45 protein-coding genes, 1 pseudogene and 2 riboswitches are annotated in these 57,671 nt (G+C 64.3%); of the genes and pseudogenes, 36 read left to right on the plus strand and 10 right to left on the minus strand.

The genetic code is table 11. The features are described from left to right. The 10 genes and pseudogenes from AC1RKI_RS25600 to AC1RKI_RS25645 all read left to right on the plus strand — a co-directional run. Window positions 1–81, plus strand: a pseudogene (locus tag AC1RKI_RS25600) (ABC transporter ATP-binding protein); the annotation flags it as partial. A 183-nt stretch (window positions 82–264) separates the two neighbouring features. Further along, window positions 265–1,473 carry an ABC transporter substrate-binding protein gene (locus AC1RKI_RS25605; protein ID WP_150982283.1) on the plus strand — a complete coding sequence of 403 codons (1,209 nt, stop codon included), beginning with the start codon at window positions 265–267 and terminating at the stop codon, window positions 1,471–1,473. Between the two features lie 152 nt (window positions 1,474–1,625). After that, entirely contained in the window at window positions 1,626–2,510 is an 885-nt protein-coding gene (locus AC1RKI_RS25610; protein ID WP_061953380.1) for a branched-chain amino acid ABC transporter permease, read from the plus strand. Continuing rightward, complete coding sequence (locus AC1RKI_RS25615; protein ID WP_061953382.1) at window positions 2,510–3,544, plus strand: branched-chain amino acid ABC transporter permease; 1,035 nt, start codon at window positions 2,510–2,512, stop codon at window positions 3,542–3,544. Before AC1RKI_RS25610 ends, AC1RKI_RS25615 begins: the two co-directional genes overlap by 1 nt. Before the next feature lie 338 nt (window positions 3,545–3,882). Beyond that, complete coding sequence (locus AC1RKI_RS25620) at window positions 3,883–4,494, plus strand: hypothetical protein (protein WP_223505870.1); 612 nt, start codon at window positions 3,883–3,885, stop codon at window positions 4,492–4,494. 79 nt (window positions 4,495–4,573) lie between these two features. Next, window positions 4,574–5,332: a sulfite exporter TauE/SafE family protein gene (locus AC1RKI_RS25625; RefSeq protein ID WP_150982282.1), complete on the plus strand. Its 759-nt coding sequence runs from the start codon at window positions 4,574–4,576 to the stop codon at window positions 5,330–5,332. 387 nt (window positions 5,333–5,719) lie between these two features. After that, window positions 5,720–6,868 carry an ABC transporter substrate-binding protein gene (locus tag AC1RKI_RS25630; RefSeq protein ID WP_061953388.1) on the plus strand — a complete coding sequence of 383 codons (1,149 nt, stop codon included), beginning with the start codon at window positions 5,720–5,722 and terminating at the stop codon, window positions 6,866–6,868. A gap of 171 nt (window positions 6,869–7,039) precedes the next feature. Then, window positions 7,040–8,092: a branched-chain amino acid ABC transporter permease gene (locus AC1RKI_RS25635; protein ID WP_061953390.1), complete on the plus strand. Its 1,053-nt coding sequence runs from the start codon at window positions 7,040–7,042 to the stop codon at window positions 8,090–8,092. Between the two features lie 126 nt (window positions 8,093–8,218). Continuing rightward, window positions 8,219–9,961: a branched-chain amino acid ABC transporter ATP-binding protein/permease gene (locus AC1RKI_RS25640; protein ID WP_492797946.1), complete on the plus strand. Its 1,743-nt coding sequence runs from the start codon at window positions 8,219–8,221 to the stop codon at window positions 9,959–9,961. 9 nt (window positions 9,962–9,970) lie between these two features. Beyond that, on the plus strand, window positions 9,971–10,714 hold the full coding sequence (locus AC1RKI_RS25645; RefSeq protein ID WP_061953394.1) for an ABC transporter ATP-binding protein: 744 nt from the start codon (window positions 9,971–9,973) through the stop codon (window positions 10,712–10,714). A gap of 127 nt (window positions 10,715–10,841) precedes the next feature. Here AC1RKI_RS25645 and AC1RKI_RS25650 read toward each other — a convergent pair whose 3' ends face one another. Continuing rightward, window positions 10,842–11,762, minus strand: coding sequence for a LysR substrate-binding domain-containing protein (locus tag AC1RKI_RS25650; RefSeq protein WP_492797934.1), 921 nt, complete (start codon window positions 11,760–11,762; stop codon window positions 10,842–10,844). Window positions 11,763–11,894: 132 nt separating this feature from the next. Between AC1RKI_RS25650 and AC1RKI_RS25655 the strand changes: the two genes are divergently transcribed. The 23 genes from AC1RKI_RS25655 (at window position 11,895) to AC1RKI_RS25765 (ending at window position 42,469) form a co-directional block, all read left to right on the plus strand. After that, window positions 11,895–12,911: a Bug family tripartite tricarboxylate transporter substrate binding protein gene (locus AC1RKI_RS25655; protein ID WP_061953398.1), complete on the plus strand. Its 1,017-nt coding sequence runs from the start codon at window positions 11,895–11,897 to the stop codon at window positions 12,909–12,911. Between the two features lie 2 nt (window positions 12,912–12,913). Beyond that, on the plus strand, window positions 12,914–13,792 hold the full coding sequence (locus AC1RKI_RS25660; protein ID WP_492797932.1) for an N-formylglutamate amidohydrolase: 879 nt from the start codon (window positions 12,914–12,916) through the stop codon (window positions 13,790–13,792). Window positions 13,793–14,025: 233 nt separating this feature from the next. Next, a complete protein-coding gene (mnmG, locus tag AC1RKI_RS25665) occupies window positions 14,026–15,981 on the plus strand; it encodes a tRNA uridine-5-carboxymethylaminomethyl(34) synthesis enzyme MnmG (protein ID WP_061953402.1) in 1,956 nt (651 codons plus the stop codon). A 21-nt stretch (window positions 15,982–16,002) separates the two neighbouring features. Further along, complete coding sequence (gene rsmG, locus AC1RKI_RS25670; RefSeq protein WP_425306688.1) at window positions 16,003–16,689, plus strand: 16S rRNA (guanine(527)-N(7))-methyltransferase RsmG; 687 nt, start codon at window positions 16,003–16,005, stop codon at window positions 16,687–16,689. Window positions 16,690–16,774: 85 nt separating this feature from the next. Further along, window positions 16,775–17,548, plus strand: coding sequence for a ParA family protein (locus tag AC1RKI_RS25675; protein ID WP_061953406.1), 774 nt, complete (start codon window positions 16,775–16,777; stop codon window positions 17,546–17,548). Between the two features lie 32 nt (window positions 17,549–17,580). Further along, the gene (locus tag AC1RKI_RS25680) at window positions 17,581–18,474 is read left to right on the plus strand and encodes a ParB/RepB/Spo0J family partition protein (protein WP_061953408.1); all 894 of its coding nucleotides are present in this window, start codon (window positions 17,581–17,583) and stop codon (window positions 18,472–18,474) included. A 444-nt stretch (window positions 18,475–18,918) separates the two neighbouring features. Next, window positions 18,919–19,416: an ATP synthase subunit I gene (locus AC1RKI_RS25685; RefSeq protein WP_492797928.1), complete on the plus strand. Its 498-nt coding sequence runs from the start codon at window positions 18,919–18,921 to the stop codon at window positions 19,414–19,416. Between the two features lie 283 nt (window positions 19,417–19,699). Further along, window positions 19,700–20,569, plus strand: a complete 870-nt coding sequence (atpB, locus tag AC1RKI_RS25690) for a F0F1 ATP synthase subunit A (RefSeq protein WP_061953412.1) — start codon at window positions 19,700–19,702, stop codon at window positions 20,567–20,569. Between the two features lie 62 nt (window positions 20,570–20,631). Continuing rightward, window positions 20,632–20,898 (plus strand): F0F1 ATP synthase subunit C, encoded by a 267-nt coding sequence (gene atpE / locus AC1RKI_RS25695; protein ID WP_008650162.1) that lies wholly within the window; start codon window positions 20,632–20,634, stop codon window positions 20,896–20,898. A 105-nt stretch (window positions 20,899–21,003) separates the two neighbouring features. Next, complete coding sequence (locus tag AC1RKI_RS25700) at window positions 21,004–21,474, plus strand: F0F1 ATP synthase subunit B (RefSeq protein ID WP_061953414.1); 471 nt, start codon at window positions 21,004–21,006, stop codon at window positions 21,472–21,474. Between the two features lie 2 nt (window positions 21,475–21,476). Further along, window positions 21,477–22,019, plus strand: coding sequence for a F0F1 ATP synthase subunit delta (locus tag AC1RKI_RS25705; RefSeq protein WP_061953416.1), 543 nt, complete (start codon window positions 21,477–21,479; stop codon window positions 22,017–22,019). A gap of 39 nt (window positions 22,020–22,058) precedes the next feature. Then, window positions 22,059–23,600: a F0F1 ATP synthase subunit alpha gene (gene atpA, locus AC1RKI_RS25710; protein ID WP_061953418.1), complete on the plus strand. Its 1,542-nt coding sequence runs from the start codon at window positions 22,059–22,061 to the stop codon at window positions 23,598–23,600. Between the two features lie 71 nt (window positions 23,601–23,671). Then, window positions 23,672–24,547, plus strand: coding sequence for a F0F1 ATP synthase subunit gamma (gene atpG / locus AC1RKI_RS25715; RefSeq protein ID WP_404992171.1), 876 nt, complete (start codon window positions 23,672–23,674; stop codon window positions 24,545–24,547). Between the two features lie 33 nt (window positions 24,548–24,580). Continuing rightward, the gene (gene atpD, locus AC1RKI_RS25720; protein ID WP_061953421.1) at window positions 24,581–25,984 is read left to right on the plus strand and encodes a F0F1 ATP synthase subunit beta; all 1,404 of its coding nucleotides are present in this window, start codon (window positions 24,581–24,583) and stop codon (window positions 25,982–25,984) included. Window positions 25,985–26,117: 133 nt separating this feature from the next. Continuing rightward, entirely contained in the window at window positions 26,118–26,534 is a 417-nt protein-coding gene (locus AC1RKI_RS25725; RefSeq protein ID WP_061953423.1) for a F0F1 ATP synthase subunit epsilon, read from the plus strand. An 805-nt stretch (window positions 26,535–27,339) separates the two neighbouring features. Next, on the plus strand, window positions 27,340–28,296 hold the full coding sequence (locus AC1RKI_RS25730) for an alpha/beta hydrolase (RefSeq protein WP_492797923.1): 957 nt from the start codon (window positions 27,340–27,342) through the stop codon (window positions 28,294–28,296). Between the two features lie 87 nt (window positions 28,297–28,383). Further along, the gene (hemE, locus tag AC1RKI_RS25735) at window positions 28,384–29,487 is read left to right on the plus strand and encodes a uroporphyrinogen decarboxylase (RefSeq protein WP_492797921.1); all 1,104 of its coding nucleotides are present in this window, start codon (window positions 28,384–28,386) and stop codon (window positions 29,485–29,487) included. A gap of 501 nt (window positions 29,488–29,988) precedes the next feature. Continuing rightward, window positions 29,989–32,319, plus strand: a complete 2,331-nt coding sequence (locus AC1RKI_RS25740) for a primosomal protein N' (RefSeq protein WP_492797919.1) — start codon at window positions 29,989–29,991, stop codon at window positions 32,317–32,319. A gap of 199 nt (window positions 32,320–32,518) precedes the next feature. Then, entirely contained in the window at window positions 32,519–36,493 is a 3,975-nt protein-coding gene (gene putA, locus AC1RKI_RS25745; protein ID WP_492797917.1) for a trifunctional transcriptional regulator/proline dehydrogenase/L-glutamate gamma-semialdehyde dehydrogenase, read from the plus strand. Window positions 36,494–36,655: 162 nt separating this feature from the next. Then, entirely contained in the window at window positions 36,656–37,807 is a 1,152-nt protein-coding gene (locus AC1RKI_RS25750; protein WP_061953429.1) for a branched-chain amino acid ABC transporter substrate-binding protein, read from the plus strand. Between the two features lie 224 nt (window positions 37,808–38,031). After that, entirely contained in the window at window positions 38,032–39,978 is a 1,947-nt protein-coding gene (locus tag AC1RKI_RS25755; RefSeq protein ID WP_492797915.1) for a tetratricopeptide repeat protein, read from the plus strand. A gap of 152 nt (window positions 39,979–40,130) precedes the next feature. Further along, window positions 40,131–41,354 (plus strand): cation:proton antiporter, encoded by a 1,224-nt coding sequence (locus AC1RKI_RS25760; protein WP_061953431.1) that lies wholly within the window; start codon window positions 40,131–40,133, stop codon window positions 41,352–41,354. Beyond that, complete coding sequence (locus tag AC1RKI_RS25765) at window positions 41,354–42,469, plus strand: YbdK family carboxylate-amine ligase (RefSeq protein WP_061953433.1); 1,116 nt, start codon at window positions 41,354–41,356, stop codon at window positions 42,467–42,469. Before AC1RKI_RS25760 ends, AC1RKI_RS25765 begins: the two co-directional genes overlap by 1 nt. A 194-nt stretch (window positions 42,470–42,663) precedes the next feature. Here AC1RKI_RS25765 and AC1RKI_RS25770 read toward each other — a convergent pair whose 3' ends face one another. The 8 genes from AC1RKI_RS25770 to AC1RKI_RS25805 form a co-directional block, all read right to left on the minus strand. After that, window positions 42,664–43,146 carry a glycine zipper family protein gene (locus AC1RKI_RS25770; protein WP_061953435.1) on the minus strand — a complete coding sequence of 161 codons (483 nt, stop codon included), beginning with the start codon at window positions 43,144–43,146 and terminating at the stop codon, window positions 42,664–42,666. A 152-nt stretch (window positions 43,147–43,298) separates the two neighbouring features. Continuing rightward, complete coding sequence (locus AC1RKI_RS25775; protein ID WP_492797912.1) at window positions 43,299–44,045, minus strand: MBL fold metallo-hydrolase; 747 nt, start codon at window positions 44,043–44,045, stop codon at window positions 43,299–43,301. Between the two features lie 67 nt (window positions 44,046–44,112). Next, entirely contained in the window at window positions 44,113–45,489 is a 1,377-nt protein-coding gene (locus tag AC1RKI_RS25780; RefSeq protein ID WP_061953439.1) for an L-serine ammonia-lyase, read from the minus strand. A gap of 45 nt (window positions 45,490–45,534) precedes the next feature. Further along, window positions 45,535–46,083, minus strand: a complete 549-nt coding sequence (locus AC1RKI_RS25785) for a DUF421 domain-containing protein (protein WP_061953441.1) — start codon at window positions 46,081–46,083, stop codon at window positions 45,535–45,537. 109 nt (window positions 46,084–46,192) lie between these two features. Beyond that, window positions 46,193–49,117 (minus strand): aminomethyl-transferring glycine dehydrogenase, encoded by a 2,925-nt coding sequence (gene gcvP, locus AC1RKI_RS25790; protein ID WP_061953443.1) that lies wholly within the window; start codon window positions 49,115–49,117, stop codon window positions 46,193–46,195. A gap of 74 nt (window positions 49,118–49,191) precedes the next feature. Then, on the minus strand, window positions 49,192–49,572 hold the full coding sequence (gene gcvH, locus AC1RKI_RS25795) for a glycine cleavage system protein GcvH (RefSeq protein ID WP_061953445.1): 381 nt from the start codon (window positions 49,570–49,572) through the stop codon (window positions 49,192–49,194). Between the two features lie 113 nt (window positions 49,573–49,685). Further along, window positions 49,686–50,813 (minus strand): glycine cleavage system aminomethyltransferase GcvT, encoded by a 1,128-nt coding sequence (gcvT, locus tag AC1RKI_RS25800; protein ID WP_150982264.1) that lies wholly within the window; start codon window positions 50,811–50,813, stop codon window positions 49,686–49,688. Window positions 50,814–50,902: 89 nt separating this feature from the next. Continuing rightward, a riboswitch (glycine riboswitch) is annotated at window positions 50,903–51,022 on the minus strand. 21 nt (window positions 51,023–51,043) lie between these two features. Then, window positions 51,044–51,131: riboswitch (glycine riboswitch) on the minus strand. Window positions 51,132–51,216: 85 nt separating this feature from the next. Continuing rightward, window positions 51,217–51,441, minus strand: coding sequence for a YMGG-like glycine zipper-containing protein (locus AC1RKI_RS25805; RefSeq protein ID WP_061953585.1), 225 nt, complete (start codon window positions 51,439–51,441; stop codon window positions 51,217–51,219). 272 nt (window positions 51,442–51,713) lie between these two features. Here AC1RKI_RS25805 and AC1RKI_RS25810 point away from each other — a divergent pair, with 272 nt between their 5' ends. The 3 genes from AC1RKI_RS25810 (at window position 51,714) to AC1RKI_RS25820 (ending at window position 56,201) form a co-directional block, all read left to right on the plus strand. Then, window positions 51,714–53,807, plus strand: a complete 2,094-nt coding sequence (locus AC1RKI_RS25810) for a UvrD-helicase domain-containing protein (RefSeq protein ID WP_492797908.1) — start codon at window positions 51,714–51,716, stop codon at window positions 53,805–53,807. A gap of 362 nt (window positions 53,808–54,169) precedes the next feature. Then, on the plus strand, window positions 54,170–54,901 hold the full coding sequence (locus AC1RKI_RS25815; protein ID WP_061953451.1) for a response regulator: 732 nt from the start codon (window positions 54,170–54,172) through the stop codon (window positions 54,899–54,901). 4 nt (window positions 54,902–54,905) lie between these two features. Further along, a complete protein-coding gene (locus tag AC1RKI_RS25820; protein WP_492797906.1) occupies window positions 54,906–56,201 on the plus strand; it encodes an ATP-binding protein in 1,296 nt (431 codons plus the stop codon). A 125-nt stretch (window positions 56,202–56,326) separates the two neighbouring features. On the opposite strand, the gene AC1RKI_RS25825 is transcribed toward AC1RKI_RS25820, so the two are convergent. Beyond that, entirely contained in the window at window positions 56,327–57,499 is a 1,173-nt protein-coding gene (locus tag AC1RKI_RS25825; protein ID WP_492797904.1) for an ABC transporter substrate-binding protein, read from the minus strand. Between the last annotated feature and the right edge of the window lie 172 nt (window positions 57,500–57,671).

Consider the following 57,671-nt stretch of genomic DNA (forward strand, 5'->3'; position numbering starts at 1 on the left):
CACGGCGCCATCGTCGAGCGCTTTGCCGCCGACGAACTGCAGGACAAGATGCCGGTGCTCAATGAACTGCTTGGCGTCTGAACATTTTGTTTTTGGGACCCGCAAGGAATACGAAGTGAAGCGGTGACGGCGCGCTGCGCGGCTGCCTCCAGGTCGGACGACCGGGCAGGGCTGCGCAACCACGTCGGCGGCGTTTGCTTGGTGGCGCTTTGCGATCGCAGGACGGGGGGCGTGAGGACGCCGCCACAACTCAGGAGACAAAACATGAAGATGACTCGGCTGGCTGTCGCAGTGGCGGCAACTGTCTTTGGCGCATATGCAGGGGGCGCTTCGGCGCAGGTATCGGGCGATACCGTGAAGATTGGCTACATCACCGACATGTCCGGCCTGTACGCCGACATCGACGGTCCCGGCGGCCTGGAAGCCATCAAGATGGCGATCGAGGATCACGGCGGCAAGGTGCTGGGCAAGCCGATCGAGCTGGTGTCTGCGGATCACCAGAACAAGGCCGACATCGCAGCATCGAAGGCGCGCGAGTGGATGGACCAGCAGGGGCTGGACATGCTGCTGGGCGGCACCAATTCCGCGACCGGCCTGGCGATGAACAAGGTGGCGCAGGAAAAGAAGCGCGTCTATTTCAACATCGGCGCCGGCACGGCGCGCCTGACCAACGAAGAGTGCTCGCCGTACACGGTGCACTACGCCTATGACACGGTGGCGCTGGCCAAGGGCACCGGCAGCGCGGTGGTGAAGCAGGGCGGCAAGAAGTGGTTCTTCCTGACTGCCGACTACGCCTTCGGCCATTCGCTCGAGAACGACACCGCGGCAGTGGTGAAGGCCAATGGCGGCACGGTGGTGGGATCGGTGCGCCATCCGCTGTCGGCGTCGGATTTCTCGTCGTTCCTGCTGCAGGCACAGGCGTCGAAGGCCGACATCCTGGGCCTGGCCAACGCGGGCGGCGACACGATCAATTCGATCAAGGCCGCCAAGGAATTCGGCATCACCAAGACGATGAAGATCGCCGGCCTGCTGATGTTCATCAACGACGTGCACAGCCTTGGCTTGAAGAACACCGAAGGCCTGTTGATGACCGACAGCTGGTACTGGGACATGAACGACGAGACGCGCAAGTTCGCGAATCGCTTCTTCGGCAAGATGAAGAAGATGCCGAGCAGCCTGCAGGCCGCGGACTATTCCGCGATCAGCACGTACCTGAAGGCCGTGGAGACCGCCAAGACCGACGATCCGGACAAGGTCATGGCCGAGTTGAAGAAGATGAAGATCAACGACTTCTACAACAAGAGCTACATCCGCGCCGATGGCCGCAACATTCACGACATGTACCTGATGCAGGTGAAGGCGCCGGCCGATTCGAAGAAGCCGTGGGATTACCTGAAGGTGGCCGCGACGATTCCTGGCGACCAGGCCTTCACCACGGTTGCCGAATCGAAGTGCGCGATGATGAAGAAGTAACACCAGAATGGCCCCTTGTCCGGCAGCGGACAGGGGCGGGAAGACAAGCGCGGCGCGCCGGGTGCGACATGCCACTGGTTGCGACGCGCTTGCTTCCACTCCGACGCTGCGCAAGTGGCAGTCGGGCGACACACCTACAGGCAATCTAGCCCATGGATATCTTTGGAATTCCGCTTCCCGCCATGTTGTCCCAGTTGCTGCTGGGCCTGGTCAACGGGGCTTTCTACGCGATGCTGAGCCTGGGGCTGGCCGTGATTTTCGGTCTGCTCAACGTCATCAATTTTGCGCACGGCGCGCTGTTCATGCTCGGTGCGCTGCTGGCGTGGGCGGGCATGGAATACGCCGGACTGAACTACTGGGTGATGCTGCTGGTGTCGCCGCTGGTGGTGGGGGTGCTCGGCATCGTGATCGAGAAGACGATGCTGCGCTGGATCTACAAGCTCGACCACATCTACGGCCTGCTGCTGACGCTGGGCATCACGCTGGTGATCGAAGGCGTGTTCCGGTCGATCTACGGCGTGTCGGGCCTGCCGTATTCGCCGCCCGAAGCGCTGCAGGGCGCAACCGATCTGGGCTTCATGATCCTGCCGAACTATCGCGCATGGGTTGTGGCCGCGTCGGTGGTGGTGTGCCTGGCGACGTGGTTCGTGATCGAGAAGACCAAGCTCGGCGCGTACCTGCGGGCCGGCACCGAGAACCCGAAGATGGTGGAAGCGTTCGGCGTGAACGTGCCGCTGATGGTGACGCTGACCTACGGCTTCGGTGTGGCGCTGGCCGCGTTTGCCGGCGTGCTGGCCGCGCCGGTGATTCAGGTGTCGCCGCTGATGGGACAGAATCTGATCATCGTGGTGTTCGCGGTGGTGGTGATCGGCGGGATGGGTTCGATCATGGGGTCGATCCTCACGGGCCTGGGGCTCGGCGTGATTGAAGGGCTGACCAAGGTGTTCTACCCGGAGGCCTCGGCGACCGTGGTGTTCTTCATCATGGTGATCGTGCTGCTGCTGCGTCCGGCAGGGCTGTTCGGAAGGGAGAAATGATGAGCGGGCAGACCGGTCAAACCGCTGTGGCGGTGCAAGCCAAGGGCTTCAAGGAAGGGACGGCTGTGCAAAAGAGGGTTCTCTACGGCCTGCTGTTGCTGGCGCTGATTGCCGCGCCGCTGGTGGGTGCGTACCCGGTGTTCGTGCTCAAGGTGCTGTGCTTCGCGCTGTTCGCCTGCGCCTTCAATCTGTTGATCGGCTTTACCGGCCTGTTGTCGTTCGGCCATGCCGCGTTCTTTGGCGGCGCGGGCTACGCGGCTGGGCATGCGATGAAGGTATGGGGCGTGACACCGGAACTGGGCCTGCTGTTCGGGACGTTGTCCGGCGCGGTGATCGGCTACGTGGTCGGTTCGCTGGCGATCCGGCGCCAGGGCATCTACTTCTCGATGATCACGCTCGCGCTGGCGCAGATGCTGTTCTTCATCTGTCTGCAGGCGCCGTTCACGGGCGGCGAGGACGGCCTGCAGGGCATTCCGCGCGGCAAGCTTTTTGGCGTGCTCTCGCTGGCCAACGATACGACGCTGTACTACGTGGCGCTGATCATCATCGTGGCCGCCTTCGCGCTGATCGTGCGCACGGTGCATTCGCCGTTCGGCCAGATCCTGAAGGCCATCCGCGAGAATGAGCCGCGCGCGATCTCGCTGGGCTACGACGTGGATCGCTTCAAGCTGCTGGCCTTCGTGATCTCGGCCGCGCTGTCCGGCCTGGCCGGCTCCATCAAGGCGCTGGTGCTTGGTTTCGGCACGCTGACCGACGTGCACTGGTCGATGTCGGGGTCGGTGATCCTGATGACGCTGGTGGGCGGCCTGGGCACGTTGTCCGGCCCGATCGTTGGCGCCTTCGTGGTGGTGGCGCTCGAGAACAAGCTCGGCGATATCGGATCGTTCCTGGCGTCGGTTACGGGCGTCAGCTGGTTCAACGCGCTTGGCGAGTCGGTGACGATGGTGACCGGCATCATCTTCGTTATCTGCGTGCTGACGTTCCGCCGCGGCATCATGGGCGAGCTGATTGCACTCACGAGCCGGAAAAAATAGCAAGCCCTGCGTGCAGATCGGGCAACATGCTCGATTTTGGGGCTAGGGTTATTGCTGACTTGTTTCAGACGCACCGCTTCGTTACATTGCTTATACGGTTTTCGCAGGTTACTTGGAGGCGGAAGCGAGGAGACGACAGGCGCGCACCCGGTGTCGGGTAGCAGCAGCCAACACGATAAAAGGCGTTGCCGGGTGATCCCCAGCAACGCCTTTTTTATTTGCGCCGGTCCACGACGTGTTTATGCCGGCATTTCATCGCCTTCCACGGGCGATGCTTTTCGTGCATGACCCGGCTGGAGGCCCCGTGCGACAATGCCGGCCTGCTTCCCGCGCGTCTCATGTTCACGATTTCCAATCCCTCAGAATCAACGCCGCCGCAGCGCTGGGTACGCCCCGCTGTGACCAAAGATGCACCTGTGGTCGACGCCTGGCTGATGCGTCGCGCCCCGCTTGGCGTCCCGGAGGCCCGCGCGCGTCGCGTATCGCTCGATGCGCTGCTCGACCAGGGCAGTCATGGCATTTGCCTGCTAGGCGGCACCAATGCGGTGCGCGACAACCTGGCCTGCCTGATGCCCGTCACCCTGATCCATAGCTTGTCCACAGGCGGCCGTATTGCAATGGTGGCGGAGTGGTGGCCGCCGGTATCGTCATCGGATTCTACGGATGCAGGGGAGCCGCCCGCGTTGGCGAGCGCACCGCGACCGCTGCAATCGCAACATTCGCCGCAATCGCTTCAATCGTCGGAATGGCCAGCGGAGACGTCCGTCCAGGCATGGCTGCAGGAATGCTGTGCCGTGCTGGCGGACTGGTGCCGTGCCCACGGCATCCGGCACATCGCCCTGGCGCAAGGTCTGGTGGATCCGGGCCAGCGCGCGCCCGATGGATTTCAGCGCGACGGCAGCGGCCTGTGGGTCCGCAGCCTTGTGCCCACACCGAAGTTTCTCGGGTAATGGCGCGGCCGCGGCCAGCCGAACCTGGCCGTCGACACGATTTGCCTGAATCCCTTCCCACCTTTCTGATGGTTCCAGCATGGAATTTGCGTTTCTGGCCGCGGCCGCCTTCCTGGCCGGCATGATTGACGCCGTGGCGGGCGGCGGGGGCCTCGTGCAGATCCCCGCGTTGTTTTCGACCTATCCAAACATGGCGCCCGCCACGTTGATCGGCACCACCAAGGTGGCGTCGATGGCGGGCACCTCCAATGCGGCGATGCGCTTTGCGCGCTCGGTCCGGATCCATTGGGGTGTCACTGCGCCGGCCATGATTGCGGCCTTCGTGTTGTCGATGGCCGGTGCGTGGACATTGACCAGGATTCCGGCCGACCCGCTGCGCAAGGCACTGCCGTTTGTGCTGCTGGTGCTGCTGGCCTACACCGTAGCGAAGAAGGACCTTGGCACCGAGCACGCGCCCTCGCTGTCCGGCGCACGCGAGCGCATTGCCGCCGTGCTGGCCGGTGCGGCGATCGGCTTCTACGATGGCGTGTTCGGGCCGGGAACGGGCAGTTTCCTGATGATCGTGTTCGTGCGCGTGTTCGGCTACGACTTCCTCCATGCCTCGGCTTCGGCCAAGGTGGTCAATCTTGCTACCAACCTTGCCGCGCTGCTGCTGTTGGCGGCCAAGGGCCACGTCTGGTGGCAACTGGGCATCGTGATGGCCGTGGCCAATGTCGCGGGCAGTCAGGTGGGCAGCAAGCTGGCGCTTCGGCATGGCAGCAGGTTTGTGCGCAAGGTCTTCATCGCCGTGGTTGGCGCGCTGATCATGAAGACCGCTTACGACGCCTTCCTGCGTTGATCCGATGCGACCGGATACGGGCCGGCGCCACGGCATTGCGAACATGCCGGCGCGCCCCGCGCGCGCGCCGGTAGCCAGGACGCCGTAACCCGGACTGTTGTGCCGCCGCCGCTGCGGGTTAATCCCGCTTTTCGGATCAGATCGCTGTGTTAGACTCGATTCGCATTCCCGACCGAGCGGTCGGGTAATGCAACTGCGCAATTCCGGGGGTATCACGCGCAGGACGGGAAAAACGGGACGAACTTCGATGTTCCCGACACTGATCGGACGCCAGCGTTGCGTCTGCCAGAGAGCCTGTTGAACGGGCCGACAAAAAAACTGAAGGCATCCGGCGGCCGAAAGCCGACGGATGCCTTTTTCCGTTTCTGGAATCGAAGGAGACACTCTATGACGTTCAAGCGCGCCAGCTTGCTGGCTCTTGCTGCTGCCAGCCTGTTTGCCGGTGCGGCCAGTGCCCAGGTGAAAGTTGGGGTCACTGTTTCGGCCACCGGGCCTGCGGCATCGCTCGGCATCCCCGAAAAGAACACGTTCACGCTGCTGCCGAAGGAAATCGCCGGCAAGAAGATCGAGTACATCGTGCTCGACGACGCGACCGACACCACCACGGCGGTAAAGAACACGCGCAAGCTGATCAGCGAGGACAAGGTGGACGTGGTGGTGGGTTCCACCGTGACGCCGAATTCGCTGGCGATGGTGGACGTGGCCGCCGAGAGTGAAACGCCGATGATCTCGATGGCCGCCTCGGCCCGCATCATCGAGCCGATGGATGCCAAGCGCGCATGGGTCTTCAAGACGCCGCAGAACGATTCGCACATGGCCACGGCGCTGGCCGAGCACATGACCAACAACAACGTGAAGACGGTGGCATTCATCGGCTTTGCGGATGCCTACGGCGATAGCTGGGCGCAGGAATTCGCCAAGGTGGCGGAAATGCGCAAGATCAAGGTGGTGGCCAACGAGCGCTTTGCGCGCACCGACAATTCGGTGACGGGCCAGGTGCTCAAGATGATGGGCGCCAATCCGGACGCGGTGCTGATTGCCGGTTCGGGTACGCCTTCGGCGCTGCCGGCCAAGACGCTCAAGGAGCGCGGCTTCAAGGGCAAGATCTATCAGACGCACGGCGTGGCCAATCCCGACTTCCTGCGGGTGTGCGGCAAGGATTGCGAAGGCACATTCCTGCCCGCCGGTCCGTTGTTGGTGGCCGAGCAATTGCCAGACAGCAATCCCGTCAAGAAGCCGGCCATGACGTACAAGACGGCATACGAGAAAGCGTTCGGTGGCCAGGTCTCGACTTTTGGCGGCCACGCCTGGGACGCCGGACTGCTGCTCCAGAACGCCATTCCCGAGGCGCTCAAGAAGGGCCAGCCGGGCACCAAGGAATTCCGCAAGGCGCTGCGCGATGCGCTGGAGCAGACCAAGAATCTGCCGGTATCGCACGGCATCATCAATATGACTCCCACCGACCACCTCGGCATGGACCAGCGCGCGCGCGTGATGGTGCAGATCGTCGATGGCAAGTGGAAGTTGCAGAAGTAGGCCGGCGCTCGTTCGGCAGACAGGAGTTGGTCGCGCGGGGCAGGCGTAGCAACGCAGGGGCGCATGGATTGCCATGCGCCCTTTTTTTGCCCTTGCCGTCTTGCAATCTACGTACAACGCCGCGCAGCGATTAAGCTGACAGCGCGGACCCTTCCACGAGTCGGGGAGACAATGGATCTTTCGATTGCGGCCATCCTGGCGCAGGACGGCATTACTTCCGGCGCCATCTACGCGTTGCTGGCACTGGCGCTGGTGCTGGTGTTCTCGGTAACGCGCGTCATCTTCATACCCCAGGGCGAATTCGTGGCCTATGGCGCGCTGACGCTGGCCGCGATGCAGGCCGGGCACGCGCCTCAAACCACGTGGCTGCTGCTGGCCATGGGCGTGCTCACGTTTGTCTATGACGCGGCCGTGGTATTGCGCAGCCCGGACCTGCGCAGCATGGCGGCGCGACGGCTTGCCGTGCTGGCGGCCAAATACCTGTTGTTTCCCGTGGCCGTGCACTTGCTGGTGCAGCAGTACGGCGGCCAGCCGCTGCCGATGTTGGTGCAGGTGGCGGTGACGCTGCTGATCGTCGTGCCGCTCGGCCCAATGCTCTATCGCCTGGCGTACCAGCCGCTTGCCGAAGCCAGCACGCTGGTGCTGCTGATCGTTTCCGTGGGCGTGCATTTCGCGCTGGTCGGTCTGGGCCTCGTGATGTTTGGTGCGGAGGGTTCGCGCACGAACCCGTTTTCCGAGGCGCGTTTCGATGTCGGCAGCCTCAGCGTGTCTGGACAGAGCCTCTGGGTGGTGGCGGTGTCCGGCCTGCTGATCGCCGCGCTGTACTTCTTTTTCGAACGCACGCTGCAAGGCAAGGCGCTGCGCGCGACGGCCGTGAACCGGCTGGGCGCGCGCCTGGTGGGCATCGGCACCACGCAGGCCGGGCGTCTTTCGTTCACGCTGGCGGCCGCGTTGGGCGCGTTGTGCGGCGTCCTGATTGCGCCGCTGACCACGGTCTATTACGAATCCGGCTTCCTGGTGGGCTTGAAGGGCTTCGTTGGCGCGATCGTCGGTGGCCTGGCGAGCTATCCGGTTGCGGCGCTCGGCGCGCTGTTGGTGGGGCTGCTCGAATCGTATTCGTCGTTCTGGGCGAGCGCCTTCAAGGAGGTGATCGTCTTTACGTTGATCATCCCGGTGCTGTTGTGGCGATCGCTCACGAGCAAGCATGTCGAGGAAGAGGAGTAAGCCATGACCATGCTCACCGACAAACCGATGGAAAAGCGCGTGGATGGCGACGGCACCATCGCGTCGCAGCGGGGCGAGGCTGTGCGCGGCCATGTGCGCAGCCGCATCCTGACGCTGCTGTTCGTGATGGCACTGGCGCTGCTTCCTGTGCTGCCGACGCCCGAGTTCTGGATCACGCTTGGCAACTACATTGGCCTGTACAGCATCGTGGCGATCGGGCTGGTGTTGCTGACCGGCGTGGGCGGCATGACGTCGTTCGGCCAGGCCGCATTTGTCGGGCTCGGCGCGTACAGCACCGCATACCTGACGACGCAGTTCGGGCTGTCTCCATGGGTGGGGCTCGTGGTGGGATTGATCATCACGGTGGCATCGGCCTATGTGATCGGATTGATCACGATGCGCATGTCCGGCCACTACCTGCCGCTGGCGACGATTGCATGGGGTCTGTCGCTGTTCTTCCTGTTTGGCAACCTCGAGTTTCTGGGCAAGTACGACGGCCTCAACGGCATCCCGGTGTTGTCGATCGCCGGTATCGAGCTGCAGTCGGGGCGGTCGATGTTCTATCTGATCTGGCTGGTGGTGCTGCTCGCGGTATTCGCCATGCAGAATCTGCTGGATTCGCGGCCCGGGCGTGCGATTCGCGCACTCAAGGGCGGCGGCACGATGGCCGAAGCCATGGGCGTCAACACCGCATGGATGAAGGTGGTGATCTTCGTGGTGGCCGCGATACTGGCGTGCGTATCGGGCTTTCTCTATGCGCATCTGCAACGCGCGGTGAATCCGACGCCGTTCGGACTCAACTACGGTATCGAGTACCTCTTCATGGCCGTGGTGGGCGGTGTGGGACACGTCTGGGGCGCGGTGCTGGGCGCCGGTGTGTTGACGATCCTGAAGGACGTGCTGCAGGGCGTGCTGCCCAAGTTGCTGGGGACCACGGGCAACTTCGAGATCATCGTGTTCGGCGTGCTGCTGGTGCTGTTGCTGCAGTACGCGCGTGACGGCATCTGGCCGTTCCTGCGCAGGCTGATGCCGTCGGGGCCGTCCGTGACCGCGCCCGCGCATGCTGCGGCGCTGCCGGTGCGGCAGAAGCCGGACGCCGGAGAGTTGATTCTCGATGTGCGCGCGGCGCGCAAGCAGTTTGGCGGGCTGGTGGCGGTGAACGACGTGAGCTTCCAGGTGCGCGCCGGGGAGATCATCGGATTGATCGGCCCCAACGGCGCGGGCAAGTCCACCACGTTCAATCTGGTGACCGGGGTGCTGCCGCTCACGAGCGGGGAAGTGCGCTATCGCGGCGAAGTGATTTCGGGCCTGCCTTCGCGCGAGATCGTGAAGCGCGGGGTCGGACGGACGTTCCAGCATGTGCACTTGCTGCCGACGATGACGGTGCTGGAGAACGTTGCGATCGGCGCGCACCTGCGCGGCGACTTCCGCGCGCAAGGCGGCGTATCCGCGGCGATCCTGCACATGAACCGTGGCGAGGAACAGAAGCTGCTGTTCGAGGCGAAGCGCCAGCTCGAGCGCGTGGGGCTGGCCGACTGCATGTACATGGAGGCCGGCAGCCTGGCGCTGGGGCAGCAACGGATCCTGGAGATTGCGCGGGCGCTTTGCTGCGATCCGGCGCTGCTGTTGCTGGACGAGCCAGCCGCAGGCCTGCGCTACAAGGAAAAGCAGGCGCTTGCCGATTTGCTGCGCAAGCTCAAAGGCGAAGGCATGAGTGTGCTGCTGGTGGAGCATGACATGGACTTTGTGATGAACCTGACCGATCGCCTCGTGGTGATGGAATTTGGCACGCGCATCGCCGAGGGCGTACCGGAAGAGGTGCAGAAGGATCCGGCAGTGCTGGAAGCGTATCTGGGCGGCATCGAGTGAGGATATGAGATGAGTCTGATTCTGGAAGTGAAGGACCTGCATGTCCGCTACGGCAAGGTCGAGGCGGTGCATGGCGCCAGTCTGCAGGTCGAGGCCGGCCGCATCGTCACTGTGATCGGGCCCAACGGCGCAGGGAAGTCCACCATGCTCAATGCCATCATGGGCGCGCTTCCTGCCACGGGGTCGTCGAGCGGCACGGTGCGCTATCTGGGGCACGACATGACCGGCATCCCCGTCGAGGGGCGCGTGGCGCGCGGCATGTGCCTGGTGCCGGAAAAGCGCGAGCTGTTTGCCACCATGTCGGTCGAGGACAACCTCCTGCTCGGGGCGTTCCGGCGCAAGAAGGCGGGCGAGCGCAACTATCTGGATCAGATGGACGTGGTCTACGATCTGTTTCCGCGCCTGCGGGAGCGCGCTAGGCAGGACGCGGGTACGCTGTCCGGCGGAGAACGGCAGATGCTGGCGGTGGGCCGTGCCCTGATGGCGAAGCCGCAATTGCTGATGCTGGACGAGCCCAGCCTTGGACTGGCGCCGCTGATCGTCAAGGAGATCTTTCACATCATCAGCAACCTGCGCAAGACCGGCGTGGCGACGTTGCTGATTGAACAGAATGCGCGGGCGGCCCTGCAGGTGGCGGACTACGGCTACGTGATCGAGACCGGCGATATGGCGCTGGAGGGCGAGGCCGCGGCCCTGGCCAGCAATCCCAAGGTGATCGAAACCTATCTGGGCCTGACCAGGAAAGCGGCCTGATCGTCCCGCCGCACGCGGGGCCGCGACGTAAACTATTCGGTGTGGAGATCTTTCTGGCGTTTTGCGCCTAGATTTTATTTGCCGGATCGATGTTGTTCACAAAGATATCCACACTGTGGATAACCGGCTAAGAAGTCAGCACTTCGATATCAGTCTGAGCTACAGCAAGCAGCCAGTCGCGGAAAACATGCAAGGCCGGATGCTCGCGTTTTTCGCGCGGCGAACACAGGAAATATCCCCGGCTGAGCGTAATCGGCAAATCGAACGGCGCGACCACCTGGCCCGCGTGGAGCGCGTCTCGCACCAGGCAGCGCTGCAGCACGGCGACACCCATATCGGCCTTGACGGCCTCCAGCAGAATCGACACCTGATCGAACCCGCGCGCGAGGGTTGGCGCAGCATCGGGTACGCCCGCGGCCTGCAGCCATTTCTGCCAGTTTGCGGGTGCAGTGGTGTGGAAAAGTAGGGGTTCGGCCAGCAGTTCGTGCGGAGTTTTCCACAGGTTGGCGATGCGTCTTGCATGGGCCCGCGCCGGATGACAAACCGGCACCATTTCGCGGCCGATCACATAGTCGACTTGCCATCCGGCCCACTGACTAGCCTCGCCGGCCAGGATCGCGGCATCGGGCCGTGCGCCGGAAAAATCCTCTTCCTTGCGATAGGGAACAAAGTCCAGGCGGATCTCGGGATGCCGGCGATGGAAGTCGGGCAGGCGAGGCACCAGCCAGACGCTGGCGAGTGTGGGTACGGCGGAAAGCGTCAGGTGATGCCGGCGATCTTTTTCGAACATTGCGGCGCTGGCGGCTTCCAGTGCGGCGAGTGGCTCGGAAATCGCCGCCAGATAAGCGTTTCCGGCGTCGGTAAGGGTCAGCCTGTGCGCGTTGCGATGGAGCAGCGGCTGGCCGAAGTGGGCCTCCAGTCGGGCGATGGCGCGGCTGATGGCGCCTTGCGTGACACACAACGTGTCCGCCGCGCGCGTGAAGCTGCCCAGACGAGCGGCGGTAACAAACGCATGCAGCTCGGACATCGAAGGTGAGTGGAGGCGCATAGCCTTGTCGATCCGAGAATGATCTTTGGTAATGGAATCGTGCAATATAGTCGTTTGTGCACAGCCGGTAAACTCGCGGAAACTCGTGGCTCGGCGATCCGCAAATCGAAAAAAGTACGAGGAGTTTGTCAGATGAATCGAGCCACTTGCGTGCGTGCCACGCGCCGCGAATTCTTGTTGTCCACAATGTTGTCCACAGCCGTCGGCGTCGCATTTGGCGCCATGGCGATGCCAGTTCTGGCACAGCCCAACTACCCGAGTAAACCGATCCGGCTGGTGGTGCCGTTCGCCGCCGGCGGTTCGACGGATCTGTCGGCGCGGCTGGTTGCGGAGTTCGCCGGACGCGAACTGGGCCAGACCATCGTGGTCGACAACAAGGGCGGGGCCGGTGGTTCGATCGGCATGGAGCAAGTGGCGCGCTCAGCGCCGGACGGCTACACGATCGGCATGGCGACGGTCAGCACGCATGGATCCAATCCGGCCGTCTATCCGAAGCTTGGCTACGATCCGATCAAGGATTTCACGCCGGTGACCAACGTCATCGCCATTCCGAGCGTGTTTGCCGTGCATCCCAGCGTACCGGCCAAAACCATGCAGGAGTTTGTCGCCTTGGCCAAGGCCAATCCGGGCAAGTATACGTTTGCGTCGCCTGGGGCCGGATCGCTGGGCCACGTCAACATCGAGAACTTCATGATGCTGGCGAAGATCGACCTGCTGCACGTGCCCTACAAGGGCGCAGGGCTGGCGCTGAACGACGCCGTCGCGGGCCAGGTAAACGCGATCACCGATAACCTGGCGACCACACTGCCTCACGTGAAATCGGGCCGGCTGCGCGCCTTGGCGGTGCTGGGTGCGCAGCGTTCTCCGCAGTTGCCCAACGTGCCGACGTACGCCGAGCTGGGCTACAAGGATATGGGTGAGGGCGGTTGGTTCGGCATCGTGGCGCCCGCCGGCACGCCGCAGCCGATCATTGCCAAGCTGAATGCGGCGATCCACAAGGCAATGGAGAATCCCGAGTTCAAGCGCAAGGTCGAGGAGTCCGGCGGCACGCTGGTGCCAACGACGCCCGAGCAGTTCAAGGCCCAGATCCAGCAGGCAATGGCACGCTACGCGCGTGTGGCCAAGGCCGCCAACATCAAGCTGGACTGATCATGACGACTTACCAAGCGGTGACTGGCGATGCGCCCGGTGGCCCATTCACACTCGCATTGCCAGAGGGCGATGCAATTCCCCTGGTGTGCGATTCGCCGCACAGCGGGGTCTTTTATCCGTCCGATTTTGACGCGGCAGTGCCGCTGCATCGGCTGCGCGGGGGCGAGGATACCCATATCGATACGCTGTGGGCAGCCATTCCAAAGGTTGGCGGTACGCTGATCGGGGCGACATTCCCGCGCGTGTATATCGATCCGAACCGGACGCTCGATGATCTGGATCCAGACCTGCTGGCCGAGCCGTGGCCGACGCCGTTATCCCCAGGGGAGAAGACGCGGCTTGGCTACGGACTGATCTGGCGGAAGCTGGACGCTGCGACGCCGATTTACGGCCGAAAGCTGACCGTGGCGGAGGTGCGTAACCGTATCGAACGCTACTACCGGCCGTATCATGCGGCGCTGGCGGAGGCGGTCGAGGCCGCATATCGGAAGTTCGGCGCACTGTGGCATCTGAATCTGCACTCGATGCCGAATAATGCCTACGAGCGTCTCAAGATCGTCAGCCCGCGGCCCTTGGCTGACTTTGTGCTCGGCGACCGGGACGGCACGACTTGCGAGCCGGGGATCGTTGATCTGGTGGAAGGCCAGCTGCGTGGCATGGGATACACCGTGGCGCGTAACGATCCGTACAAGGGCGTGCAGTTGATCGCTCAGATTGGCCGACCTGCGGAGCGCCGCAACAGCCTGCAAATCGAAATTCGGCGGCCGTTGTATATGGATGAAGCCACCAAGGCACCGAACGACGGATTCTCATCGCTGCAACGGGATCTCGCGTCGCTCAGCGCCGCTGTCGCCTCCTATATCCGTGACCGCCTCTGATGTGTTTCACGTGAAACAGTGACTGTATGGACAGCCCCGCGGAAGCGGGGCTTTTTGTTTGACGACGTGTTTTGCGCTAAGTGTTTCACGTGAAACACACATTCGATCCCAGCAGGTATCGCCGACGCCATGTTCCACGTGAAACATCGTGTCCGAGCGGGGAACGACATTCGATTGCCGCTATAATTCGGCATCCTGTTTTTTCCCGCCCAGCCTCCCGGAGGAGGTGTCCCATGCTTTACCCGAAAGAATTCGACGTCATAGTCGTCGGCGGTGGTCACGCCGGCACCGAAGCCGCTCTCGCCGCCGCGCGCATGGGCTGCCAGACGCTGCTGCTCACGCACAACATCGAAACGTTGGGGCAGATGAGCTGCAATCCGTCGATTGGCGGCATTGGCAAGGGACATCTGGTCAAGGAAGTGGACGCGATGGGTGGCGCGATGGCTGCGGCTACCGATGAGGCGGGCATCCAGTTTCGGATCCTGAATTCGAGCAAGGGTCCGGCGGTCCGTGCGACCCGCGCTCAGGCTGACCGCGTCCTGTATCGGAAAGCGATCCGCACCCGGCTGGAAAACCAGCCAAACTTGATGCTGTTCCAGCAAGCGGTGGACGACCTGATGGTAGAGGGCGACCGTGTGGTCGGCGCACGTACGCAGGCTGGCATCGATTTCCGCGCGCGCGCGGTCGTGCTAACGGCCGGTACGTTTCTGGACGGCAAGATCCACGTCGGGCTCGATAACTACACTGGCGGCCGCGCGGGCGACCCGGCGGCTGTCTCGCTGTCGGCGCGTCTCAAGGAACTCAAGCTGCCGCAGGGCCGGCTGAAGACCGGCACGCCGCCGCGTGTCGACGGGCGCACGATCGACTTTTCAGCAATGGAAGAACAGCCGGGCGATCTGGACCCGGTGCCGGTGTTCTCGTTTCTCGGCCATCCCGATCAGCACCCGCAACAGCTGCCGTGCTGGATTACCCACACGAACAGCCGTACCCACGACATTATCCGTGGCGGCCTGGACCGCTCGCCGATGTACACGGGCGTGATCGAAGGCGTGGGTCCGCGTTATTGCCCCAGTATCGAAGACAAGATCCACCGATTTTCGAGCAAGGAAAGCCATCAGATCTTCCTTGAACCAGAAGGGCTCACGACAAACGAGTTCTATCCGAATGGCATCTCCACAAGCCTGCCGTTCGATGTGCAGCTTGAGCTGGTCCACTCGATCCGCGGCATGGAGAACGCGCACATCCTGCGCCCGGGCTACGCCATCGAATACGACTATTTCGACCCGCGCGGGCTCAAGGCATCTCTGGAAAGCAAGGCGATCGAAGGCTTGTTCTTTGCGGGCCAGATCAACGGCACCACCGGTTATGAGGAAGCGGCGGCGCAAGGCCTGCTCGCCGGCATCAACGCTGGATGCTACGTGCGTGAACGCGACGCCTGGACGCCGCGCCGCGATCAGGCTTATCTGGGCGTGCTGGTGGATGACCTGATCACCCGCGGCGTGACCGAGCCATATCGCATGTTCACGAGCCGGGCCGAATTCCGGCTAAGCCTGCGCGAGGACAACGCCGATATGCGCCTGACGGAAGCGGGGCGTGAATTGGGCGTGGTCGACGACGCACGGTGGGATGCCTTCAATCGCAAGCGCGATGCTGTTTCACGTGAAACAGAGCGGCTGAAGAGCACGTGGGTGAACCCGGCGCTGCTGCCAGAAGCTGACGCGGTGCCGTTGCTCGGGAAAGCCATCGAGCGCGAGTATTCGCTGGCCGATCTGCTGCGGCGCCCGGAGGTAGGCTACGAAGCGCTGATGTCGTTGCAGGGCGGCCGGTTCGCACCGGAGGCGTCGCTATCGGATGATCCGCGCCTGGCCGAGCAGGTTCGTGAGCAGATCGAAATCGGCATCAAGTACCACGGATACATCGCTCGCCAGGCCGCCGAGGTCGATAAGCTCGAAGCGAACGAAGCCACCAAGCTGCCGGCGAATTTCGACTACACCGAAGTGCGGGGGCTGGGCTTCGAGGTCAGCCAGAAACTGAACCAGCACCGGCCCGAAACCTTGGGTCAGGCCTCGCGCATTTCGGGTGTGACGCCTGCTGCGATTTCCTTGCTGCTGGTCCACCTCAAGAAGAAGGGCATGGGCCGCTCGCCGCAGACCACGCCGCCGGCGGGCAGCGGGCAGGAGGCGGCCTGAGTGGGCGGCTTTCGATATTCCGTGGTGGACGACACCGCCCAGCGCAAGCGTCTCGAAATCGGGCTCGATGCGATCGGCCTGAAGTTGGAGCCGTCGCAGATCGACACGCTGTTCGCGTACCTGACGCTCTTGCGCAAATGGAATAGCGTCTACAACCTCACGGCCATCCGTCACCCGGATGAAATGCTGACGCATCATCTGCTCGATTCGCTTGCCGCAGTGCCCGCGCTGGCGGAAGCCGCGCGCTCCAACGTCGTACCCAATGCTGCGCGGGGCAGGGTGCTCGATGTGGGATCGGGGGGCGGGATGCCGGGCATTCCGCTGGCGATTTCGGCGCCGGACGTCTCCGTGCTGATGGTCGACATCGTGCAGAAGAAAACGGCGTTTCTGACGCAATGCCGCGCGCAACTGCGTCTGACCAACGCGTCGGCCCATTGGGGACCGGTGGAAAAAATCGAGGATCCGGACGGCTATGCCGTGATCACGTCGCGCGCCTTTGCCGAGTTAAGCGATTTCGTGAAGCTGTCCGGCCATCTGCTGGCGCCGGGCGGCAAATTATTGGCGATGAAGGGCGTTTATCCACAGGACGAACTTGACCGCATGGAGGCGGCTGGCCTGATGCAGCTATGGCAGGTCGACGCAGTGCCGAAGCTGGCGGTGCCGGAACTGGATGCCGAGCGACATCTCGTCGTGTTGTCGCGGCGTTGAATCCACATTTGTGAAATATTGAGCATTATTCATCCGACGAATAAAATCGGATCGAATATGGCGCACCAAGGAGCTTCGAGCGCATATGGCCAAGGTATTCGTGATCGCAAACCAGAAAGGCGGCGTCGGCAAGACCACCACCACGGTGAATCTCGCCGCCGGTCTGGCAGCGCAGGACCAGCGCGTGTTGCTCGTCGACCTGGACCCGCAGGGCAATGCCTCGATGGGTTCGGGGATCGACAAACAGGCGCTGGAACACAGCGTGTACCAGGTGCTAGTGGGGCTGGCTTCGGTGGCGCAGGCGCGCCAGCGTTCCGAATCGGGCCGTTATGACGTGCTGCCGGCCAACCGCGAGCTGGCCGGCGCGGAAGTCGAACTGGTCGAACTGGAACAGCGCGAGCGTCGGCTCAAGCAGGCGCTGGCCGAGGTCGATGACCAATACGATTTTGTGTTGATCGACTGCCCGCCATCGCTGTCGTTGCTGACGCTGAACGGCCTGTGCGCGGCGCACGGCGTGATTGTGCCGATGCAGTGCGAGTACTTCGCGCTGGAAGGGCTGTCGGACCTCGTCAACACCATCAAGCAGGTCCATGCCAATCTGAATCGCGACCTCAAGGTCATCGGCCTGTTGCGCGTGATGTTCGATCCGCGGGTCACGCTGCAGCAGCAGGTGTCGGCGCAACTCGAGGCCCATTTCGGCGAGAAGGTGTTCAAGACGGTGATCCCGCGCAATGTGCGACTGGCCGAGGCGCCGTCGTACGGCATGCCCGGCGTCGCGTTCGATGCGTCGTCCAAGGGCGCAAAGGCGTATCTCGATTTCGGCGCGGAAATGATCGCGCGCGTGCGGCAGCTCGGCTGAGCGCCCGCAACTTAGACAGCAAGGATGCGAGCATGGTGACCGCGAAGAAAAAGGGCCTGGGCCGGGGACTGGAAGCGCTGCTGGGCGGACCGGCGGAGATTGTCGAAACCGCGAAGCAGGAGGGCGCGCCGACGGTGTTGCGCGTCGATCAGCTGCAGCCCGGCAAGTATCAGCCCCGTACCCGGATGGACGAAGGCGCGCTGCAGGAACTCGCCGCCAGCATCCGCGTGCAGGGCCTGATGCAGCCGATCCTGGTGCGGCGCGTGGCCGAAGAAGGGCGCTACGAGATCATTGCCGGCGAACGCCGCTTCCGTGCGTCCAAGCTGGCCGGACTGGACCGCGTGCCGGTGCTCGTCAAGGACGTGCCCGACGAAGCCGCGGCCGCGATGGCGCTGATCGAGAATATTCAGCGCGAAGATCTGAATCCGCTGGAAGAGGCGCAGGGCATCATGCGCCTGATCCGCGAATTCAACTTTACGCACGAGCAGGCCGCCGAGTCGGTGGGCCGCTCGCGCAGTGCGGTATCCAACCTGCTGCGCCTGCTGAATCTTGTCGCGCCGGTCCAGACCATGCTGATGGCCGGCGATCTCGACATGGGTCACGCCCGCGCGCTGCTGGCGGTGGATGGCGCCAATCAGATCACGCTGGCCAACCAGATCGTCAACAAGCGCCTGTCCGTACGCGAGACCGAAAAGCTCGTGGCCTCGACGCTCAAGCCGTTCGACCTCAAGTCGCTCAAGCAGAAACAGGGCAATGGCACGCGCGACGTGGCGCGGCTTGAGGAAGAACTGTCGGACATGCTGGGCCTAGCGGTGCAGATCAAGCTGGGCGCGCGCGGCAAAGGCCAGTTGACGATTCACTTCAGCAGCAACGACGCACTGGACGGCGTCCTCACGCGCCTGCGGGAGCCTGCGACCAGCGCCTAGCCGGTTATGCGCCGGGCGGCAACGGTTTTACCGATGAATCATTGCCGCTGTCGGCGCCACGCGACAACCGAGGGCGCGTGCACCATGTTGCAGCCAGAATCTGCGCGATAACCGCACGCACGCCCCAGCCAGGCACATCGCCGCGCTGGGTCGAGGGCGCGCCGCGGTGGGCCAAATCGCCATCGTGCCCCCATCCGGCTCCGCAATCCAATTACGTTTCGCATCGTTGCTGCGCAATATCACGCTAGCCATCATGGAAGCGTGATAGCAACCGTTGTGCGGAATTCACTGCAAGCTAACTGAAAGCACGTTGACTCGAATCAGCGATTCCTAATAGAATCGTGCGGTTTGAATTCTGGCCGGACCCAAAAAGTTCCGGCCTGGAACGAGGCTAGGCAGGTGGTGGTTCGAGACCGACAGCAGGACCGTTCGCAAGCCGGCGAGATGTCTCACGACAGTCGGCCCCGCAGCAATCATCGCGCCGATGACTGGCGCGATGACTGGGATGATGACGCCGGGCGGGAAGACGAGATTGTCGATCCGCTGTCGCGCGCCGATGCGGTAAAGCTGCTTGGCGAAAGCGCGTTGCGGCCGTCGCGCATGACGCCGGCGAAGGTGGTGGTGGCGCAGTTTGCCGTTACCGTGCTGTCGGCGCTGGCGTGGGCAGTGTTCGCGCGCGACGCGGCGCCGTCGGGCTTGTCGGCCTTGTTTGGCGGATTGGCTTGCGCTGTGCCGAGCGGTTTCTTCGCACTGCGGCTGTGGATGTCGCGCGGGCAGCCGTCGGTGGGTGGCCTGGTGGCCGGCGAGGCGATCAAGGTCTTCGGCACCGTGGCATTGCTGGTGCTGGTGATCGTGCTGTACCGCGATCTGCGTTGGATACCGATGCTGGTCACGTTCCTGTTGGCGCTCAAGACTTATTGGGTGGCGCTCGCGATCCGGTAGAACCCGGACTTTCGCGGATCCCGTCGCCCTTGGCGCCAAAAAGGCGGTGCCACGGCGTGGGATTCGGTCTCAAGTGAGGCACCCATCCGGAATATCAAGAGGTTTCACGCGCAGCGCGTCATCACGATGCAGCGCTGCGTGAGTCAGGTTTTGCCAGAACAAAAGGGCGTCCTTGCCCAGGCGGTGACCGGTCATGTGACCGAAGGCCAAAGCAAGACGCGTACCGGTTGTCGCTGAAGTCGGCGCCGACATACAAATTTCGCAATATACCGTTCGTTTCGACATGTCAGCTGAAGCTACTCAAGGCGCGGAGCACGTGCTCACACCCTCAGGCTATATCGCCGAACACTTGCAGAACTTTAATTCGGTCGGCGGCAAGCAGCATTCCGTGGTCGATTTCAGTGTCATCAACTATGACACCGTGTTCTGGTCGGTGCTGTGCGGCGCAATCGCCATCATCTTCCTGTACGCGGCCGCCCGCCGCGTCACGCCCGGCGTGCCGGGTCGCTTCCAGGCCTTCGTGGAAATGATCGTCGAGATGGTCGACGACCAGGCCAAGGGCATCATCCACGGCGACCGCTCGTGGATTGCGCCGCTGGCGCTGATGGTGTTCTGCTGGATCACCATGATGAACGCGATCGACTTGATCCCCGTCGACTGGGTCACCGGCCTGAACAACGTGCTGGGCATCTTCCACGTTCATCTTCCGCACCACCGCGCAGTGGCCACGGCCGATCTGAACGGCACGCTGGGCATGTCGTGCTCGGTGCTGGTGCTGATGATCTACTACAGCTTCAAGATCAAGGGCGCGGGCGGCTTCATGCACGAACTGTTCTCCGCACCATTCGGCGCCAAGTGGTACCTGGCCCCGTTCAACCTGGTGCTGAACGTGATCGAGTTTCTGGCCAAGGCCGTTTCGCTGGGCATGCGGTTGTTCGGCAACATGTACGCCGGCGAGCTGGTCTTCCTGCTGATCGCGCTGCTCGGTTCGATCTGGACGTTCAGCGCCGATCTCTCCGCGCTGGGCTTCGTCGGCCACGTGGTTGCCGGCACCGTATGGGCGATCTTCCACATTCTGATCGTGCTGCTCCAGGCGTTCATTTTCATGATGCTGACGCTGGTGTATATCGGCCAGGCTCACGATCACCACTGATTTTCCGGTTCTTCGTTTTTTGGTTTTTTGGTTCTAAGTCTCTCTAAATTAAAGGAGTCATCATGCAAGCATATCTCGCCAACATCCAGGGTCTGACCGCTATCGGCATCGGCATCATCATCGGTCTGGGCGCTATCGGCGCCTGCCTGGGTATCGCCCTGATGGGTGGCAAGTACATCGAGGCATGCGCACGTCAGCCTGAGCTGATGAACCCGCTGCAAACCAAGATGTTCCTGCTGGCTGGTCTGATCGACGCTGCATTCCTGATCGGTGTGGGTGTTGCAATGCTGTTCGCCTTCGCCAACCCGCTGCTGTCGGTCATTCAGTAAGTCTTTTCGGTCTGCATGATGCTGACGGGCGGCGCAGGCCTCAGTCCGATGGCCTGGCCGCCCTTGTGCATTTATCTGTAGTTTGATTACCGAAAGGAACACACCATGAATCTGAACGCAACGTTTTTTGCGCAGATGGTCGTGTTCTTCATCCTGTGGTGGGTTGTTGCCAAATTCATTTGGCCGCCGCTGGTGAAGGCGCTCGACGAACGCGCAAAGAAGATCGCCGATGGCCTCGCCGCTGCCGAAAAGGGCAAGGCGGAGCTTGAACTCGCCAACAAGCGTGTGGACCAGGCCATGGCCGAAGCCCGCACCGAAGGCGCGCAACGTGTGGCCGACGCTGAGAAGCGCGCCCAGATGGCCGCCGACGAGATCAAGCAGAACGCCCAGGCAGAAGCCGCACGCATCATTGCCCAGGCCAAGGCCGAGGCAGAACAGCAAGTGACCCGGGCACGCGAAACGCTGCGCGACCAGGTTGCCGTGCTGGCCGTCAAGGGTGCCGAGCAGATCCTCAAGCGTGAAGTGAACGCGCAGGTGCACGCAGACCTGCTCAATCAACTCAAGGCTGAGCTCTAATCATGGCTGAAACCGCAACCATTGCCCGTCCCTACGCCGAGGCGCTGTTCCGCGTCGCGAGCGAAGCCGGTGCAGGCAACCTGGGTGCATGGTCCGAGCTGGTGTCGGAGATGGGGCAGGTAGCCGCCAACCCCGACATGCAGGCGCTCGCCACCGATCCGAACGTTCCGGGCGAGAAGCTCCAGGAAGTGTTCCTTTCGGTGCTGAAGAGTCCGGTGAACGACGAAGCCCGACGCTTCGTGACACTGCTGGTGGAAAACAACCGCCTGACAGTGTTGCCGGAAATCGCCGAACAGTTCCATGCGCTCAAGAACGCCCGCGAGGGGTCGTCCGACGTCGAAATCACCAGCGCATTCCCGCTGGACGATTCGCAGACGAACGAACTGGTCGCCGCACTCGAACGCAAGTTCGGTCGCAAGCTGCACGCAAAGGTGGCGGTGGACCCGTCGCTGATCGGCGGCGTAAGCGTCAAGGTCGGCGACGAAGTGCTCGACACCTCCGTGCGCGCGCGCCTGGCTGCCATGCAAGCCACGCTGACCGCCTGACCGCAACGGCCGACGGATTGAAGAATTAGGAGCATTGTGATGCAACTGAACCCCTCAGAAATCAGCGAGCTGATCAAGTCCCGCATCTCGGGTCTTGGCGCCGACGCTGAAGTGCGCAACACCGGCACGGTGATTTCCGTGACCGATGGTATCTGCCGCGTGCACGGCCTGTCCGGCGTGATGCAGGGCGAGATGCTGGAATTCCCCGGCAACACGTTTGGCCTGGCCCTGAACCTCGAGCGTGACTCGGTGGGTGCGGTGGTGCTGGGTGAATACGAACACATTTCGGAAGGCGATACGGTCAAGTGCACCGGCCGCATTCTGGAAGTGCCGGTTGGCAAGGAACTGCTGGGCCGCGTGGTGAACACGCTGGGCCAGCCGATCGACGGCAAGGGCCCGATCAACGCCAAGGAAACGGACGTGATCGAGAAGGTCGCGCCGGGCGTGATCGCACGTCAGTCGGTGAGCCAGCCGGTGCAGACCGGCCTGAAGTCGATCGACGCGATGGTGCCGATCGGCCGTGGCCAGCGCGAGCTGATCATCGGCGACCGCCAGACCGGCAAGACCGCCGTGGCCGTCGACGCGATCATCAACCAGAAGGGCAAGGGCGTCTTCTGCGTGTACGTGGCGATCGGCCAGAAGGCTTCGACGATCTCCAACGTGGTGCGCAAGCTCGAAGAGCACGGCGCCATGGAATACACGATCGTCGTGGCCGCAACGGCTTCGGACTCGGCAGCCATGCAGTACCTGGCCGCCTACGCCGGCTGCACGATGGGCGAATACTTCCGCGACCGCGGCGAAGACGCGCTGATCGTTTATGACGATCTGACCAAGCAGGCCTGGGCATATCGCCAGGTCTCGCTGCTGCTGCGCCGCCCGCCGGGCCGCGAAGCCTACCCGGGCGACGTGTTCTATCTGCACTCGCGTCTGCTCGAGCGTGCCGCTCGTGTGAACGAAGACTACGTGGCCAAGTTCACCAACGGCGCCGTGACCGGCAAGACCGGTTCGCTGACCGCGCTGCCGGTGATCGAAACGCAGGCCGGCGACGTGTCCGCGTTCGTGCCGACCAACGTGATCTCGATTACCGACGGCCAGATCTTCCTGGAAACCGATCTGTTCAACGCCGGCATCCGTCCCGCCATCAACGCGGGTATCTCGGTGTCGCGCGTGGGCGGTGCCGCCCAGACCAAGGTCATCAAGAAGCTGTCGGGCGGTATCCGTACCGATCTGGCCCAGTACCGTGAACTGGCTGCGTTCGCGCAGTTCGCTTCGGACCTGGACGATGCCACGCGCAAGCAGCTGGAACGCGGCCGCCGCGTGACGGAACTGCTCAAGCAGCCGCAGTACCAGCCGCTGCAGGTGTGGCAACTGGCCGCGTCGCTGTACGCCGCGAACAATGGCTTCCTCGACAACGTCGACGTGAAGGACATCCTGCCGTTCGAAAAGGGCCTGCACGACCACCTGAAGACCAAGTTCGCCGACCTCGTCAACCGCATCGAAGAGACCAAGGATCTGTCGAAGGACGACGAAGCCGCCCTGCGTGCCGCGATCGAGGATTTCAGGAAGTCCGCCGCGTTCTAACCGCGTGATTCCACGGACCGCGCCGTCATCGCCGCAAGGTGGGCGGCGCGGCACGAATGGAGAGGAAAGATATGGCCGGAACGAAAGAGATTCGAACCAAGATCAAGAGCGTGCAGAACACGCGCAAGATCACCAAGGCGATGGAGATGGTCGCCGCATCCAAGATGCGCAAGGCGCAGGAACGGATGCGCAACGCCCGCCCGTACGCCGAAAAAGTGCGCAATATCGCAGCGCATCTGGCCACTGCCAACCCCGAGTTCAAGCATCCGTTCATGGTGGGCCGCGACATCAAGCGCGCCGGCATGATCGTGGTGACGACCGACAAGGGTCTGTGCGGCGGCCTGAACACGAACGTGCTGCGTGCGGTGACCAACGAACTGAAGACCCTGCAGGGCCGCGGCGTGGAAGTGCAAGCCACCGCCATCGGCACCAAGGGCATGCAGTTCCTGGGCCGCATCGGCGCCAAGGTGGTCTCGAACGTGGTGCACCTCGGTGATACCCCGCATCTGGAAAAGCTGATCGGCGCGATCAAGGTCCAGCTGGACGCCTTTACCAACGGCGAAATCGACGCGGTGTACTTGGCATATACCAAGTTCATCAACACGATGAAGCAGGAGCCGATGGTCGAGCAACTGCTGCCGCTGGCGGCCGACAAGCTGAGCCAGACCGAAGATGAAAAGCGCGCCTACTCGTGGGATTACATCTACGAGCCCGACGCCCAGACGGTTGTGGAAGAGCTGCTGGTCCGCTACGTCGAAGCGCTGGTGTACCAGGCCGTGGCCGAAAACATGGCGTCGGAACAATCCGCGCGCATGGTGGCCATGAAGGCGGCTTCCGACAATGCCAAGAACGTGATTGGCGAACTGCAGCTGGTCTACAACAAGACCCGCCAGGCAGCGATCACGAAGGAACTGTCGGAAATCGTCAGCGGCGCAGCTGCGGTCTAAGGCGTCAAGAATTCAAGCTATCGGAGATACGAAATGAGTATCGGAAATATTGTGCAGTGCATTGGCGCCGTGGTGGACATCGAGTTCCCGCGCGACGCAATGCCGAAGGTGTACGACGCGCTCGTGCTCGAAGAGGGCAACGACAAGTCGTTTGCCGAGAAGGGTCTGACCTTCGAAGTGCAGCAACAGCTCGGCGACGGCGTGGTGCGTACCATTGCGCTGGGTTCGTCGGATGGCCTGCGCCGCGGCATGGCAGTGAAGAGCACCGGCGCCCCCATCTCGGTGCCGGTTGGCCACGGCACGCTGGGCCGCATCATGGACGTGCTGGGTCGCCCGATCGACGAAGCCGGTCCGATCGCCGCGGACGAAAAGCGCGCGATTCACCAGAAGGCCCCGAAGTTCGACGAACTGTCGCCGTCGGTTGACCTGCTGGAAACGGGCATCAAGGTGATCGACCTGGTCTGCCCGTTCGCCAAGGGCGGCAAGGTGGGTCTGTTCGGTGGCGCCGGCGTCGGCAAGACCGTGAACATGATGGAACTCATCAACAACATCGCCAAGCAGCACAGCGGTTTGTCGGTGTTTGCAGGCGTGGGCGAGCGTACCCGTGAGGGCAACGACTTCTACCACGAAATGAAGGACTCGAACGTGCTCGACAAGGTGGCCATGGTGTTCGGCCAGATGAACGAGCCGCCGGGCAACCGTCTGCGCGTGGCGCTGACCGGCCTGACCATGGCCGAGCGTTTCCGTGACGAAGGCCGCGACATCCTGTTCTTCGTCGACAACATCTACCGCTACACGCTGGCCGGTACCGAAGTGTCGGCACTGCTGGGCCGTATGCCTTCGGCCGTGGGCTATCAGCCGACGCTGGCTGAAGAAATGGGCAAGCTGCAGGAGCGCATCACGTCGACCAAGACCGGCTCGATCACGTCGATCCAGGCCGTGTACGTGCCTGCCGATGACTTGACCGACCCGTCGCCGGCCACCACCTTCCTGCACTTGGACTCGACCGTCGTGCTGTCGCGTGACATCGCCGCGCTGGGTATCTACCCCGCCGTCGATCCGCTCGACTCGACCTCGCGTCAGCTGGATCCGCAAGTCGTTGGCACGGAACACTACGAAGTGGCCCGCCGCGTCCAGCAGACCCTGCAGCGCTACAAGGAACTGCGCGACATCATCGCGATTCTGGGCATGGACGAACTGTCGCCGGAAGACAAGCTGGCCGTGTCGCGCGCTCGTAAGATCCAGCGTTTCCTGTCGCAGCCATTCCACGTGGCCGAAGTGTTCACGGGTTCGCCGGGCAAGTACGTGCCGCTGAAGGAAACCATCCGTGGTTTCAAGATGCTGGTGGACGGCGAATGCGATCACCTGCCGGAACAGGCGTTCTACATGGTGGGTTCGATCGACGAAGCCTTCGAGAAGGCCAAGAAGCTTCAGTAAGCGGCGTTCGCCGCCTTGGCCCACGGCAGCGGCGCGCGGACTTCAACGTCCGCGGCAGCCGCGCCAGCGCTGAAGGCGGAGTACGTGCTTCCTGATATCGGGAAGCAAACGCTTTCTGGAGAAAGGATCTTATATGGCAACCATTCTTGTAGACGTCGTCAGCGCGGAAGCTTCGATCTTCTCCGGTCAGGCGAAGTTCGTGGCGCTGCCGGGCGAGACGGGTGAGCTGGGTATTCTGCCCGGCCACACGCCGCTGATCACCCGTATCCAGCCGGGTGCAGTGCGCATCGAGAAGGAAGACGGCAGCGAAGAATTTGTGTTCGTGGCCGGCGGCATTCTCGAAATCCAGCCTCAGCACGTCACCGTGTTGGCCGACACCGCCATCCGCGGTTCGGACCTGGACGAAGCCAAGGCTCAGGAAGCCAAGCGCGCCGCCGAAGAACTGATGCAGAATCAGAGCGGCGACCTGGACCTGGCTCGCGCCCAGAGCGAACTGGCAGTAGCGGCCGCGCAACTGGCTGCTATCGCCCGCCTGCGTCGTAAGAAGTAAGCATGACCCTGCAGGGGCTGCGCTGTTGTATTTTGAGCGCAGCAGTAAAAAAGGCAGCCAGTCGGCTGCCTTTTTTTTCGGACGGGCGCTATATTTCCCAGCCTGGACCACAAAAAAAAGCGCGCGGGCCGGGGAGGCTCCGCGCGGACGGGAAAATCCCTTCGAGGGGTCAATTCGAAGGAACGGGTTCGGTCCAGGAATCACTTACAAGCGCAACGGAACTTTCTTTCCGCAATCTCGGCGAGATTCCAGTTCTCGGAGTCTCAAGCCTCGCGCTATCGGTCTTCCTGGTATTCCGGATCGGTGGATTGCACTCCGCTGATCCGGAAAAATCGGGGTACTGCTCAGGCTTTCTTCCACATCCCCTTATTATTCAAAGCTTTAGCGGCGGGGATGCCCCACACCAAGGGCTGGTGTGTCAATGCATTGTGGGGGAAACTTATGGCGATGGCAGTAACAAAATGTATCGGTTTGCAAGTAGATGAAAGTGCGGCGCGTCAGAAGACGGCGTTTTGAACACTTTTATCCGATTATGAAACCGATTTCACTATCGCTTTCCCATTTCCCTACGCCGGCCAATGTTAAGACAATTTGTTGCTAGCGTACTGAATGCATTACGTTTTTTCTGGCGATCCCTTTGGTAATCCCTTCTTTCGAGGGGTGCGATAAAACCGGCGTCGGCAATTGTGTTCGCTAGCGCATTCAGCGTTACGATTCGAAACGGTTGCCGTGGCGCTTTTTCGCACCAACACCTGCCTCCGGTGCCATTACACTGACGGCCGTTCTTTCCACATGACGCGCTGCCATGGCCATCGATCCCCAACTCCAAGCTTATTACCTTCGCATGGCCGAGCGCTACGCCGGTGCGCCCGCGGCGGTTGACGCCCCCGCGCGCCGTGCACGTTTCGAGGATGTAGCGGCACAGTCGCAGTGGCCCGATCCTGACAATATTGAAGTCAGCGATCTGCTGATCGATGGCGGCGCCGGACAGTTGTCCGCGCGCTTATTTCGCCCGTCGAATATCGACGCGCCGCGCGTGATCGTCTATTTCCACGGTGGCGGATGGGTGGTCGGATCGCCGCGAACCCACCACACCGTCGCCGCGCTGCTGGCCGCCGATACCGGATGCGCCGTCGCCAGCGTCGACTACCGCCTCGCGCCGGAACATGCGTTTCCGGCCCCGGCCGACGATGCATTGGCGGCCGTGCAATGGTTTGCCGACGCCCGCGCGCGACTTGGCTTTGCCACGGACTTTTTGGCAGTTGCCGGCGACAGTGCCGGGGCGCATCTGGCCGCGACAGCGGCACGGACCATTAACGATGCCGCCAGCCAGCACGTCGTGCGTGCGCAACTGCTGATCTATCCGGTAACCGCGCCCGTGCTCACCACGGAAAGTTATCGCGCATTTGCCGATGGGCCAGGCCTGACCCGGGACGAAATGTCGTGGTTCTGGACCCAGTACATCGGCGCCGAGGCACTTGCCCGTGGCGCAGAGCACGCGGACCCGCGCGTGCATCTGATGGCCACGCCGCCCCGGTGGCGGCCGCCGGCCAGCGTCGTGATGGTGGCGGCCAACGATGTCTTGCGCGACGACGGGCTGGCCTACGCCGATTTCCTGGTCCGTCACGATGCGCCGGTCATCACCATCGAAGCCAGCGGCATGACGCATGGATTCGCGCGGCTGCAGCCTGACGCGCCACGCGCGCGCGAATGGATGCGCCGCGCAGCGCATGCCTTCGTCGACAGCTTCGACGACGTTTGAAAGCTGCCGCGAGGATGACGCTTATCACGCCGGCCTAGCCGGAAGCAGGCGTCGTTCCCGTAGAATGGCGGTCTTACGAGGATGACCATGACCGCATTGCAGAACGACACTTTCCTGCGCGCATTGCGCCGGCAACCTACCGAATACACGCCGCTGTGGCTGATGCGCCAGGCAGGCCGTTATCTGCCGGAATACAACGCCACGCGCGCCCGCGCCGGCAGTTTCCTGGGCCTGGCCAAGAACCCGGCCTATGCCACCGAGGTCACGCTGCAACCGCTGGATCGATACCCGCTCGATGCGGCCATCCTGTTCTCCGATATCCTCACCGTGCCCGACGCAATGGGCTTGGGCCTGTCGTTCGCGCAGGGCGAGGGTCCGCGCTTCGCGCATCCGCTGCGCACCGAGGCGGACGTGGCCAAGCTTGCGGTGCCTGACATGTCGTCGCTGCAGTACGTGTTCGACGCGGTCAGCGAAATCCGTCGCGCTTTGGTTCAAGGCGGCAAGCAGCGCGTGCCGCTTATCGGCTTTTCGGGCAGCCCCTGGACGCTTGCCTGCTACATGGTCGAAGGCGGCGGATCGGACGATTTCCGCACCGTGAAGGCCATGATGTATGGCCGGCCGGACCTGATGCACCGCATCCTCGATATCAACGCCCAGGCCGTCACGGCATACCTTAACGCCCAGATCGACGCCGGCGCGCAGGCCGTCATGGTGTTCGACACATGGGGTGGCGCCCTGGCCGATGGCATGTACCAGGCGTTTTCGTTGCATTACATGCGCCGGGTGCTGCAAGGGCTCAAGCGCTCGCATGATGGCGAGCAGATTCCGGTCATCGTGTTTACAAAGGGCGGCGGCATCTGGCTGGAACAGATTGCCGAGATCGAGCCCGACGCGATCGGACTGGACTGGACCGTGAACCTCACGCAGGCGCGACGCCGTACCGGCGGCCGCGTGGCGCTCCAGGGCAATATCGATCCGACCGTGCTGTTTGCGCCCGAAGCGGCCATCCGCGAACAGGTGCGCAACGTGCTCGACAGTTACGCCGCAGGCGGGGGCAGTGACGGTCATATTTTTAACCTTGGACACGGCATCTCCCAATTCACACCGCCCGAAAATGTTGCGGTGCTGGTCGACGAAGTGCATCGCCATAGCCGCAAGCTGCGTCAGGCGTCAACTGTTGCGACCGTCTGAAGCGACTGTTTTCCCTGCGGCGCAGCGTCGAGCGGGCCGATTGCCCCATAGTGCCGGGAGAGGCGCTGCCAGGGATCTGTCAAGTAAACTATTTCTCGATTTTTCGCCAAAAAGGTGCCGGGCGTTTGCTGTCAAGGCTTGACTTATGCACACCGATAGGTTTGCGGCACTGCACGAGCGGGTTACCCCTTAACTCACTTGGGGGATCTGTGCAAATCCTTGATTTGTAAGGCTTTGAATCTTCTTCAAGCGATGTTGCAAGGTCGATGAAAGCCTTATTTCGTGCGCCTTGGCGGGAAGTTGGTGCGACTTTTCAACAAAGTTATCCACAGGCCGGACCGATCAGGTGGAAAAGCATCCATGGATCATCGACTTAGGGTCACATTTGAAGTTTTACTTTAAGTTGATGTTGCGCCGCACACAGACCTCGCCGCCCCGATGTGCCTTGCTGCGCATGCACAACGATGGCGCTCCGTCGCTGCACCAAGCTGGAGTGATGGCATGACTCCGGACAGCTTTTCGGCACACGATCAGCCGGCCGCAAGTGTGGCGTATACGGAACGCCGCGACGAACAGCCGCAAGCGCCATCGGGTGGCGGACACATCGTCCGCGTGGCGCTGGACACCCCGGCGGACGATTGTTTCGACTATCTCTCTACGGGCGACGAAGTCCCGGGCGATCTCGTCGTAGTGCCCTTCGGCAAACGAGCCGTGGTGGGCGTCGTGGTCGCGCGTGTAGCCACTTCGGATGTCCCGGAAGACCGGCTTCGCCCCGTGGCCCAGCGCGCGGGCTGGCTGCCGCCGCTGAACGCTGACTGGATCGCCCTGGCACGCTTCGCCGCGCGTTATTACCACCGCCGCCTTGGCGAAGTGATGCTGCCCGCGCTTCCGCCGTCGCTGCGCGAGGCTGACACCTGGGACCGCCTGGGCCAGCGCGCGCAGACCACGCAATACCGCCTGCGTCCCGACAGTGCGGAAGCCTTGCTCGAGGCCGCGCCCAGCCGCGCGCGCACCGTGCGGGCGTTGGCCGAGGCATTGGCGGCGTCGCAGGACTGGGTACGCCTGGCGGACGCGCGCGAGATCTGCACCGCGGCCCCGGCGCGGCTGGCCGAGTGGGAATCGGCTGGCTGGGTCGAATGCGCGCACGCGGATCGCCCGTTGCTCGACGTCGACACGAGCCGCCCGCCCTCGGTGGCGCCGCCGCTCCATGACGAACAGCGGCAGGCCGTGGCGGCCATCGCCGCCGCGCCCGGGTACGCGGCGTTCCTGCTGTATGGCGTGACCGGCAGCGGCAAGACCGAGGTGTATCTCCACGCGATCGCCGAGCGCCTCGCGGCGGACCCGTCGGCGCAAATGCTGATGCTGGTCCCCGAAATCAACCTGACGCCGCAGTTGCAGGCGCGTATCGCGGAACGCTTTCCGCACCTGCCGCTGGCCGTGCTGCACAGCGGCCTGGCCGACCAGGAGCGCAGCCTGCAGTGGCTCGCGGCGCATCGTGGTGAAGCGCGCATCGTGCTGGGCACGCGCATGGCGATCATGGCGTCGATGCCTAATCTCAGGCTGATCGTGGTCGACGAAGAGCACGATACGTCCTACAAACAGCAGGAAGGGTTGCGTTACTCCGCGCGCGATCTGGCCGTCTGGCGCGCCAACCAGTTGAAGGTGCCGATCGTGCTGGGCTCGGCCACGCCGTCGATGGAGACGTGGCATCGGGCCGAGCAGGGCGCGTACCGCAAGCTCGTATTGCGCGAACGCGCTCAGGCCGATGCAACGCTGCCCACCGTGCGGCTGATCGATCTCAATCACGAGCGCCAACGTCAACGCGCGCTCTATGAAGGGTTGTCCCAACCGCTGCTAGACGCCCTGGCGCAGCGTCTCGAACGCGGTGAGCAAAGCCTGTTGTTCCTGAATCGGCGCGGATACGCCCCGGTGCTGGCGTGCGACAGCTGCGGATGGCTGTCGGGATGCCCGCGCTGTTCGGCCTATATGGTGCTGCACCGGCCGGAGCGGCGCCTGCGCTGCCATCACTGCGGGCTGGAGTCGCCGGTCCCGCATCATTGTCCCGACTGTGGCAACGTCGATATCGCGCCCTTGGGGCGCGGCACGCAGCGCATCGAGGAAGCGTTATCCACACGTTTTCCACAGGCTCGCATCGCGCGCATCGACGCCGACTCGACTCGGCGCAAGGGCAGCGCCCAGGCGATGTTCGACGAAGTGCACGCCGGTGAGGTCGACATTCTCGTTGGCACGCAAATGGTGGCCAAGGGACACGACTTCCAGCGCGTCACGCTGGTTGGCATCGTTCATCCGGATGCAGCCATGTTCAGCCATGACTTCCGCGCCGCCGAGCATTTGTTCGCGTCGCTGATGCAGGTGTCCGGCCGCGCCGGCCGGGCCGGTCTGGGCGGTGAGGTACTGATCCAGACCCGTTATCCGGATGCGCCCGCGTTGCAGGCACTGGCGCGCCATGACTATGATGGTTTTGCGGCAAGCCAGTTGCGCGAACGCCGTCAGGCCGGGTTGCCCCCGTTCGCCTACCAGGTACTGGTGACCGCCGAACATGCGCAACTGGAACGGGCGCTGGCGTTTCTGCAGGCCGTCCGCGACCAGGCCGACGCCTGCGCGATGGCGCCGGAGGTGCAACTGCATGATCCGGTGCCGATGTCGATGGTCCGACTATTCAACAAGGAGCGCGCGCAAATGTTGGTGGAAGCCGGCTCGCGCCCCGTGCTGCAACGGTTTGTTAGTGAGTGGGTCCAGACTTTCGATGCAGCGGGCCGGCACGCGAAAGGCGTGCGCTGGCAGCTGGAAATCGATCCACTGCGGATTTGAAATTGCGCAGCGAAATGCGCAAAGCGTTGCTTTAGTGCAACCCGAAAACTCCGGAAAAACTAAGTGGTTGCACTAGGTTGCACCTAGTAAAACTCCGATAGTAAGATCGCGCCAGTCCGGCACGCTGGACGGTGCGCGCACGCGCGCATCGTTTAAGCCAATGCCAACCCGATCCCAAGATCCGCTGGAGAATCCCCGCATGGCCACCACCACCCTCGGCGTCAAGCTCGACGACGCTTCGCGCGAACGGCTCAAGCGCGCCGCCCAATCGATCGATCGCACGCCGCACTGGCTGATCAAGCAAGCCATCTTTACGTATCTGGAACAGGTGGAACGCGGTCATCTCCCTCATGAAGCCGGCGCCGCGGCGCTCAACGAGGTAGACGGGGCCGATGCGGGCGATCACGCGCAGAGCGATGGCGCGCCGCAGCCGTTCCTGGAATTTGCGCAGAGTATCCAGCCGCAATCGGTGCTGCGCGCGGCCATCACGTCCGCCTATCGCCGTCCGGAAACCGAGTGCGTGCCGGTGCTGCTCGAACAGGCGCGCCTGCCGCAGGCGCAGGCCGATGCCGCCATCAAGATGGCCAAGGCGCTGGCGCAGAAGCTGCGCGAGCAAAAGGTGGGAACGGGCCGCGAAGGGCTGGTGCAGGGGTTGATCCAGGAGTTCTCGCTGTCGTCGCAGGAAGGCGTGGCGCTGATGTGTCTGGCTGAGGCGCTGCTGCGCATTCCCGACAAGGCCACGCGCGACGCGCTGATCCGCGACAAGATCAGCGGTGCCAACTGGCAGTCGCATCTGGGCCAGAGCCCGTCGCTGTTCGTCAACGCCGCCACCTGGGGACTGTTGCTGACCGGCAAGCTGGTGGCCACGCACACTGAATCGGGGCTGTCGAAGGCGCTCACGCGCATCATCGGCAAGGGCGGCGAGCCGCTGATCCGCAAGGGCGTCGACATGGCCATGCGCCTGATGGGCGAGCAGTTCGTGACCGGCGAAACGATTTCCGAAGCGCTGGCCAACGCCCGCAAGTACGAGGCCGAAGGTTTCCGCTATTCGTACGACATGCTCGGCGAAGCCGCGATGACCGAAGCGGACGCGCAGCGCTACCTTGCGTCGTACGAACAGGCCATTCACGCCATCGGCCAGGCGTCGCGCGGGCGCGGCATCTACGAAGGCCCCGGCATTTCGATCAAGCTGTCGGCGCTGCATCCGCGCTACAGCCGCGCGCAGCATGAGCGCGTGATTTCCGAACTCTACGGGCGCCTGAAGTCGCTCACGCTGCTGGCGCGCCAATACGACATCGGCATCAATATCGATGCCGAGGAAGCCGACCGCCTGGAGATTTCGCTCGATCTGCTCGAGCGCCTGTGTTTCGAGCCCGAACTGGCCGGCTGGAACGGCATCGGCTTCGTGGTGCAGGGATACCAGAAGCGCTGCCCGTTCGTGATCGACTACCTGATCGACCTGGCGCGCCGCAGCCGTCACCGCCTGATGATCCGCCTGGTCAAGGGCGCCTACTGGGACAGCGAAATCAAGCGCGCCCAGGTGGACGGGCTGGAAGGCTATCCGGTGTACACGCGCAAGGTGTTCACCGATGTGTCGTACGTGGCCTGTGCGCGCAAGCTGTTGTCCGTGCCCGACGCGATCTATCCGCAGTTCGCCACGCACAACGCGCACACGCTGTCGGCCATCTATCAGATCGCCGGCCAGAACTATTACCCAGGCCAGTACGAATTCCAATGCCTGCACGGCATGGGTGAGCCGCTGTACGACCAGGTCGTCGGGCCGGTGGCGCAAGGCAAGTTCAATCGGCCGTGCCGCATCTACGCACCGGTCGGCACACATGAAACGCTGTTGGCATACCTGGTGCGCCGATTGCTGGAAAACGGCGCGAACACGTCATTTGTGAACCGCATCGCCGACGAGACGATTCCGCTGGACGAACTGGTGGCCGACCCCGTCGCCGTGGTCGAGCAAATGCACAAGACCGAAGGCGTGCTCGGCATGCCGCACCCGCGCATTCCGCAGCCGCGCACGCTGTACGGCAAGTCGCGCGCCAATTCCGCCGGCATCGACCTGTCGAACGAACATCGGCTCGCGTCGCTGTCGTCGGCGCTGCTGGCGGGCACCAGCGAGACGCTGCGTGCCGAGCCCCAACTGGGCGTGGAAGTCGCGCGCGCCGATGCCACGTTCGCACCGGTATTGAACCCGGCCGACCATCGCGATGTGGTGGGACAGGTCAGCGAGGCCACGCCGGCCGAGATCGAGGCCGCGCTGAACGCCGCCGTCAACGTTGCGCCGATCTGGCAGGCCACGCCGCCCGAAGTGCGCGCCGCCGCGCTGGAGCGCGCGGCCGACCTGATGGAAGCGCAGATGCAGTCGCTGATGGGCACCATCATGCGCGAGGCCGGCAAGACCTTCTCGAACGCCATCGCCGAAGTGCGCGAAGCCGTGGACTTCCTGCGCTACTACGCGGTGCAGGTGCGCGAAACGTTCTCGAACGACACGCACCGTCCGCTGGGCCCGGTGGTCTGCATCAGCCCGTGGAATTTTCCGCTGGCTATCTTTACCGGCCAGGTTGCCGCCGCGCTGGCTGCCGGCAATCCGGTGCTGGCCAAGCCGGCCGAGCAGACGCCGCTGATTGCCGCCGCCGCGGTGCGGGTGCTGCGCGAGGCGGGCGTGCCGGCGGCCGCAGTGCAACTGTTGCCCGGCCGTGGCGAGACCGTTGGCGCGGCGCTGGTGGGCGACGCGCGCGTCAAGGGCGTGATGTTTACCGGATCCACCGAAGTGGCGCGCCTGCTGCAGCGTAATGTCGCGGGCCGGCTCGACGCCGCGGGCCGTCCGATCCCGCTTATCGCCGAGACTGGCGGCCAGAACGCGATGATCGTCGATTCTTCTGCGCTGGCCGAGCAGGTGGTCGGCGATGTGGTGTCGTCGGCGTTCGATTCGGCCGGTCAGCGCTGTTCGGCGTTGCGCGTGCTGTGCCTGCAGGAGGACGTGGCCGACCGCATCCTCGAAATGCTCAAGGGCGCGATGGGCGAGCTGACGCTCGGAAATCCCGACCGTCTTTCGACCGACGTCGGCCCGGTGATCGACGAGGAAGCGCGCGGCAATATCGTGCGCCATATCGAAGCGATGCGCGCCAAGGGCCGCCGCGTCTACCAGGCGGCGCCGCAGGGAGAGGCCGGCGCGGCGCAGTCGGCGGCCTGCCGTCATGGCACCTTCGTGCCGCCGACGCTGATCGAACTCGATTCGATCGCCGAATTGCAACGCGAAGTGTTCGGTCCCGTGCTGCATGTGGTGCGCTTCCCGCGCGCGGAACTCGACGCAATGATCGGCCAGATCAACGGCACCGGCTACGGGCTTACGCTCGGCATCCACACGCGTATCGACGAGACCATTGCACATATCGTGGATCGCGCGCAGGTGGGCAATCTCTATGTCAACCGCAACATCGTTGGCGCAGTGGTCGGCGTGCAGCCATTTGGCGGCGAGGGCTTGTCCGGCACCGGTCCGAAGGCGGGCGGCCCGCTTTATCTGCATCGCCTGCTGTCCGTCTGTCCGCAGGATGCCGTGGCGCGCGCGGTCCGCGCCTCGGACGTTTCCGGCGCCCCGGCCAATGCGCCGGTATCGCCGGAACTGGCGGCGCTGAAAGCCTGGGCACAGTCCGGCCAGCCCGAACTGGCGGCGGCATGCGATCGCATGGCCGCGGCGTCGCCGTCGGGCCTGACGGCAACGCTGCCCGGTCCCACCGGCGAGCGCAATACGTATTCGTTGCTGCCGCGTGACCACGTGCTGTGCCTGGCCCAGCAGGAAGGCGATCTGGCGCTGCAACTGGCGGCGGTTCTGGCGGTTGGCGCGCAAGCGTTGTGGCCAGACACACCGATCGCGAAGTCGCTGTTGGCGCGCCTGCCGGTGGCAGTACAATCGCGCGTCCGTGTCGTTTCTGACTGGAAGGCATCGGACATCGTTTTTGATGCAGTGCTGCACCACGGCGATTCCGACCAGCTACGCACCGTATGCGAACTGGTGGCGACGCGCCCGGGCCCGATTGTCGGCGTCCAGGGCCTTGCCCAGGGTGAACCGAACATCGCGCTCGAGCGTTTGTTGATCGAGCGTTCGCTGTCCGTCAATACGGCGGCTGCGGGCGGCAATGCAAGTTTGATGACGATCGGCTGAGGCTCGGCCTTTTCCGAAGCGCGTCAGATGCAAGTGCGCGGCAGGGACCGGCGATCCCGACCCTGTCCGCGCAGTTCAGGAACGGGCGGTGCTGCCAACGCCGATCCGAAAATATGCCGACACCGGCACTATATGGCACCCTATGGGACCCAAGGAGAACTGATGAGCTCGACATTCCGCAAGACGGCCATGACCGTCGCCATGGCCGTTGCCGGCCTGACCGCCGCCTCCGCCGCGTTTGCGCAGGCACAGGAAATCAAGCTGGGCTATGCCGGCCCGCTGACCGGCGGCCAGGCGCAATACGGCAAGGACATGCAAAACGGCATCGTCCTGGCCATCGACGACATGAACGCCACCAAGCCGAAAATCGGTGGCAAGGATGTCAAGTTCGTACTGATCTCCGAAGACGACCAGGCCGATCCGAAGACCGGTTCGGTGGTGGCGCAGAAGCTGGTGGACGCGGGCATCCAGGGCATGCTCGGCCACTTCAACTCGGGCACCAGCATCCCGGCCTCGATGGTCTACAACCGCGCCGGCATTCCGCAGATCGCCATGGCTACGGCGCCCGAATATACGCGCCAGGGCTTCAAGACCACGTTCCGCATGATGACCTCCGACACCCAGCAGGGTTCGGTGATCGGCGCCTTCGTGGTGAAAAAGCTGGGCGCCAAGAATATCGCCATCGTCGACGACCGTACCGCCTACGGCCAGGGCCTGGCCGATGAGTTCGAAAAGGCTGCAAAGGCCGCCGGCGGAAAGATCGTGCGTCGCGAATTCACCAACGACAAGGCAGTCGACTTCAAGGCGGTGTTGACCAACATCAAGCGCAGTAATCCGGACGTCATCTTCTATGGCGGCGCGGAAACGCAGTCGGCGCCGATGGCCAAGCAGGTCAAGGAACTGGGCATGAAGTCCCCGCTGGTGTCGGGCGAAATGTCCAAGACCGACAACTTCCTGAAGCTGGCGGGCCCGGCTGCAGAAGGCACCGTGGTGTCGCTGGCCGGCCTGCCGCTGGACCAGATGCCGGGCGGCGCCGCCTACGAGAAGAAGTACGAGAAGCGCTTCGGCTCGAAGGTGCAGACCTATTCGCCATACGCCTATGACGGCGCCACGGCGATGATGACGGCCATGATCAAGGCCGGTTCGGCCGATCCGGCGCGCTATCTGCCGGTGCTGGCCGCGACCAACATGCAGGGCGTGACCACCAAGACGCTGGCCTACGATGCGCGCGGCGACCTCAAGGACGGCGGCATCACCGTCTACAAGGTGCAAGGCGGCAAGTGGACCGTCCTGGAAACCGTGGGCGGCAAGTAAGTCCTTACGGATCCAACCTCGGCGCGTCGTACGTCTTTCCTGCGTACGGCGTTGCCAGCAGAACTGGCGCCATCGCGGAGTGCTCCGCGGTGGCGTTTTTTATGGGTTCGCTGCGAAGTCAACGGTAATCAAATTGATATTACTTGTTGATGTTCTCTGCAAATCACGGCGCGCCGTTGGCGCATAATCGCGCTTTTGCTGAATTCTTGAACAAGGAGCGGACCGTGCAGGATGTTCGTTATGAACACGCGATCGCGCTAGCCAATGCCGGGCGCCACGACGAGGCGTTGAAGATTGCCGACCAACTTTGGGCCGAGCATCCGGAAGTGGTCGACTATGCCGCGCTGCGCGCACAACTGCAGTCCGACCGTGGCGATATCGCCGCCGCTCTCGCGGCGCTGGACGAAGCGATGCAGCAACTGCCCGAGCTGCCGCTGGAGCCGATGCACCGCTGGGCCTCGCGCGGCGCGCTGGCCCATCTGTACGGCACGCTGCTGATGCGCGCTGGCCGCGATACCGAGGCGCAGCCGTGGCTCCATGAGGCCGCGCGCCGCAACGGCCTCGCCACCGGCGAATGGGCGGCGCATTTCTACGCGGGCTTCGTGGCTTTCCGGCTCAATGATTTCGCGCTGGCCGGCCGTTACTGGCACGACCTCCTCTATCGATCGCCCGACCTCGGCTCTGGCGACATCCTGCCGCTGGTGCAGGACTACGTCGCGCGCAGCGACGCGGCAGGCGTGCTCGGCGAGCCGCTGCTGCGCGTTTGCCTGGGACGCATCGCGCTCGATTCCCCGCATGTGCTCGAGATGACCGCGGCCGAGGGCGATGCGCTGGCCGCGCAGCAGGCCGAACGCGTGCTCGCCGAGCTGCCCGATCATCCCGAGGCGCGCCGGCTGCGCGCGCCTCTGCGGCTTGGCATCGACCCCGCCGCCGCGCTCGACGATATCGACACATACCTGCGGCAGGTGCCCGATCCGCTGGCCCAGGTTCGCGCGCTGTCGTGGCGTCAGCAGATGCACCGCGACGCCGGCGCCAACGCACCGGCGCAGCCGGCGTGGGCCGGGTTCGCACTCACGGCGGGTGCCGACGACGGCGCGCTGTACTTCGATGCCGCGGTCTGGCTCGGCAGTTTTCTCGATGAAGTGCCCGCCTCGCAGGCGGCGCTCAAGCCCACGCTGGAAGCCGCGTGCCGCAAGGGCCTGGCGTGCTTCGAAGCGTATTTCGCCACGGGCGAAGGCGACGCGCAGGGCCACGGTGGCAATGCCGATCCGCATCTCTATTCGCTGCTGTGCCGCCTGCTGGCGCGCACGCTGCCCGCCGATGCGGCGCATCTCGAAGAGAAGGTCGCGCTGCATCGCAAGGGCATGGCGGCCAGCGACTTCATCGAGCACTGGATAGACCTGCTCGACGCGTACGCGTCGGCCGGGCAGCATCAGCAGGTCGTGGACCTGGCCGGTCAGGTGCTGAACCGCTATCCGGTCGAGCGCAATCCCGCCGACGTAAGTTGGGCGTTCAGCCGGCTGGTGGCGGCGTGGGCAGCCATCGGCGGCCGCGAAGCGACGGAATCGGCCAGTGCGGCGCTGGCGCACATGGATGCGCGTCTGGACGCGTTGCCCGTGGAAGCGCGCAGCGAAGGCGCGCACGCCATGGCCCATGCACGGGCGCACTACGGCGCGCTGCTGCAGGCCGGCATGGCGTCGATGGACGAGCATGACAAGGCCGACGCCATTGCCGAACTCGAAGCCTTGCAGCGTCGTTCGCTGCTGGTGGAGGACAGCTGGCTTTGCAGCCGCTTCGGCCAGATCTGGTACGACCTTGGCGACCACGAACGCGCGCTGCCACTGTTCGAGCAGGCCGTGGCGCTGGCCGACGGGGACGCGCGCAAGCAGGCCGCCGCGCGTGTGCAACGGGCGAAAGTGCTGGTCGATCAGCAGCGCCACCCCGAAGCGCTGACCGATTTCCAGATGGCCTTCGCGACGCACGACGATTGGGATGCACAGACGCGGCTGCTTGCCGTTCTGGCGGCGCTTGGTATGCGACAGCGCGAGATGGCGCTGGCCTGGTTCGACCATGCGCGCGGCGCCAACACTGGCGCCACCCGCGGGCTCTACGCCAAGGCCGAGGCTGGCCTGAAAGCCACCCGGCCGTGGTGGAAGATCTGGGGCGTGTGAGCCAGCGCACAAGACAAATCTGATTCTGAAAGTCTTACAAAAGCGTCATCGCAGCAGATGGCGCTTTTTGTTTGTAGAAGCCAGCATTTGGCAGCGCATTGAAGAAAGTGTCGGACAAGCACTGACACTTAAAGGTGTGTGCTTCCGTTACCATGTCGCGCATGAACGGACTGAGCCAACTTTTCCCCACGCTGCCGCTGGCCCCGGGCGGCCTATTCTGGGTCGGCCTCGCGCTGGTCGGCGCCGGCCTGGCCGGCGAGGTCTGTCGTCGCTGGCTCGGTTGCCCGCGCATCGTCGGCTATGCGGTGATCGGGCTATTCGCCGGCATGCTCGGCCGCAGCATCGTCGACGAAAACATGATTGCGCAGACGCGCATCCTGATCGACATGGCGCTGGCGTTGGCGCTGTTCGAGCTGGGCCATCGCGTGTCGCTGTCGTGGCTGCGCGCAAACCGCTGGCTGCTGTTCACCAGCGCCGCCGAGAGCCTGCTGACCTGGGGTCTGGTAGCCACGGTGCTACAGTGGCTCGGCGCTTCGCCCGGCGTGGCGATCCTGGCGGGCGGCATCGCGGTCAGCACCTCGCCGACCATCGTGCTGCAACTGAAGAACGAATTACGCGCCGAAGGGCAGGTCACCGAACGGTTGATGGCCATGGCGGCGCTGAACAGCATCTACGCCGCGGCGATCGTGCAGGTGGCCACTGGCTGGCTGCATTCCGAGTACGGCAATCTCGGCGCTGCGCTGTTGCATCCGCTTTACCTGCTGGTGGGGTCGTGCCTGCTGGCATGGGTGGTGGGCAAGTTCGGCCACGCGCTGTATGCGCGCATGTCTGCCGACGATCACTACAGCTTCCTGGTGTTGGTTGGGCTCGTGCTGTTCACGCTTGCGCTCACGCGGCTGTTAAAGCTGTCGATGCCGCTCACGCTGATGCTGGCCGGTGTTGTGTTCAAACACCAGGATCGCCAGCCGCACGTGTGGCCCACGCATTTCGGCAGCGCAGGCAGCTTGCTGATCATCGTGATGGTGGTGTCGCTGGGTCTGCCGCTGACCGCACATGACTGGGTCGTGGGCGGTACGCTGGCGGTTGCGCTGGTGGTGTTCCGCCATGTGGCGAAGCTGGTGGGCGTGGTATCGCTGGGATCGTTTTCGGGACTGAGCCTGCGCCAGTGCGCGGCGCTCGGTCTGGCGCTGGCGCCGATGTCGGGGCTGGCTTATCTTTTGATGAGCGACGTGGCTCGCCTGTATCCAGGCACGGGCGCGCCGCTTGCGTCGATCATCCTGTGCGCGCTCGCGATCGAGCAACTGCTGGGCCCGATCATCGCGGCGTGGGCGCTGCGCTATGCGGGTGAGGCGCGGGAAAATGGAGGAGGGCGCTGATGTCGCTCGAACCGTTCAAGCATTCCGAAGCGCTGACATTCGGCGTGGAGCTGGAGCTGCAGCTCGTCAACCGGCACGATTACGATCTCGCGCCGTTTGCGCCCGATCTGCTGCGTGCACTCAAGGGCGCGCAGCACGCCGGCGACATCAAGCCTGAAATCAGTCCGTCGATGATCGAGATCAGCACCGGCATTTGTCGCGATTACGCGCAAGCGCTGGAAGAGCTGACCGTGATGCGGGACCTGATGCTCAATGCGTCGCGTGGGCTCAATCTCGGTATCTGCGGCGGCGGCACGCACCCGTTCCAGGTCTGGTCGGATCGCACCATTTCCGACTCGCCGCGCTATCAGTACATCTCGGAACTGTACGGCTACCTCGCCAAGCAGTTCACGGTATTTGGCCAGCACGTGCACATCGGCTGCCCCAGTGCGGACGAGTCGCTGTTCCTGCTGCACGCGATCGGCCGCTATGTTCCGCATTTCATTGCGCTGGCGGCGTCGTCCCCGTATGTGCAGGGCGTCGATACCGGATTTGCGTCAGCGCGACTGAACTCGGTGGCGGCGTTTCCGATGAGCGGTCGCGCGCCGCATGTGCTGACATGGGATGCCTTCAAGGCCTATTTCGACAAGATGCACGCCACCGGCGTGATCGAAAGCATGAAGGACTTCTACTGGGATATCCGTCCCAAGCCCGAGTTCGGCACGATCGAAGTCCGCGTCATGGACACGCCGCTGACGGTCCAGCGCGCGTGCGACATCGCCGCCTATATTCAGGCGTTGGCGCGCTACCTGCTGCTGTCGCGTCCATTCATGCCGCAGGAAGACGACTACCTGGTGTACACGTTCAACCGCTTTCAGGCATGCCGCTTCGGTCTGGAAGGGGAATATGTGCATCCGAACGAGCTGACGCGCATGCCGATTGCCGACCACATCCTGTCGATCTGCGATGCGTTGGAGCCGCACGCCGAAGCGCTTGGCTCGCTCCAGGCGCTGGCCAACATCCGCGCCCAGGCTGCCAGCCGTGACAATGATGCGCACTGGGTGCGTACGGTCAACGGGGAAGCGCACAGCCTGCGCGATACCGTGCGACGCACCTGCGAACAGTGGGAAGCTTGAAACGACACTGACGCGCTCAGGACCCACGACATCGGTGACATCGGTGACATCGGAGCCCCGGTGGCATCGGCAGACATCAATGACATCGGCGTCTCAGTGAGATAGGTGTCTCAGTGAAATAGGCGGCATCGGTGCATCGGCGCAGAAGGGCGCGCCAGCAGTCGTGCAGCGCGCTGTCGCCCGCCCGGGGCGCGTCACTGCACCGAATATCCCTTGCCCGACATGCAGGCTTTCCACGCCTGCCAATAGGTTCCCATCGCCTGATCCTTGCCGGCCTCGGCCTGCGTGTTGACGGCCGCCGCTTGCCGGCGTTCCTGCCGATGCGCCATGCCGCCTGCCACGGTGCCTGTCGCGGCGCCAATGGCCGCGCCCTTGCCCGCATCGCCGCCGATGGCACCGGCGACCGCCCCCATCGCGGCACCCCCCGCTGCACCACGCACCCGTTGGCCGCCATGGGCCTGGGCCGGCGGCGGGGCCTGCGCAAGCATGGCCGGGTCGATGCCCGTCTGCTGTTTCGACCAGCTGTAGCAGGCGCCGTCGTCGCTGGCCTGCTGCTGGGCCGACTGGCCTTTTGCGGGATAGGCGACTGGCTTTGCCGGCATGGTTTGCGCGTGCGCCGTGGCGGCTGCCATGACAGCGCTTGTCAGTGCCAGATACCAGTGCTTACGGATTGTCATCTTCGTTCTCCTGCCGGGCGAGGGCCGGCGTTTTTGCGCAGAACAGTATTGCAGCGGAGAAAACGAAGTCAATTGAATAAGTTCGTGGGCGGTCTTACAGAAATGCCGCTTGCGCTGCGTCGGCCGACGCGACGCAGCGTCGGGACGCCGCTTCAGGCGCCGTGTGGCACGGTGGCGCCGTCGCGGCCGGGAACGAGCCCGAGCTGCTGGTTGGCCGGCACCGCGATATCAATCAGCTTCGGGCGCGGCAAATTGAGATTGCGCATCATCGCGACGAATTCGTCGCGCGTGCGCCCGGCCACGCGGCTGTTGGTAGCGCGCTCGCGGCCGATGGTCGATTCGGTGCGGCCCTTGTAGTCATGCGCGGGATAGACGCGCGTGTCATCGGGGAGGCGAAACAGCTTCTGCGTCAGGCTGTCGAACAGCGTGCCGGCATCGCCCGACTGGAAATCGGTCCGTCCGCAGCCGTCGATCAGCAGCGCATCGCCGGTGAAGATGCGGCGCACCACGCCGTCCGGCGTCGCTTCCTCCCACAGGTAGCTCATGCTGCCCGCGGTATGGCCCGGTGTATGGATCGCGCGCAGCACCTGGTTGCCGAAGGCGAGCGTGTCGCCGTCTATCAACTGCTTTAGCGCGGGCTTGATGTCGCAGCCCGAGGGCGCCGCGGTGCGCGCGCCGGTCAGTTGGGCAAGGTGGCCGGCAGACGTGATGTGATCGGCGTGCGCATGCGTTTCCACCACCCACGCAAGCCGTGCGCCCGTCTGGTTCAGAACATCGAGGTCGCGCGCGCACTGGCAGTCGACCGGATCGATCAGGATCGCGCCGCGCGTGTCTGCTTCGATCAGCAGATAGGTGAAGGTGGACGACGTTTCGTCGAAAAGCTGATGGAAGGTCTGCATGGCAGTATTTTTATTGGCAAACCGAAGTGCTTCCATCATACGTCGCCGGCGTGCGACGGCAACCGCGTCAGCATTCGACGATGTTGACGGCCAGTCCGCCGCGCGCGGTTTCCTTGTACTTGGTCTTCATGTCGGCGCCGGTTTCGCGCATCGTCTTGATCACGGAATCCAGCGAGACGTAGTGCGTGCCGTCGCCGCGCAGCGCCATGCGCGCCGCGTTCACCGCCTTGACCGAAGCCATCGCGTTGCGTTCGATGCACGGAATCTGCACCAGCCCGCCCACCGGGTCGCAGGTCAGTCCGAGATTGTGTTCCATGCCGATTTCCGCCGCGTTTTCGACCTGTTCGGGCGATCCGCCGAGCACCGCGGCCAGCGCGCCGGCTGCCATCGAGCAGGCCACGCCGACTTCGCCCTGGCATCCCACTTCCGCACCGGAAATCGACGCGTTCAGCTTGTAGAGCAGCCCGATCGCGCCGGCCGTGAGCAGGAAATCCACCACGCCCTGCCGGTTCGCGCCGGGCACGAAGCGGTCGTAGTAATGCAGCACTGCGGGGATGATGCCGGCCGCGCCGTTGGTGGGTGCGGTCACCACGCGACCGCCGGCCGCGTTTTCCTCGTTGACGGCCATCGCGTAGAGGTTGACCCAGTCCATCACCGACAGCGGGTCGGACAGCGTGCGCTCGGCGCGCAGGGTCAGGTTGCGATGCAGCTCCGGCGCGCGGCGCTTCACCTTGAACGGACCGGGCAATTCGCCGTCGGTCCGACAGCCGCGCGCCACGCATTGCTGCATCACGTCCCAGATATGTAGCAGACCGTCCACCACCTCCTGCTCGGAGCGCCAGGTCAGTTCGTTCTCCATCATCAGTTGCGCGATCGATTTGCCGCTGGCGTGCGCCATGTCGAGCATCGCGCGGCCGCTGCGGAACGGATGCGGCAACTGATTTTCGGCGGCCTGCAACTGCGTGTTCGGCGCGCCGGCGGTGACGACGAATCCGCCGCCGACCGACAGGTAACGCGCTTCGCGCAAGGCCGTGCCATCGGCATTGCAGGCGTGGAATTTCATGCCGTTGGGATGTTCGGCCATCGCCTCGCGCCGGTAGAACACGATGTGCTCGCGTTCGGCAAAAGGCACCGTATGCTTGCCCAGCAGAGTCAGCAGCTTGGCGGACCGCATGGCGGCCAGTTTTTCGTCGATGGTGTCCGGATCGACGGTGTCTGGCGTTTCGCCCATCAGGCCCAGGATTACGCCCTTGTCGGTGCCGTGGCCCTTGCCGGTGGCACCCAGCGACCCGTACAACTCCACGCGCACGCTGGCCACGTCGGCCAGCAGGCCGTCGCGGTCGAGTCCCTGCGCAAACATCAGCGCCGCGCGCATCGGCCCAACCGTGTGTGAACTCGACGGGCCGATGCCTACCTTGAACAGATCGAAGACGCTGACTGCCACGACGCACTCCAGGAATATGCCGGTGCCCGAGCGCGCTCGAGCGCGCTAGACCGGCGTGTTGTCGATATCGAACTTGTCTGGCTGTCGCCACAATTCGCCCGGGGCCGGATGGTCCGACGCGTTGCGCGAGCCTTCTTTCATCTTGACGCTGATCGTGCCGTCGGTCTCAAGGATGGCGAAATGCACTTCGTCGACGCGCGTGCAGCCGTTGCGGCGCAGCGCCTTGTGCAGTTCCGGCGCACTGATCCGCTCGCGACGCATCACGTCGTCAAGCACCTGCCCCTGATGGATCACGATCTGCGGCCGTCCGGCCACGATCGACTCGATGCGCCGGCTACGCCAGGTCACATACCCGAGCGCGGTGTCGGCCAGGAACAGCGTGGCGGCCAGGATCAGTCCGGCCAGCACCGAGTTGTCGCCGGCGTTCATCGCGTTCTGCACGGCGTTCGAAATGATCAGCAGCAAAACCAGATCGAACGGCGTCAACTGCCCGATCTGCCGCTTGCCGGACACCCGCATCAAGACCAGGATCGACGCGTAGACAATCAGGCCGCGCAGCACGAACTCCCACCAGGGAGCACTCAGATTCCACATGAAAGAGACCTCCGCTCAAGCGGCGCGCCGCACGCCGGCGGCCGCAACTTGAGCATAGCCCGTCGGCGACGTCCGCGTGTATAGGACGTCGCCTGACGCAGCGGCGGCCTCAGGCGTCGGCGTACTCGCTCATCGGCACGCAGGAGCAGAACAGATTGCGGTCACCGTAGACGTTGTCGGCACGGCCCACCGGCGGCCAGTACTTCTGCGTGCGCAGCGAGGCTAGCGGGTAAGCGGCTTCCTCGCGCGTGTACTTGCGATCCCAGTTGTCGGCCACCACCACGGCCGCTGTGTGCGGCGCGTGCTTGAGCGGATTGTCGTCGCGATCGAAGCTGCCGTCTTCCACCCGCGCGATTTCGCCGCGGATGGCGATCATGGCGTCGATGAAGCGGTCGAGTTCGTACAACGATTCGCTCTCGGTCGGCTCGATCATCAGCGTGCCCGGCACCGGGAAGCTCATGGTCGGGGCGTGGAATCCGTAGTCCATCAGGCGCTTGGCCACGTCTTCGTTGCTGATGCCGGTCGACTTCTGCAGCGGGCGCAGGTCCAGGATGCACTCATGCGCCACGAGCCCGTGCTGGCCCGTGTAGAGCACCGGGTAGTGCGGCGACAGGCGCCGCGCGACGTAGTTGGCCGCGAGGATCGCGTTCTCCGTGGCGGCGGTCAGACCAGCCGAACCCATCATCGCGATGTACATCCAGGAGATCGGCAGGATGCTGGCCGAGCCGAACGGCGCGGCCGATACGCCGCCAATGCCGTTGTCGTCGCGACGATAGCCGACGCTGTCCTGGTTCGGCAGGAAATCGGCCAGATGCGCGCCGACCGCCACCGGACCGACACCCGGACCGCCGCCGCCATGCGGAATGCAGAACGTCTTGTGCAGGTTCAGGTGCGAGACGTCGCCGCCGAATTGTCCCGGCGCGGCCACGCCGACCATCGCGTTCATGTTTGCGCCGTCGACATAGACCTGGCCGCCGTGCCTGTGCACGATGTCGCAGATCTGCTGCACGCCCTGTTCGAACACGCCATGCGTGGACGGGTACGTGATCATGATCGCGGCGAGGTTCTTGCTGTGCTGCTCGGCCTTGCGGGCGAGGTCTTCGAGATCGACGTTACCGTTCTCGTCGCACGCCACCACCACCACCTTCATGCCGGCCATCTGCGCCGACGCCGGATTGGTGCCGTGGGCCGACGACGGAATCAGGCAGATGTCGCGATGGCTTTCGCCGCGGCTGGCGTGATACGCATGGATGATCAGCAGGCCGGCGTATTCGCCCTGCGAGCCGGCGTTCGGCTGCAGGCTCACCGCGGCATAGCCGGTGGCGGCGCACAGCATGGCTTCCAACTGGTCGATCATTTCGCGATAGCCGACGGTCTGGTCCAGCGGCGCGAACGGATGGATGTTGCTGAACTCGGGCCACGTCACCGGAATCATCTCGCTGGTGGCGTTGAGCTTCATCGTGCAGGAACCCAGCGGAATCATCGTGCGGTCCAGCGCCAGGTCCTTGTCGGCCAGGGAGCGCAGATAGCGCAGCATCTCGTGCTCGGCATGATGCGTGTTGAACACCGGGTGCGTCAGGTATGCGCTCTGGCGCGCCAGCGCGGCCGGGAAGCCATCGGCGACCGAGGCCTCGGTCTTGTCGAAGTCGGGCGTGGGCTTGCCGTGCGCGAAGATTTCCCACAACGCGATGACGTCGTCGCGCGATGCGGTTTCATCGAGCGAGATGCCGATGCGCGTGGCGCCCGCGTGGCGCAGGTTGATGCCGCGCGCCGTGGCGGCCGCGTGGAACGCCTCGGTGTTGAAGCCGGTCTCCAGCGTCAGCGTGTCGAAGTAGGTGTCGTTCAGCGGGGCGTGGCCCAGCGTCTTCAGGCCGGCCGCCAGCGTGGCGGTCAGGCGATGCACGCGCTGCGCAATGCGCTTGAGGCCCTGCGGGCCATGGTAGACCGCGTACATCGACGCCATCACGGCCAGAAGAACCTGCGCCGTGCAGATGTTCGACGTGGCCTTCTCGCGGCGGATATGCTGCTCGCGCGTCTGCAGCGCCAGGCGATACGCCTTGTTGCCTTGCGCGTCGATCGTCACGCCCACCAGACGGCCCGGCATCGATCGCTTGAAATCGTCCTTCACGGCCATGTAACCCGCATGCGGACCGCCGAAGCCCAGCGGCACGCCAAAGCGCTGCGAGTTGCCGACGGCGACGTCCGCACCCCATTCGCCGGGCGCGGCGATCAGCGTGAGCGCCAGCAGGTCGGCGGCTGCCACCACCAGGCCGCCCGCGGCGTGCACGGCGTCGGCAATCGCGCGATAGTCGGCCACGTCGCCGTTGACGCCCGGGTATTGCAGCAGCACGCCGAACGCGTTGGCCTGTGCGGCGTCCACGGCGGCGCCAACCTTGACCTCGATGCCCAGCGGCAGCGCGCGTGTGCGGATCACTTCCAGCGTCTGCGGCAGCACGTCGTCCGCCACGTAGAACGTGTTCGACGCATGCTTGTTCACGCGCTGCAGCAGCGTCATGGCTTCCGCGGCCGCGGTGCCTTCGTCCAGCATCGAGGCGTTGGCGATATCGAGGCCGGTCAGGTCCGTGATCATCTGCTGGAAGTTCAACATCGCTTCCAGGCGGCCCTGCGAGATTTCAGGCTGGTACGGCGTGTACGCGGTGTACCAGGCGGGATTCTCGAAGATGTTGCGCAGCACCACGCCCGGCGTGATCGTGTTGTAGTAGCCCTGGCCGATAAAGCTCTTGAGCACGCGATTCTTGCCGGCCAGGCCGCGCAGCTTGGCCAGCGCGGCTTCCTCGGTCAGCGGGGCGGTGAATTCGCCGAGCGACATGCCGTCGCGGCGGCGGATGGCGGCGGGCACCACGGCGTCGATCAGCGCCTCGCGGCTGTCGTAGCCAAGCACCTTGAGCATGTGTTGCTGTTCGGCGGCGTCCGGGCCGATATGACGGGAAGCGAAGGCGTCGCGCGCCTCCAGTTCGGCCAGCGTGGGCCGTGCACCTTGTGCGGCAGCGTTCATGGGAAGCGGGGCGTTCATGGCAAGAATCTCGGGGGGGCGCGGCGGCCGGTGGTCGGCCGGACCGCCGCGCGGGGCATCAAACCGTCGGGGTGTCAGGCGCCGACGCTGGCCTTGTAGGCGTCGACGTTCATCAGGCCGTTCACGTCGTCGGCGTTGGCCGGCTTGAGCTTGAACAGCCATGCGTCGAAGGCGTTGGCATTGACCGATTCGGGCGAGGCCGACGCGGCGTCGTTGGTGGCGATGACTTCGCCGGCCACCGGGGCATAGATGTCGGAGGCCGCCTTGACGGACTCGACCACGGCCAGTGCGTCGCCGGCGCCCACCGACTTGCCTACCTCGGGCAGTTCCAGGAAGACGATGTCGCCCAGCGCATCCTGCGCGTGATCGGTAATGCCGATGGTCAGCGTGCCGTCGGCTTCAACGCGCACCCATTCGTGCGACTCGGTGTATTTCAGGTCAGCGGGGAAATTCATGAGGTTCTCCGTCAATGCAGTGTGATTCTTGTTTCCGGCACCCGGCCGCTGCCAAAGGGCTCGCGCAGCGCGGGTGAAAGGGCGACCGTTGGATGTGAAGCGGGGCCGATGCCTCAGCTCACGAGTGCCTTGCCATTGCGCACAAACGGCAGTTTAACCACAGTCGCGGTCAGTTTGCGGTCGCGGATTTCTACTTGTACGTCGGTGCCGGGCGCAACGTCCTTGGGCAGGCTGGCAAAGGCGATCGATTGCTGCAGCGACGGGCTGAAGGTGCCGCTGGTGATTTCCCCGGGGCCGGCCGCGGTGATCACTTTCTGGTGCGCGCGCAGCACGCCGCCCTTGTCGCGCAGGATCAGCCCGGCGAAGGTCTTGCACTGGCCGCTGGCCAGCAGTGCCGATTTGCCTACGAAATCGCGCTCGCTCGCCAGATCGACGGTCCACGCCAGCCCGGCGTCGAGCGGAGAGGTGTGGATATCCATGTCCTGGCCGTACAGGTTCATGCCGGCTTCCAGGCGCAGCGTGTCGCGTGCGCCCAGGCCAGCCGGGCGCACGCCCGCGGCCGACAGCTTTTCCCAGATGCCCGCCACATTCTCCGCGGGCACCACCAGTTCGAAGCCATCCTCGCCGGTGTAACCGGTGCGCGCGATCATCAGTTCGCCCATTTCGGGGTCTTGCACGACCAGCGCGTTGAACGGCTTCAGGGCGTCGGCAGGTTGCGTGGAAGGGAAAGCCTGGTAGACCTTGGCGCGCGCATTCGGGCCCTGCACCGCCACGATGGCGAGCTTGCCGACGCTGGCCGGCGCCACGTCACCGCGTCGCGGTGTGATCGTCACGCGGGCGTCGGTGGCCACGTTGCGCGACTGGATCCACTCGATGTCGCCGATGGCGGTGCTGGCGTTGACGACCAGACGGAAATGGTCTTCGGCGAAGAAGTAGACGATCAGGTCGTCGATCACGCCGCCTTTTTCGTCGAGCATGCACGAATACAGCGCCTTGCCCGGCGTTTGCAGCTTGTCCACATTGTTGGCCAGCAGGCCGCGCAGGAATGTGCGGGTGTTGGCACCGGTCAGGTCGACCACGCACATGTGCGAGACGTCGAACATGCCGGCGTCGGCGCGTACGGCGTTGTGTTCCTCGATCTGCGAACCGTAGTTGACCGGCATGTCCCAGCCGCCGAAGTCGACCATGCGGGCGCCAAGTGCGCGGTGGATGGCATTGAGGGGCGTGGCCTGGAGCGTCATGGATATCCTCGGAGGCGGTTTCGAAAACGAAAAAGGGTCATCCGCCGCAGCGCTCGGCCGCACAAAAGTGCGAACGATCCGGTGCGGCGGATGACCCCTCTGTCCTCGATACCTGAGAGATTACGAAGCCTTGGCTTCGTGCGCCCCTTCGGTGGACATGCTCACCAGGCGTGACGCCGTGGCGGATGTCGCTCTCCAGAGTGCGGCATGCATTGTGTGCATGTTGCATGCCGATCCGGTCGGTCCATGGTGCCTGAGAGTTTTCGGGTGGTTCCCCTTCGGCGGCGCAGTCGCTGCGCGCTCTCCCGGCCGGATGCGCGAGAATGTACGGGACCGTCCTACCTTTGTCAAACGGCCCCTGACAACGGAGATGCCGGTCCCGTCCGTGCGCCGCGCAGGGCTATCAGCGGCGGTCCTTGGTCACCACGTTACCCACCACGCCGCCCACGGCCGCGCCGCCGAGCGTGCCGAGCGCGCTGCCGTCGGTCAGGACCGCGCCGCCCAGCGCACCTGCGCCCGCACCGATCGCGGTGTTGCGCTGCTTGGGCGTCATGTCCGCACAGCCGGCAAAGGTCACAAGCGTTGCGCCGATCAGGGCGACTTTCGAAAGGGTGCGAAGCGTCTTCATGTTGGGCTCCTTCTTTTCATCGAATGCCATCGTTTGCGATGTGTTGAGTGTCCGCCGCGCCGGTCGCGCAACGCGCAAAACCGCGCGGTCGTGACAGGTAAGAGGCAATCTCCATGCCCCAACCGAGCCCGATTTACGATTGTTACCTGCCTGAAACGCCTCCTGTCGGACGCCGCCCGACACCGTAGCCGCGTGTTAACATCCTCGCCTCCGCCGCGCGGTCTTTCGCGCGTGCATCTTTCGTCATCCCGCCTGTTTCGATTTCCCGCCCCATGACCCACGGACTGAACGCCGCGCAATCCGAAGCTGTGCGCTATCTGGATGGCCCCTGCCTTGTGCTGGCGGGCGCCGGCTCGGGCAAGACGCGCGTGATCACGCAGAAAATTGCGCACCTTATCGAGGACAAGGGGTTCGAGCCGCGCCATATCGCCGCCGTCACGTTCACCAACAAAGCGGCGAAAGAGATGCAGGAGCGTATCGCGAAGCTCATGGAGGGCAAGATCACGCGGGAAGGTAAGCGCATTCCGCTCAAGCAGCTCACCGTTTGTACGTTTCACTCGCTCGGCGTGCAAATCTTGCGCATGGAAGCCGAGCATGTCGGGTTGAAGCCGCAGTTTTCCATCATGGATTCGGACGACTGTTTCGGCCTGGTGCAGGAGCAGCTTGGCACCACCGACAAGAAGTTGATCCGCCGCGTGCAAAGCACGATTTCGCTGTGGAAGAACGGCATGGTCGATCCCGAAACCGCGCTGGCACAGGCCGCCGATGCCGACGAGCACCAGGCCGCGATGGTGTATCGCAACTACGTGGCGACGCTGCACGCTTACCAGGCGGTTGATTTCGACGACCTGATCCGCCTGCCGGCCGAGTTGTTCGCGCGTGACGAGGCGGTGCGTCTGAAATGGCAGAACCGGCTGCGCTATTTCCTGGTCGACGAATACCAGGACACCAACGCGTGCCAGTATCAGTTGCTCAAGCTGCTGGCCGGCGGATCGCATCTGCGCGCGGCGGCCTTCACGGCCGTGGGCGACGATGACCAGGCCATCTATGGCTGGCGTGGCGCCACGCTCGATAACCTGCGCCTGCTGCAAACCGATTTCCCGGACCTCAAGGTCATCAAGCTCGAACAGAACTACCGCTCCACGGTGCGCATCCTGGAAGCGGCCAACGCGGTGATCGCCAACAATCCGAAACTGTTCGACAAGAAACTGTGGTCCGAGCACGGCATGGGCGATCCGATCGCCGTGCATCCGATGAACGACGAGGAGCACGAGGCGGAATCGGTGGTGTTTCGCCTGTCGGCGCACAAGTTCGAACGCCGCGCGCAGTTTCGCGACTACGCGATTCTCTATCGCGGCAATCACCAGGCGCGCCTGTTCGAACAGATTTTGCGCCGCGAGCGGATTCCGTATGTGTTGTCGGGCGGCCAGAGTTTCTTCGACAAGGCGGAAATCAAGGACATCTGCGCCTATCTGCGCCTGATTGCCAATCCCGACGACGATCCCGCGTTCATCCGTGCCATCACCACCCCGCGCCGCGGCGTGGGTAACACCACGCTGGAAGCCTTGGGCACGTTTGCAGGACAGGCCAAGGTGTCGCTGTTCGAAGCGGCGATGATGGGCGGCATCGAGGCCAAGCTGCAGCCGCGCCAGCTGGAACCGCTGCGCGTGTTTTGCGAATCGATGGTGCGGCTGGCCGATCGCGCCGCGCGCGACCCTGCCACCGTGGTACTCGACGACCTGATGGAAGGCATCCACTACGAGGCGTACCTGTACGACACCTTCGACGAACGCCAGGCGCAATCGCGCTGGACCAACACGCTGGAATTTCTCGACTGGCTCAAGCGCAAGGGCACGCGCCCGGAGCCGGACGGCGAGGGCGAGGCCACCGGCTTCGACAACGCCGATGGCTTTGCCGACGAGGGCAAGAACCTGCTCGAACTGACGCAGACCGTGGCGCTGATGAGCATGCTCGAAGGCCGCGAGGAAGACCCCGACGCGGTGCGGCTGTCGACGCTGCATGCGTCCAAGGGCCTCGAATATCCGCACGTATTTCTGGTTGGCGTGGAGGAGGGCATCCTGCCTCACGCGCGCGAAGACGAAGAGATGGGCGACGACAAGATCGAGGAAGAGCGCCGCCTGATGTACGTCGGCATCACGCGGGCCCAGCGCAGCCTGCAGATCACGTGGTGCAAGAAACGCAAGCGCGCGCGGGAGACCTATTCGTGCGAGCCGTCGCGCTTCATCGCCGAAATGAAGCTCGAAGACGGCCCCGCGCCGCAGGACCAGACGCCGGCGATGAGCCCGAAGGACCGGCTGGCCGGGCTGAAGGCGCTGCTCGGCAAGCCCGCCACGGGTGGCGCCTGATACAAGCCCGACAAGATTCCGGGCATCAAGCTCAATAGGATTGGCGTCGCGCGAAACGTCTCGACGTTTCTTGCGCCACACCGCGCCTACCCTTCGGTGGCGGTGTAGCTGGGCGAGCATGCTGGCCCGGCTTCTTCCCTGTTGAACGCTCCCGGCTGCGGCAGCACCGGGGGCGTTTTTTTCTTATGCGTCGCCCGCCCGCATGGCGAATACCGCACGTATCAGGATTGATACAAAACCGGCATCGCCTGTAAGAAGCAAGCTGGTAAATTGGCGCTCCTGACAGTGTCCGGCGCCGACCGGCGCTGCCTGGCTTTTCGTCTGGTTTGCCCCCGCGGCCACACCCGCACTGCGCTCTCATCATGGATCTGTCTCCCGCTCTGCCCATCCGCCTCCTGGTTGTCGACGACGATCCCCAGATCCGCACCATGCTGGCCGAATATCTCGCCACGTTCGGCATGGAAGCCGACGGCGCGGACGGCGGCGCCGCCATGCGCACCGCCATGACGCAGCACGATTACGACCTGCTCATCCTGGACCTGTCGCTCCCGGGAGAAAACGGCCTGACGTTGTGCCGCGAGATTCGCGATAGCAGCGACCTTCCGGTGATCATGCTGACCGCGCGCACCGAACTGGCCGACCGCGTGGTCGGTCTCGAAGTCGGTGCCGACGACTATGTGACCAAGCCGTTCGAAATGCGCGAACTGGTGGCGCGCATCCACACCGTGCTGCGGCGCAGCCGGGGCGAGACACGACGTCCGGCGCCGGTGACGGGCGGACATGAAACGCGCTTTGCGAATTGGCGCCTGAACACCACGCTGCGCCAGTTGGTGGACGCGGAAGACACCGTGGTGCCGCTGTCGAACGCGGAGTTCCGCCTGCTGCTGACCTTTATCGAGCATCCCAATCGCGTGCTCGATCGCGAGATGCTGATCAACAATGCACGCGGGCGCGACCTTGACGTCTTCGACCGCAGCATCGACTTGCTGGTCTCGCGCCTGCGCCAGAAGCTGCGCGACGATCCGCGCGATTCGGCCCTGATCCGCACCGTGCGCGGCGAAGGGTACGTGTTCACCGGCAACGTGGAGCACTGATCCGATGGCCGCCGTCACTCCGCCGTCCGCCGACGCCGACGGCGTCGCGGCCATCAAGCCCGCTTCCGGCAGCGACGCGCGCGTGCCGCGCAGACGCTTCAACTCGATGTTCATGCGGCTGTTCTTCGTCATGGCCGCCATCATGCTCGCCGTTCACATCCTGGGCGTGACCGTGATCGAGAACGTATTTCCGCGCCCTGGATCCGAGCGCTACATCGAACGCATGCGACGCGCCGCATCCGAAGCGCAAGCGGCCGGTTTGCCGCGTCCGGCAGCGCCGCCGCCCAATCTGCTCGACCGCATGCTGGGGCGGGCCGGTGGCCCTCCTCCGAGCGGCAACAATGGCGACGGCCCGCCGCGTCCCGATGGCGTGCGCCCGCCGCCGCCGGGCATGTTCGCGCCGCCGCGCGGGCAACAGGGGCCGCCACAGGGCTTTCACATTCGCGGCATCTGGCCGCCGCACCTTGGCATGCTGTTTCAGTTGCTGGCGATCCTGATCGCGTCGCTGGTCGGCGCCCGCCTGCTGGCGCGGCCCGTGCAGCAACTGGCCAGCGGCGCCAATCGCCTGGCGCAGGACGTCCACGCGCCGCCGCTCGATGAAGACACCGGCCCCGCGGAAGCGCGCGAGGCGACGCGCGCGCTGAACCTGATGCAGCAACGGATCCGCACCCAGCTGGCGCAGCAGTCGCGCTTCCTGGCCGCCGTCTCGCACGACCTGCGCACGCCGCTGACGCGCATGAGCCTGCGCATCGAGCGCATCGAGGACAACGACGTGCGGTACCGGCTGCGCCAGGACCTCGCCGAGATGAACGGGCTGATCGACGCCACGCTTTACTACCTTCGCGAGCGCGACGACGCCACGGGTCCGCGCCAGCGCGTAGATGTGCTGGCGCTACTGCAGGCGATCGTTGACGACGCGCAGGAACTGGGACAGGACGTGCGGCTGTCCGGCGAGGCCACGCCGCTGCTCGCGTATCCCGCCGAACTGCGCCGCGCGGTGGTCAATCTCGTCGAGAACGCGCATCGCTACGGCGGCGCCGCGCATATCATCCTGACCGATAGCCCGGAGCGCGTCGCCATCGATGTGTGCGACAACGGTCCCGGCATTCCGCCGGCCGAACTGCAGCGCGTGCTGGAACCGTTCTATCGCGTGGAATCGTCGCGCAGCCGCGCCACCGGGGGCGTGGGCATGGGCCTGTCGATTGCTGCAGATATCGTCGCGCGTCATGGCGGCGAACTGACATTGACCAATCGCGCCGAAGGCGGTTTGCGCGTCAGCATCACGCTGCCGCGCGGCTGAGCGACGCCGCCGCGCCCGCCGCGCCGACGGATAAACGGATGGCGATGGGTCGATGTGTCGACGAATCGACAGCCCGCGGCCAAGCGATGGCGACGCGTGCCCGGGCCACGCGGCCTTGACCGGGCTCAGGCGCGTTGCGGCAGGCCGCTCTTGCCGATCGGCGCCAGTTGCACGTATTGCGAACCGCGCAGCCCGCGCGTGAAATCGAGCGTGAAATCGCCGACATCGATGCGGGTCTGCAAGACGCGCCGCAATTCCACGACGCCATTGGTCCGCATGCCGGCCGCTGCACGCACCAGCCACGCCGCGCCAATGTAGCCAGCCAGCGTGGCCGGCGACGGCGGTTCGTCGAGATATTGCTTCATGCGCGCCACGTGTTCCTTCACCACGCGCAGCGTCGATTCCTGCGGCCCCGGCGCAATCTGCGTCACCACCATGCCGCCCGCGTAGTGCGCACCAAGAATCTCGCGCGCCGACGCCGGACTGACCGCCGACAATCCCACCAGAAAACCGTACCAGTTCCGTGCCGCCAACGCGCGTCCCAGGCTGCCGTAGGCCAGCGTGTCGCCTGCCACCACCACCGCGCCCGGCCGTGCCGCCGCAATGCGCCGCGCGCAATCGTCGGGGTTGCCGGTCAGGGGCACGGCGCGCGTGGACATTGCCGTTTCCAGCCGCGTCAGCCAGGGCGAGCCTGACGCCAGCGTACCCGCGGCGAAGTCCGGCGACACCGCCAGCGCGATCCCGCTCAAGCCATAGCTGTGCAACTGCCGCACCGCCGCGTCGATTTCGGACTGATAGTCGGCCCGGGTGAACCAGACGTTTTCCGCGGTGATGGCCAGACCCGATAGCGGCGCGACGATCTGCACGCCGCGTCGCGCCAGTTCGGGCGAAGCGGCCAGCGCGGGCAGCACGGCATCGCCCGGCCCGAACAGGATGTCCGCGCGCTCGGAGTCGGCCAGCGCGGTGGCCTGCGCCACGGCACCGCGCGCATCGGGAGCGGCATCGCGAACCACATGCACGATGCGCAGGCCGCCATAGCTTCCCGGCGACGCATTGACTGCATCGAACATCACCTTCGCACCGGCCAGGTAGTCGCGGGCGAGGTCGGCCTGCGAACCGACCCGATCGACCAGGTGCCCCACCACCAACTGACGGCGCGCGACCGTCATGGCCGGCTGGGCCAGCGCTTGGGGCAACGCGGCGGCCGAAGCCAGCGCCGCCAGCCCCTGCAGGGCGCGGCGTCGGCCGGCCGATGCGGGCGCGCAAGACGATATCGACTGCGGCAAGGCTGGGCGCATGGCAGCGGACTCTGAAAGTGCGATGGAATCGGGAAATGGTTATGCGGCGGACACAGCGACCGCGGCGGATACAGCGGCCCTTGTGCGAGCCGGGCCGAGACTATCGGCGCTTGATGACCGTTCCGTGACTTTCGACAGACTTCGTGCCCCACTTCGGCGGGCTATCCGGCGC

The sequence above is a fragment of the Cupriavidus sp. GW822-FHT06G04 genome, assembly GCF_058799075.1.

Excerpts from the sequence above, each read along its gene's own strand:
- AC1RKI_RS25605 (WP_150982283.1), top strand. The coding sequence starts at position 265 with ATGAAGATGACTCGGCTGGCTGTCGCAGTGGCGGCAACTGTCTTTGGC.
- AC1RKI_RS25610 (WP_061953380.1), top strand. The coding sequence starts at position 1,626 with ATGGATATCTTTGGAATTCCGCTTCCCGCCATGTTGTCCCAGTTGCTG.
- AC1RKI_RS25615 (WP_061953382.1), top strand. The coding sequence starts at position 2,510 with ATGAGCGGGCAGACCGGTCAAACCGCTGTGGCGGTGCAAGCCAAGGGC.
- AC1RKI_RS25620 (WP_223505870.1), top strand. The coding sequence starts at position 3,883 with ATGTTCACGATTTCCAATCCCTCAGAATCAACGCCGCCGCAGCGCTGG.
- AC1RKI_RS25625 (WP_150982282.1), top strand. The coding sequence starts at position 4,574 with ATGGAATTTGCGTTTCTGGCCGCGGCCGCCTTCCTGGCCGGCATGATT.
- AC1RKI_RS25630 (WP_061953388.1), top strand. The coding sequence starts at position 5,720 with ATGACGTTCAAGCGCGCCAGCTTGCTGGCTCTTGCTGCTGCCAGCCTG.
- AC1RKI_RS25635 (WP_061953390.1), top strand. The coding sequence starts at position 7,040 with ATGGATCTTTCGATTGCGGCCATCCTGGCGCAGGACGGCATTACTTCC.
- AC1RKI_RS25640 (WP_492797946.1), top strand. The coding sequence starts at position 8,219 with ATGGCACTGGCGCTGCTTCCTGTGCTGCCGACGCCCGAGTTCTGGATC.
- AC1RKI_RS25645 (WP_061953394.1), top strand. The coding sequence starts at position 9,971 with ATGAGTCTGATTCTGGAAGTGAAGGACCTGCATGTCCGCTACGGCAAG.
- AC1RKI_RS25650 (WP_492797934.1), bottom strand. The coding sequence starts at position 11,762 with ATGCGCCTCCACTCACCTTCGATGTCCGAGCTGCATGCGTTTGTTACC.
- AC1RKI_RS25655 (WP_061953398.1), top strand. The coding sequence starts at position 11,895 with ATGAATCGAGCCACTTGCGTGCGTGCCACGCGCCGCGAATTCTTGTTG.
- AC1RKI_RS25660 (WP_492797932.1), top strand. The coding sequence starts at position 12,914 with ATGACGACTTACCAAGCGGTGACTGGCGATGCGCCCGGTGGCCCATTC.
- mnmG (WP_061953402.1), top strand. The coding sequence starts at position 14,026 with ATGCTTTACCCGAAAGAATTCGACGTCATAGTCGTCGGCGGTGGTCAC.
- AC1RKI_RS25675 (WP_061953406.1), top strand. The coding sequence starts at position 16,775 with ATGGCCAAGGTATTCGTGATCGCAAACCAGAAAGGCGGCGTCGGCAAG.
- AC1RKI_RS25680 (WP_061953408.1), top strand. The coding sequence starts at position 17,581 with ATGGTGACCGCGAAGAAAAAGGGCCTGGGCCGGGGACTGGAAGCGCTG.
- AC1RKI_RS25685 (WP_492797928.1), top strand. The coding sequence starts at position 18,919 with ATGTCTCACGACAGTCGGCCCCGCAGCAATCATCGCGCCGATGACTGG.
- atpB (WP_061953412.1), top strand. The coding sequence starts at position 19,700 with ATGTCAGCTGAAGCTACTCAAGGCGCGGAGCACGTGCTCACACCCTCA.
- atpE (WP_008650162.1), top strand. The coding sequence starts at position 20,632 with ATGCAAGCATATCTCGCCAACATCCAGGGTCTGACCGCTATCGGCATC.
- AC1RKI_RS25700 (WP_061953414.1), top strand. The coding sequence starts at position 21,004 with ATGAATCTGAACGCAACGTTTTTTGCGCAGATGGTCGTGTTCTTCATC.
- AC1RKI_RS25705 (WP_061953416.1), top strand. The coding sequence starts at position 21,477 with ATGGCTGAAACCGCAACCATTGCCCGTCCCTACGCCGAGGCGCTGTTC.
- atpA (WP_061953418.1), top strand. The coding sequence starts at position 22,059 with ATGCAACTGAACCCCTCAGAAATCAGCGAGCTGATCAAGTCCCGCATC.
- atpG (WP_404992171.1), top strand. The coding sequence starts at position 23,672 with ATGGCCGGAACGAAAGAGATTCGAACCAAGATCAAGAGCGTGCAGAAC.
- atpD (WP_061953421.1), top strand. The coding sequence starts at position 24,581 with ATGAGTATCGGAAATATTGTGCAGTGCATTGGCGCCGTGGTGGACATC.
- AC1RKI_RS25725 (WP_061953423.1), top strand. The coding sequence starts at position 26,118 with ATGGCAACCATTCTTGTAGACGTCGTCAGCGCGGAAGCTTCGATCTTC.
- AC1RKI_RS25730 (WP_492797923.1), top strand. The coding sequence starts at position 27,340 with ATGGCCATCGATCCCCAACTCCAAGCTTATTACCTTCGCATGGCCGAG.
- hemE (WP_492797921.1), top strand. The coding sequence starts at position 28,384 with ATGACCGCATTGCAGAACGACACTTTCCTGCGCGCATTGCGCCGGCAA.
- AC1RKI_RS25740 (WP_492797919.1), top strand. The coding sequence starts at position 29,989 with ATGACTCCGGACAGCTTTTCGGCACACGATCAGCCGGCCGCAAGTGTG.
- putA (WP_492797917.1), top strand. The coding sequence starts at position 32,519 with ATGGCCACCACCACCCTCGGCGTCAAGCTCGACGACGCTTCGCGCGAA.
- AC1RKI_RS25750 (WP_061953429.1), top strand. The coding sequence starts at position 36,656 with ATGAGCTCGACATTCCGCAAGACGGCCATGACCGTCGCCATGGCCGTT.
- AC1RKI_RS25760 (WP_061953431.1), top strand. The coding sequence starts at position 40,131 with ATGTCGCGCATGAACGGACTGAGCCAACTTTTCCCCACGCTGCCGCTG.
- AC1RKI_RS25765 (WP_061953433.1), top strand. The coding sequence starts at position 41,354 with ATGTCGCTCGAACCGTTCAAGCATTCCGAAGCGCTGACATTCGGCGTG.
- AC1RKI_RS25770 (WP_061953435.1), bottom strand. The coding sequence starts at position 43,146 with ATGACAATCCGTAAGCACTGGTATCTGGCACTGACAAGCGCTGTCATG.
- AC1RKI_RS25775 (WP_492797912.1), bottom strand. The coding sequence starts at position 44,045 with ATGCAGACCTTCCATCAGCTTTTCGACGAAACGTCGTCCACCTTCACC.
- AC1RKI_RS25785 (WP_061953441.1), bottom strand. The coding sequence starts at position 46,083 with ATGTGGAATCTGAGTGCTCCCTGGTGGGAGTTCGTGCTGCGCGGCCTG.
- gcvP (WP_061953443.1), bottom strand. The coding sequence starts at position 49,117 with ATGAACGCCCCGCTTCCCATGAACGCTGCCGCACAAGGTGCACGGCCC.
- gcvH (WP_061953445.1), bottom strand. The coding sequence starts at position 49,572 with ATGAATTTCCCCGCTGACCTGAAATACACCGAGTCGCACGAATGGGTG.
- gcvT (WP_150982264.1), bottom strand. The coding sequence starts at position 50,813 with ATGACGCTCCAGGCCACGCCCCTCAATGCCATCCACCGCGCACTTGGC.
- AC1RKI_RS25805 (WP_061953585.1), bottom strand. The coding sequence starts at position 51,441 with ATGAAGACGCTTCGCACCCTTTCGAAAGTCGCCCTGATCGGCGCAACG.
- AC1RKI_RS25810 (WP_492797908.1), top strand. The coding sequence starts at position 51,714 with ATGACCCACGGACTGAACGCCGCGCAATCCGAAGCTGTGCGCTATCTG.
- AC1RKI_RS25815 (WP_061953451.1), top strand. The coding sequence starts at position 54,170 with ATGGATCTGTCTCCCGCTCTGCCCATCCGCCTCCTGGTTGTCGACGAC.
- AC1RKI_RS25820 (WP_492797906.1), top strand. The coding sequence starts at position 54,906 with ATGGCCGCCGTCACTCCGCCGTCCGCCGACGCCGACGGCGTCGCGGCC.
- AC1RKI_RS25825 (WP_492797904.1), bottom strand. The coding sequence starts at position 57,499 with ATGCGCCCAGCCTTGCCGCAGTCGATATCGTCTTGCGCGCCCGCATCG.